The organism is Acinetobacter bouvetii (assembly GCF_902753875.1).
GTDB lineage: Bacteria > Pseudomonadota > Gammaproteobacteria > Pseudomonadales > Moraxellaceae > Acinetobacter > Acinetobacter bouvetii_A.
In genome coordinates, this window is sequence record NZ_CADDTS010000024.1 from 1 (window position 1) to 54,706 (window position 54,706).

At 41.4% G+C, this 54,706-nt stretch carries 50 protein-coding genes, 1 tRNA gene and 1 pseudogene; 31 read left to right on the forward strand and 21 right to left on the reverse strand.

The window, feature by feature from the left end; all coding sequences use genetic code 11:
- Positions 1-161: 161 nt before the first annotated feature.
- The 4 genes from FB6_RS06680 to FB6_RS16645 all read right to left on the reverse strand — a co-directional run bounded on the left by FB6_RS06680 (position 162) and on the right by FB6_RS16645 (position 4,281).
- Positions 162-746, reverse strand: a complete 585-nt coding sequence (locus tag FB6_RS06680) for a YceI family protein (protein WP_174559263.1) — start codon at positions 744-746, stop codon at positions 162-164.
- A 281-nt stretch (positions 747-1,027) separates the two neighbouring features.
- On the reverse strand, positions 1,028-1,243 hold the full coding sequence (locus tag FB6_RS06685) for a hypothetical protein (RefSeq protein WP_174559264.1): 216 nt from the start codon (positions 1,241-1,243) through the stop codon (positions 1,028-1,030).
- A 160-nt stretch (positions 1,244-1,403) separates the two neighbouring features.
- A complete protein-coding gene (gene tkt / locus FB6_RS06690) occupies positions 1,404-3,392 on the reverse strand; it encodes a transketolase (protein WP_174559265.1) in 1,989 nt (662 codons plus the stop codon).
- 418 nt (positions 3,393-3,810) lie between these two features.
- Positions 3,811-4,281 (reverse strand): pilin, encoded by a 471-nt coding sequence (locus tag FB6_RS16645; RefSeq protein ID WP_302476189.1) that lies wholly within the window; start codon positions 4,279-4,281, stop codon positions 3,811-3,813.
- Positions 4,282-4,688: 407 nt separating this feature from the next.
- On the opposite strand from FB6_RS16645, the gene metK reads away from it, so the two are divergent.
- Entirely contained in the window at positions 4,689-5,855 is a 1,167-nt protein-coding gene (gene metK, locus FB6_RS06700; RefSeq protein WP_174559266.1) for a methionine adenosyltransferase, read from the forward strand.
- Between the two features lie 52 nt (positions 5,856-5,907).
- Here the strand turns inward: metK and FB6_RS06705 are convergent, their stop codons facing one another.
- On the reverse strand, positions 5,908-6,153 hold the full coding sequence (locus FB6_RS06705; RefSeq protein WP_174559267.1) for a hypothetical protein: 246 nt from the start codon (positions 6,151-6,153) through the stop codon (positions 5,908-5,910).
- Between the two features lie 319 nt (positions 6,154-6,472).
- Between FB6_RS06705 and FB6_RS06710 the strand changes: the two genes are divergently transcribed.
- The gene (locus FB6_RS06710; RefSeq protein WP_174559268.1) at positions 6,473-6,661 is read left to right on the forward strand and encodes a hypothetical protein; all 189 of its coding nucleotides are present in this window, start codon (positions 6,473-6,475) and stop codon (positions 6,659-6,661) included.
- Here FB6_RS06710 and FB6_RS06715 read toward each other — a convergent pair.
- The gene (locus FB6_RS06715; RefSeq protein ID WP_174559269.1) at positions 6,658-7,299 is read right to left on the reverse strand and encodes a LysE family transporter; all 642 of its coding nucleotides are present in this window, start codon (positions 7,297-7,299) and stop codon (positions 6,658-6,660) included. The genes FB6_RS06710 and FB6_RS06715 overlap by 4 nt on opposite strands.
- 156 nt (positions 7,300-7,455) lie before the next feature.
- The gene (locus FB6_RS06720; protein WP_174559270.1) at positions 7,456-8,034 is read right to left on the reverse strand and encodes an FxsA family protein; all 579 of its coding nucleotides are present in this window, start codon (positions 8,032-8,034) and stop codon (positions 7,456-7,458) included.
- Between the two features lie 122 nt (positions 8,035-8,156).
- On the opposite strand from FB6_RS06720, the gene ruvC reads away from it, so the two are divergent.
- Positions 8,157-8,702, forward strand: coding sequence for a crossover junction endodeoxyribonuclease RuvC (gene ruvC, locus FB6_RS06725; protein WP_174559271.1), 546 nt, complete (start codon positions 8,157-8,159; stop codon positions 8,700-8,702).
- Between the two features lie 27 nt (positions 8,703-8,729).
- On the opposite strand, the gene FB6_RS06730 is transcribed toward ruvC, so the two are convergent.
- The 3 genes from FB6_RS06730 to FB6_RS06740 are packed head-to-tail and all read right to left on the reverse strand — an operon-like array spanning position 8,730 to position 10,843.
- On the reverse strand, positions 8,730-9,056 hold the full coding sequence (locus FB6_RS06730) for a hypothetical protein (RefSeq protein WP_174559272.1): 327 nt from the start codon (positions 9,054-9,056) through the stop codon (positions 8,730-8,732).
- A 37-nt stretch (positions 9,057-9,093) separates the two neighbouring features.
- Positions 9,094-9,375 carry an acylphosphatase gene (locus tag FB6_RS06735; protein ID WP_174559273.1) on the reverse strand — a complete coding sequence of 94 codons (282 nt, stop codon included), beginning with the start codon at positions 9,373-9,375 and terminating at the stop codon, positions 9,094-9,096.
- The gene (locus FB6_RS06740; RefSeq protein WP_174559274.1) at positions 9,368-10,843 is read right to left on the reverse strand and encodes an NAD(P)H-hydrate dehydratase; all 1,476 of its coding nucleotides are present in this window, start codon (positions 10,841-10,843) and stop codon (positions 9,368-9,370) included. The genes FB6_RS06735 and FB6_RS06740 overlap by 8 nt, the downstream gene beginning before the upstream one ends.
- 23 nt (positions 10,844-10,866) lie before the next feature.
- Between FB6_RS06740 and queG the strand changes: the two genes are divergently transcribed.
- Positions 10,867-11,961: a tRNA epoxyqueuosine(34) reductase QueG gene (gene queG, locus FB6_RS06745; protein ID WP_174559309.1), complete on the forward strand. Its 1,095-nt coding sequence runs from the start codon at positions 10,867-10,869 to the stop codon at positions 11,959-11,961.
- A gap of 304 nt (positions 11,962-12,265) precedes the next feature.
- Positions 12,266-13,255: a biotin synthase BioB gene (bioB, locus tag FB6_RS06750; protein ID WP_174559310.1), complete on the forward strand. Its 990-nt coding sequence runs from the start codon at positions 12,266-12,268 to the stop codon at positions 13,253-13,255.
- 41 nt (positions 13,256-13,296) lie between these two features.
- Here bioB and FB6_RS06755 read toward each other — a convergent pair whose 3' ends face one another.
- On the reverse strand, positions 13,297-13,509 hold the full coding sequence (locus FB6_RS06755) for a hypothetical protein (protein ID WP_174559311.1): 213 nt from the start codon (positions 13,507-13,509) through the stop codon (positions 13,297-13,299).
- 335 nt (positions 13,510-13,844) lie between these two features.
- On the opposite strand from FB6_RS06755, the gene FB6_RS06760 reads away from it, so the two are divergent.
- The 8 genes from FB6_RS06760 to FB6_RS06795 all read left to right on the forward strand — a co-directional run bounded on the left by FB6_RS06760 (position 13,845) and on the right by FB6_RS06795 (position 22,301).
- Complete coding sequence (locus FB6_RS06760; protein WP_174559275.1) at positions 13,845-14,381, forward strand: fimbrial protein; 537 nt, start codon at positions 13,845-13,847, stop codon at positions 14,379-14,381.
- 72 nt (positions 14,382-14,453) lie between these two features.
- The gene (locus FB6_RS06765; RefSeq protein WP_174559276.1) at positions 14,454-15,188 is read left to right on the forward strand and encodes a fimbrial biogenesis chaperone; all 735 of its coding nucleotides are present in this window, start codon (positions 14,454-14,456) and stop codon (positions 15,186-15,188) included.
- A gap of 64 nt (positions 15,189-15,252) precedes the next feature.
- A complete protein-coding gene (locus tag FB6_RS06770) occupies positions 15,253-17,796 on the forward strand; it encodes a fimbria/pilus outer membrane usher protein (protein ID WP_174559277.1) in 2,544 nt (847 codons plus the stop codon).
- Positions 17,787-18,815: a fimbrial protein gene (locus FB6_RS06775; RefSeq protein ID WP_254592205.1), complete on the forward strand. Its 1,029-nt coding sequence runs from the start codon at positions 17,787-17,789 to the stop codon at positions 18,813-18,815. Before FB6_RS06770 ends, FB6_RS06775 begins: the two co-directional genes overlap by 10 nt.
- A gap of 114 nt (positions 18,816-18,929) precedes the next feature.
- The gene (locus FB6_RS06780) at positions 18,930-19,226 is read left to right on the forward strand and encodes a hypothetical protein (RefSeq protein ID WP_174559279.1); all 297 of its coding nucleotides are present in this window, start codon (positions 18,930-18,932) and stop codon (positions 19,224-19,226) included.
- A 516-nt stretch (positions 19,227-19,742) separates the two neighbouring features.
- Positions 19,743-19,819 (forward strand) — tRNA-Ile (locus FB6_RS06785).
- A gap of 1,056 nt (positions 19,820-20,875) precedes the next feature.
- The gene (locus FB6_RS06790) at positions 20,876-21,439 is read left to right on the forward strand and encodes a 1-acyl-sn-glycerol-3-phosphate acyltransferase (RefSeq protein ID WP_174559280.1); all 564 of its coding nucleotides are present in this window, start codon (positions 20,876-20,878) and stop codon (positions 21,437-21,439) included.
- A 112-nt stretch (positions 21,440-21,551) separates the two neighbouring features.
- Positions 21,552-22,301, forward strand: a complete 750-nt coding sequence (locus FB6_RS06795) for a YebC/PmpR family DNA-binding transcriptional regulator (protein WP_174559281.1) — start codon at positions 21,552-21,554, stop codon at positions 22,299-22,301.
- Between the two features lie 153 nt (positions 22,302-22,454).
- Here FB6_RS06795 and FB6_RS06800 read toward each other — a convergent pair whose 3' ends face one another.
- Positions 22,455-22,925: an Lrp/AsnC family transcriptional regulator gene (locus FB6_RS06800; RefSeq protein WP_174559282.1), complete on the reverse strand. Its 471-nt coding sequence runs from the start codon at positions 22,923-22,925 to the stop codon at positions 22,455-22,457.
- A 491-nt stretch (positions 22,926-23,416) separates the two neighbouring features.
- On the opposite strand from FB6_RS06800, the gene FB6_RS06805 reads away from it, so the two are divergent.
- Positions 23,417-24,745 carry a hypothetical protein gene (locus FB6_RS06805; protein ID WP_174559283.1) on the forward strand — a complete coding sequence of 443 codons (1,329 nt, stop codon included), beginning with the start codon at positions 23,417-23,419 and terminating at the stop codon, positions 24,743-24,745.
- A gap of 55 nt (positions 24,746-24,800) precedes the next feature.
- On the opposite strand, the gene FB6_RS06810 is transcribed toward FB6_RS06805, so the two are convergent.
- Positions 24,801-25,565 carry a glutathione S-transferase family protein gene (locus FB6_RS06810; protein WP_174559284.1) on the reverse strand — a complete coding sequence of 255 codons (765 nt, stop codon included), beginning with the start codon at positions 25,563-25,565 and terminating at the stop codon, positions 24,801-24,803.
- Between the two features lie 380 nt (positions 25,566-25,945).
- On the opposite strand from FB6_RS06810, the gene FB6_RS06815 reads away from it, so the two are divergent.
- The 9 genes from FB6_RS06815 (at position 25,946) to FB6_RS06855 (ending at position 35,234) form a co-directional block, all read left to right on the forward strand.
- Positions 25,946-27,148: an SfnB family sulfur acquisition oxidoreductase gene (locus FB6_RS06815; RefSeq protein ID WP_174559285.1), complete on the forward strand. Its 1,203-nt coding sequence runs from the start codon at positions 25,946-25,948 to the stop codon at positions 27,146-27,148.
- Between the two features lie 10 nt (positions 27,149-27,158).
- Positions 27,159-28,382, forward strand: a complete 1,224-nt coding sequence (locus FB6_RS06820; RefSeq protein ID WP_174559286.1) for an SfnB family sulfur acquisition oxidoreductase — start codon at positions 27,159-27,161, stop codon at positions 28,380-28,382.
- On the forward strand, positions 28,382-29,812 hold the full coding sequence (locus tag FB6_RS06825; protein ID WP_174559287.1) for an LLM class flavin-dependent oxidoreductase: 1,431 nt from the start codon (positions 28,382-28,384) through the stop codon (positions 29,810-29,812). The genes FB6_RS06820 and FB6_RS06825 overlap by 1 nt, the downstream gene beginning before the upstream one ends.
- Positions 29,813-29,841: 29 nt before the next feature.
- A complete protein-coding gene (locus tag FB6_RS06830; RefSeq protein ID WP_174559288.1) occupies positions 29,842-30,684 on the forward strand; it encodes a MetQ/NlpA family ABC transporter substrate-binding protein in 843 nt (280 codons plus the stop codon).
- An 11-nt stretch (positions 30,685-30,695) separates the two neighbouring features.
- Complete coding sequence (locus FB6_RS06835) at positions 30,696-31,532, forward strand: MetQ/NlpA family ABC transporter substrate-binding protein (protein ID WP_174559289.1); 837 nt, start codon at positions 30,696-30,698, stop codon at positions 31,530-31,532.
- A gap of 10 nt (positions 31,533-31,542) precedes the next feature.
- Positions 31,543-32,613 carry a methionine ABC transporter ATP-binding protein gene (locus FB6_RS06840; protein WP_174559290.1) on the forward strand — a complete coding sequence of 357 codons (1,071 nt, stop codon included), beginning with the start codon at positions 31,543-31,545 and terminating at the stop codon, positions 32,611-32,613.
- Positions 32,594-33,253, forward strand: a complete 660-nt coding sequence (locus tag FB6_RS06845) for a methionine ABC transporter permease (protein ID WP_174559291.1) — start codon at positions 32,594-32,596, stop codon at positions 33,251-33,253. The genes FB6_RS06840 and FB6_RS06845 overlap by 20 nt, the downstream gene beginning before the upstream one ends.
- Before the next feature lie 115 nt (positions 33,254-33,368).
- A complete protein-coding gene (ychF, locus tag FB6_RS06850; RefSeq protein ID WP_174559292.1) occupies positions 33,369-34,460 on the forward strand; it encodes a redox-regulated ATPase YchF in 1,092 nt (363 codons plus the stop codon).
- Between the two features lie 501 nt (positions 34,461-34,961).
- Positions 34,962-35,234: a hypothetical protein gene (locus FB6_RS06855; RefSeq protein WP_174559262.1), complete on the forward strand. Its 273-nt coding sequence runs from the start codon at positions 34,962-34,964 to the stop codon at positions 35,232-35,234.
- Positions 35,235-35,307: 73 nt separating this feature from the next.
- Here the strand turns inward: FB6_RS06855 and FB6_RS06860 are convergent, their stop codons facing one another.
- Entirely contained in the window at positions 35,308-35,841 is a 534-nt protein-coding gene (locus tag FB6_RS06860; RefSeq protein WP_174559293.1) for a DUF962 domain-containing protein, read from the reverse strand.
- A gap of 97 nt (positions 35,842-35,938) precedes the next feature.
- On the opposite strand from FB6_RS06860, the gene FB6_RS06865 reads away from it, so the two are divergent.
- The gene (locus FB6_RS06865) at positions 35,939-36,640 is read left to right on the forward strand and encodes a Crp/Fnr family transcriptional regulator (RefSeq protein WP_174559294.1); all 702 of its coding nucleotides are present in this window, start codon (positions 35,939-35,941) and stop codon (positions 36,638-36,640) included.
- A gap of 502 nt (positions 36,641-37,142) precedes the next feature.
- On the opposite strand, the gene FB6_RS06870 is transcribed toward FB6_RS06865, so the two are convergent.
- The gene (locus FB6_RS06870; RefSeq protein ID WP_174559295.1) at positions 37,143-37,622 is read right to left on the reverse strand and encodes a hypothetical protein; all 480 of its coding nucleotides are present in this window, start codon (positions 37,620-37,622) and stop codon (positions 37,143-37,145) included.
- A gap of 104 nt (positions 37,623-37,726) precedes the next feature.
- On the opposite strand from FB6_RS06870, the gene FB6_RS06875 reads away from it, so the two are divergent.
- The 5 genes from FB6_RS06875 to dapC all read left to right on the forward strand — a co-directional run bounded on the left by FB6_RS06875 (position 37,727) and on the right by dapC (position 44,312).
- Entirely contained in the window at positions 37,727-38,482 is a 756-nt protein-coding gene (locus FB6_RS06875; protein ID WP_174559296.1) for an AzlC family ABC transporter permease, read from the forward strand.
- Positions 38,472-38,819 carry an L-valine transporter subunit YgaH gene (gene ygaH / locus FB6_RS06880; RefSeq protein WP_174559297.1) on the forward strand — a complete coding sequence of 116 codons (348 nt, stop codon included), beginning with the start codon at positions 38,472-38,474 and terminating at the stop codon, positions 38,817-38,819. The genes FB6_RS06875 and ygaH overlap by 11 nt, the downstream gene beginning before the upstream one ends.
- A 395-nt stretch (positions 38,820-39,214) precedes the next feature.
- Complete coding sequence (gene purT, locus FB6_RS06885; RefSeq protein WP_174559298.1) at positions 39,215-40,420, forward strand: formate-dependent phosphoribosylglycinamide formyltransferase; 1,206 nt, start codon at positions 39,215-39,217, stop codon at positions 40,418-40,420.
- 30 nt (positions 40,421-40,450) lie between these two features.
- Positions 40,451-43,117 (forward strand): [protein-PII] uridylyltransferase, encoded by a 2,667-nt coding sequence (gene glnD, locus FB6_RS06890; RefSeq protein WP_174559299.1) that lies wholly within the window; start codon positions 40,451-40,453, stop codon positions 43,115-43,117.
- 25 nt (positions 43,118-43,142) lie between these two features.
- Positions 43,143-44,312, forward strand: coding sequence for a succinyldiaminopimelate transaminase (gene dapC / locus FB6_RS06895; RefSeq protein WP_174559300.1), 1,170 nt, complete (start codon positions 43,143-43,145; stop codon positions 44,310-44,312).
- Positions 44,313-44,362: 50 nt separating this feature from the next.
- Here the strand turns inward: dapC and FB6_RS06900 are convergent, their stop codons facing one another.
- The 3 genes from FB6_RS06900 to msrB form a co-directional block, all read right to left on the reverse strand.
- Positions 44,363-46,552, reverse strand: coding sequence for a TonB-dependent receptor (locus tag FB6_RS06900; protein ID WP_174559301.1), 2,190 nt, complete (start codon positions 46,550-46,552; stop codon positions 44,363-44,365).
- Between the two features lie 379 nt (positions 46,553-46,931).
- Positions 46,932-47,423, reverse strand: a complete 492-nt coding sequence (locus tag FB6_RS06905) for a glutathione peroxidase (protein ID WP_174559302.1) — start codon at positions 47,421-47,423, stop codon at positions 46,932-46,934.
- On the reverse strand, positions 47,420-47,839 hold the full coding sequence (msrB, locus tag FB6_RS06910) for a peptide-methionine (R)-S-oxide reductase MsrB (protein WP_174559303.1): 420 nt from the start codon (positions 47,837-47,839) through the stop codon (positions 47,420-47,422). Before msrB ends, FB6_RS06905 begins: the two co-directional genes overlap by 4 nt.
- A 228-nt stretch (positions 47,840-48,067) precedes the next feature.
- Between msrB and FB6_RS06915 the strand changes: the two genes are divergently transcribed.
- Positions 48,068-49,498, forward strand: a complete 1,431-nt coding sequence (locus FB6_RS06915) for a pyridoxal phosphate-dependent aminotransferase (RefSeq protein WP_174559304.1) — start codon at positions 48,068-48,070, stop codon at positions 49,496-49,498.
- A gap of 60 nt (positions 49,499-49,558) precedes the next feature.
- Here the strand turns inward: FB6_RS06915 and FB6_RS06920 are convergent, their stop codons facing one another.
- Positions 49,559-51,538 carry an acyltransferase family protein gene (locus tag FB6_RS06920; RefSeq protein WP_174559305.1) on the reverse strand — a complete coding sequence of 660 codons (1,980 nt, stop codon included), beginning with the start codon at positions 51,536-51,538 and terminating at the stop codon, positions 49,559-49,561.
- A 228-nt stretch (positions 51,539-51,766) separates the two neighbouring features.
- Here FB6_RS06920 and FB6_RS06925 point away from each other — a divergent pair, with 228 nt between their 5' ends.
- On the forward strand, positions 51,767-52,948 hold the full coding sequence (locus FB6_RS06925; protein WP_174559306.1) for a YbfB/YjiJ family MFS transporter: 1,182 nt from the start codon (positions 51,767-51,769) through the stop codon (positions 52,946-52,948).
- A gap of 130 nt (positions 52,949-53,078) precedes the next feature.
- On the opposite strand, the gene icd is transcribed toward FB6_RS06925, so the two are convergent.
- Both icd and FB6_RS06935 read right to left on the reverse strand, forming a co-directional pair.
- On the reverse strand, positions 53,079-54,335 hold the full coding sequence (icd, locus tag FB6_RS06930; protein ID WP_174559307.1) for an NADP-dependent isocitrate dehydrogenase: 1,257 nt from the start codon (positions 54,333-54,335) through the stop codon (positions 53,079-53,081).
- 258 nt (positions 54,336-54,593) lie between these two features.
- A pseudogene (locus FB6_RS06935) lies at positions 54,594-54,706 on the reverse strand (IS982 family transposase); the annotation flags it as partial.

Here is a 54,706-nt window from a genome sequence, read left to right on the forward strand (position 1 = left end):
AGAATTATTCAACTAAATTTATTCGAAAGGAAGCTCTTAAGGTCACTCTTTCTGCCTGATAAAAAATGGCTAAAACAAGAAGAACCTCAATTGAGGTTCCTATTGTGATATTTGTGGGACAGCAGTGCCATCAATGGTGCTTTTTTTAGAGCGTTATCCGCTTATTTTTTCGCAGGAATTGAAGCTTCAGTGGTAATGTTAACTGTGATTTTATCACCCACATTCGGCACATAAGCACCCACACCAAAAGCAGAACGGTTAAATGAAGTCGTTGCATTAAAACCAATTGACTCAGCTTTAGTCATTGGATGAACGCCCTGTTTATTCAATACAGCATCTAGGACCACAGGCTTAGTTACATCTTTAACGGTAAGGTTACCGGTAATTTTGTATTTGTTTTTGCCTAAAGCCTGAACCTTGGTACTTTTAAAAGTGATATTTGGATATTTGGCTGCATCAAAAAAATCTGCAGTTTTTAAATGCTCATCTAGCGCTTTTACATTGGTATTTAAACTTGCAAGTGGAATGGTCACATTCACTGAAGAATTTGACGGTTTTGCGTTATCCACATTGATAGTGCCTTGAATGTCACTAAAGTTGGCAGATGGCGTAGAGAAACCAAAATGGTTCCAGCTAAATACGGTTGCTGTATGGGATGGATCAATTTGATACGCAACCGGTTTTGCCATTGTCAATGTTGCTGCTGATGCGACCGCCAAGCCAATTGCTAATGCTTTAAAGTTCATGTTTTTATCTCACTTTGGAATACTGTTCAGTTTATAGAATTCTGCAGAAAATACATTGTTAAAGATAAAACGTTTTGTTGCATCAGTAGAACGATAGATTTGTAAATGAAATAAGTATGAGGACAAATGGGTTATACGCGATATGGAATAAATAAGTTTTGATACGACTCAGCCTGGCTTACTCAATTCTCAATTAGGCTCATATTTTATTAAGTATATTCAATATTTAAAGCTAAAAAACTAAAGCCCCTATCGGGGCTTTTCTCAATCCATTTCACGCTTTATAACTTTTCAACCAGAATCCGGTCGACTTGCTTTAATCCAGTATGCTTTTCATGATTCTTACGGCGAATCTTAATCACCTTGTCGTCCTGCAATTCTTGAAGCATAAGCTCAACAGCCACCATGGCTTCAAGTTCAAGGTCTGTACCAATCCATTTTTGTTCACCAGCATCCATCAAGATAATTTCATCATTAATCTGATCATAAAGGCTCATATTTTCCTCACTTGGGGCAATCAAGCACCCACGTCTGAATACTGTATGAATGCGTTAATTTTAAACCTATACGTTTAAATCATTCGTTACAAATCGTTATTTATTCAATAAAAAACGCCCCTTTTACTGGGGCGTCTTTTCAACAGTTAACCGAAAATGATTAAGCTGTAATTTCTTTCACTGCTGCAACCACAGCTTCAGCAGTAATACCGAAGTGTTGGTACAAATCTTTTGCTGGTGCAGATTCACCGTAAGTTGTCATACCAATTACGCGACCATCTAAACCAACAAATTTCCACCAGTAATCCACATGCGCAGCTTCAACAGCAACACGTGCACGGATGTTAGACGGAAGAACCGCTTCACGGTAAGCCGCATCTTGTTTCACGAATTCTTCAGCACATGGCATAGATACAACACGTACGCCATCAAGTTGAGCGTAAGCATCCATTGCCAATGAAACTTCAGAACCAGTCGCAATGATGATTGCTTTCAATTCGCCTTTTTCTTTCGCAAGCACATAACCACCTTTCGCTACGTCAGCAATCTGTTCTGCTGTACGAGTTTGGAATGGTAAGTTTTGACGAGAGAAAATTAACGCTGTAGGGCCTTCTGAACGAAGAAGTGCCGATTTCCAAGAAATAGACGCTTCTACAGTGTCACATGGACGCCATGTATTTAGGTTTGGCGTACCACGTAAAGATGCAATTTGCTCTACAGGTTGATGTGTAGGACCATCTTCACCCAGACCAATTGAGTCATGTGTATAGACATGGATCACACGTTGTTTCATCAATGCAGACATACGTACTGCATTGCGTGCATATTCCATGAACATTAAGAATGTTGCAACGTAAGGGATAAAACCACCGTGTAATGCAACACCATTGGCAATTGCAGTCATACCGAATTCACGTACACCGTAGTGAACGTAGTTACCTGCTGGATTCGATTCAACGCCTTCTGCACCTTTCCATAAAGTCAGGTTAGAACCTGCAAGGTCAGCAGAACCACCTAGAATTTCTGGAAGTTTTGGTGCAAATGCTTGAATGGCATTTTGGCTTGCTTTACGCGTTGCAATAGTTTCAGCTTTTGCATTTACTTCAGCAATGTAAGCATCTGCTTGAGCAACGAATTCAGCTGGTAATTCACCTGATAGACGACGTTTCAATTCAGCCGCTTCAGTTGGATATTTTGCAGCATATGCAGCAAATGTTTCATTCCAAGCAGATTCTGAAGTTGAACCTTTTGCTTTAGCATCCCATGCAGCATATACATCAGCAGGAATTTCGAATGGACCTTCAATCCAACCTAAAGCTTCACGAGTTAAAGCAATTTCATCATTACCTAGCGGTGCGCCATGGCAATCTTCTTTACCTTGTTTGTTTGGTGAACCTAAACCAATAATCGTTTTACAGATAATTAAAGTTGGTTTAGCCGTTTCAGCTTTTGCTGCAACAGTTGCTTCACGGATTGCATCAGCATCGTGACCATCAACTTTAAGCACTTGCCAGCCGTAAGCCAAGAAACGTTGTTCTGTATCGTCAGAGAACCAACCTTCAACATCACCATCAATTGAAATGCCGTTGTCATCGTAGTAAACAACTAATTTACCTAGACCCAGCGTACCCGCCAATGAACATGCTTCGTGAGAAACACCTTCCATTAAGCAACCATCACCAAGGAAACAGTAAGTGTTGTGATCAACAACTTTAATGTCATCTTTGTTAAATTGTGCAGCAAGCGTTTTTTCAGCAAGTGCAAAACCAACCGCATTGGCAATACCTTGACCTAATGGACCAGTTGTTGTTTCGATACCAGGTGCATAGCCCAATTCTGGGTGGCCAGGCGTTTTAGAATGCAGTTGACGGAAAGATTTTAAATCTTCAATTGAAAGGTCGTAACCTGTTAAGTGCAATAACGCATATTGCAACATAGAGCCATGACCGTTAGACAATACAAAACGGTCACGGTTTGCCCATTGTGGGTTTGCAGGGTTATGGTTTAAAAATTCACGCCATACCACATCAGCAATATCTGCCATCCCCATTGGAGCACCTGGATGTCCTGAATTTGCTTTTTGCACAGCATCCATTGCCAATACACGAATTGCGTTTGCAATACGACGTTCGTTAAGCGGGGTTGTCATAGGTCAGAGTCCAAACAAATGGTTTAAAGAGTAAGATGAATAAGAATTCAAAGATGTGCATATTGTCTTAAAAAAAGCGGAATGGGTAAAGCCTCATGGGCAATATTTCGCTAAATATTCATATAGCTCTGTAACATTGTGCGCTTATTGTGCAATTACAAGCCTATAAATACCGTTTATTTTATAGACATGGTTAGTTTTACCTATCAAAACTGCAAAACAAAATATAGAGATGTATTGATATGGACTATAAATCATTGACGCATTGAGAATGAAAATTTTATTGTATTTCAGTTCACCAATCGCAATACCAACAAATTACTCAAAGTAGCTTATTATGAATTTTATTCAGTTTAAGTAAAAAAGCATGAAAATACTAAAGGCTTAAGTTTCAGTGCAATCCAAATTTGATTATGGCTCAAACACCTAGACAAGAAGCAGGCAAAAAACGCTGAGAAATATCATTGGAACGGCATTGCCATGTGCTATTTACATTAGCAGGAATATTAAAATATAGATGTTTGGAACGTAGATTGATGTTTACATCAGTAGCCTTAAACTGAATCACTATCGAACAATTGCCTGACACATCGGCAATTTGTGCACTTTGAATATATCGGGTAGAGATGGTCTCATTAACTGAATTATTGAGCTCTACACACGTTTGATTTTCTGAATAAACATCCAGCAATTTCATCCGATAATCAGAAAACATCACCAATGCTTCAATTACTTGGGCACGTGCAACATAGCCATTATAGGACACAACCGCAAATGCAGCCAAAATACCAATGATTGCCACCACAATCATCATTTCAATCAAGGTAAAGCCAGCCTGTTTCATCACGTTCTCCCCCATGAAACGTAATACAAACAACGCAATTTGCATACCAAGTCTCAATAACCAGCATTTTCCGTGTTTCAATTAAAACAAAATTCCAATTTTTGTCTATTCATGACCAAGGCTGACAGTTATTGACGGCAACACGCATAATTCTGTTTGCTTATTGGTTTCGTTTTAATACGCGATAATCAAGGATTTAATTTACAATTTTTCCCAAATGTCATATCTGTTTTAATCTTGTAAATTAAACCAACTATCCCCTAGCCATAAATGATTCCTAGCTCATTCATGAATCAAACTGAATTTATGCCATATCAATTTTTTAGATGCTTATATCAATTAAAAACTCATTGAAATGAATTAATTTCATCCATTTTTATCATGTTGAGCTAGTCCTCGAAGCAATCTCGATGTAACATATTGCGTCTTTTGAATTAACTGTGATAGGACTTATGCGCGAGTACGCTGTATTTACCTCGGAATCTGTAAGCGAAGGCCATCCAGATAAAATGGCTGACCAAATCAGTGACGCTATTTTGGATGCAATCTTAAAAGAAGACCCTTATGCACGGGTTGCTTGTGAAACGCTTGTAAAAACAGGTGCTGTAGTACTTGCGGGTGAAATCACAACAACTGCTAACGTTGACTTTGAAGCAATCGTTCGCCATACCGTAAATGGCATTGGTTATCACCACACTGACCTCGGTTTCGATGGTTCAACGTGTGCCGTGATCAACATGATTGGTAAACAATCTCCTGAAATTGCTCAGGGTGTAGACCGTCAAAAACCTGAAGATCAGGGCGCGGGTGACCAAGGCTTAATGTTTGGTTATGCCAGCCGTGAAACTGACGTATTAATGCCAGCTCCTATTTCATATGCACACCGCTTAATGGAAAAACAAGCTGAATTGCGTCGTAATGGTTCATTACCATGGTTACGTCCAGATGCAAAAAGTCAGGTGACTTTTGCTTACGAAAACGGCATGCCGGTTCGTTTGGATGCTGTGGTACTTTCGACCCAACACGATCCTGAAATTTCACAAGCGAATCTTAAAGAAGCTGTGATTGAAGAAATCGTGAAAAAAGTTATTCCTGCAGAAATGTTCCATGCAGATACCAAATTCCACATCAACCCGACCGGGATGTTTGTGATTGGTGGTCCTGTAGGTGACTGTGGTTTAACTGGTCGTAAAATTATTGTCGATACTTACGGTGGTATGGCGCGTCATGGTGGTGGTGCTTTTTCTGGTAAAGATCCATCGAAAGTTGACCGTTCAGCTGCCTATGCTGGCCGTTATGTTGCAAAAAATATTGTCGCTGCCGGTCTTGCTGATAAATGTGAAATTCAGGTGTCTTATGCTATTGGTGTTGCAGAGCCAACGTCAATTTCAATCAATACATTTAACACTGCAAAAGTGCCTGAAGAATTAATTATTCAATTGGTTCGCGAACACTTTGACTTGCGTCCATATGGTATTACCCGCATGCTTGACCTCATTCAACCAATGTATAAGCAAACTGCTGCTTATGGTCACTTTGGTCGTCAAGGTTCTGATACCGCATTTACTTGGGAAAAAACGGATAAAGTGGAAGCGCTTAAAGCCTCTGCCGGACTGTAATTTTTGCCATTAAAAAGCCCACAACTGTGGGCTTTTTTGTTGCTTAGAAAATTCATGGTTTAGTTTTCCCTCCTTCTTTTAGCGCGTCCAATAATGAAATTTGCACAGGTGTTTCTTGATGATCCTGCAAATAAACATGAACCACTTTAAACACAATCACCGCAGCCAAGCAGGTTAAAACGCAGAAAATCCAGAAACCGTAAGGACTGGTCATATTATGTGAACCGCAATTTGTGCACTCTTTGTCGGTTGACTCCACAACCTTATTACAACAGGCACAATGATATTGATATAGCATAGGTTATGCTCCTACTTTCATTTTTGTTTTTATGTTCCATCTATATTCTTGATGGACTGTAGTCTCAATAAAATCATATGCCTGTCTTTATATAGAAACAAGGCTGTTTATCAACAACTAAACTAGACCAAAATATAAATTTTATGATTTATGACTTAAATAATTTATTTTTAATAAAAAATGATCATCAACATTCAAGGTGCAATGACATCATTTGTAACATAATGGAATACAACAAGAAAAAGCAGCAGTAACACTGAATATCCACATCAGACGGCTATTTTTAGTTAAAATAGTCACCATTAACTGGGAGTACAGCATGGTTCAACTGATTAAAAAAGGTGGTTTACGCGAGCGTGCGAACCGTAGCCGCAGCTACAAAGGTTCGGAAAATACTGAAACCACCCTAAAACCGAACCGTTATGCACAGCCGCAACAAAGTGAAGTTGAAAATTCCCCTGCGCTGCCATTAACTCAAACAGATAATAACAAAACCCAAAATGATTAAAGCATGGCGAATGCGTCATACCATAACCAGAGTGCGAAAATCAGAAACAAGCCGCCAGAAATAATATCGATATAACTGCCGGAACGCTGATAGGCGGTTTTAATTGTTGGCTGGGACATAATCAGCATAAACAAGGCAAAAACCAAAAAAGTCTGGATGGGAATAATAATAGCCAGTTGGGCTTTTAAATGACTCGAAGCAGATGAACTTAAGGCCAGGGAAAACACACTGCTGAAATAAATCAGTGTTTTCGGATTGGAAAGATTGGTAAAGAGTCCCGACAAAAAATAATTTTGGGCCTCTGCTGTCGCCAGTGGCTGAGCATCATTCTCCAGACTGGTTTGTTGCCTAAAGGTTTTCAAGCCTCCATTCAGCATGGCCCAGCCCATACGTGCCAGAAAGAATCCACCGACCAGCATTAAAATCTGCTGTATCCATGGGAACTGTTCAATCAGAACGGTAAAGCCCAGCAAGGTCAGTACCACCCAAACTGCGATCCCCACGGAAATACCCAAAATAATCTTTAATGTATTGGCTCTTGATGTGGATGCTGAACTTTTGGCAATCAGTAAAACATCCGGTCCAGGGCTCAGCTGCGCCACGAAATGCAGAGCACAAATGGTCAAAAGCAAAGGCATAACAATATGAGAATTCTAGAAAAACCGTATTATATCGTTTGTTTAATTTTTTGCATGTCATCTAAACTCAATTTGACAGATAAAAGCCATAAAAAAAGCCGAATCATCATGATCCGGCTTTTAATGAACTAGCACTATAAAGGCAGCGCTATCAACTTATTTTTTCACATCTTTCATTTCAATTTTTTTCGCGTCGGGTGTCACTTCACGTGCTTCACCATCAATAATGCTGGAATCGTGACGCTGTGAACCACCGCCCTGCTGCATGTCCTGCATTTGACGCATTAAATCTGCAAATGGGTTTTGCCCCTGAGCATCACCGCCCATGCCATTCATATTGCCCATCATGCCACCCATCATTTTATCCATCATGGCTTGCTGACGTTTTGCCATCGTTTTCATCATGACGTTTTTAAAGGCATTTTGTACACCTGGAATCAAAATTAACAATGCCAAGACATCGGTAATTAAGCCCGGAATAAGCAGGAAAAAACCGGCTAGAATTTTAGGCAGATTGTTGGTTAATGCAGGATCACCACTCATTTGACCCATTTGCATTTGCTGCATTTGTGGCATTAAACCGGTTGCATATTTACGAATCATATTCAGGCCGATAAAAAAGGCTATCACAAACCAGAAAAATACGTACCACATGCTGCCAACGAGGTCACCCACGCCAATCCAGACAAAAACTTCCAGGATTAAGCCAGCCAGTACAATAAGAAATAATTTCATGAAAATTAATCTAATCTCAACAAAATGAATAAGGTGTAGTCATTAACTGCTTAATCACTATCAAGCTTTTTTGCTACGCTTATGTAACAATATGGGCGTTATTTTATTTTTAAAGGGTTTTCATGTCATTAATTATCGGTATTGACCCAGGTTCACGTTTAACAGGTTACGGCATCATCGAAAGAGATGGGCAAAAGTTAACGTTTGTAGATGCAGGAACCATTCGTACCGAAACGCCAGAAATGCCTGAACGCTTGAAACGTATTTTTGCAGGTGTGGATCGGATTGTTAAATTTCATGGCCCAACCGAAGCTGCCGTCGAACAGGTGTTTATGGCACAAAACCCGGATTCTGCTTTAAAACTCGGTCAAGCCCGTGGTGCCGCCATTGCCGCTTTGGTCAATCTTGATTTGCAGGTGGCTGAATATACAGCCCGTCAAATCAAACAGTCTGTCGTCGGCTATGGTGCTGCAGATAAAGAACAGGTGCAGATGATGGTCATGAAAATTTTAAATTTAAGCATTAAACCCCAACAGGATGCTGCCGATGCTCTGGCTGCTGCGATTTGTCATGCGCATGCTTCAGGCAGTATGAGCAAAATGGCAGTATTAAATGCGCTGGGCGGTATGGCACGAGGACGTAGCCGTTATAGTGGTCGAAGACGCTAAAAAACCTATAAAGATATTTAAAATGATTTAAAGATAAGGTGCAAAATCTTTGCGCATTTCCCGGACTGAGGGTTGTTTGCTATAAGTAAAGGTGACTCTCCGCCCAAAGTTTCTAACGTTCTTTTTCTGATTCGGATCAATTCGGATAAAAATCAGCTCATCCGGTTCATTACGATGATTGATTTCACAAATCATAATGGTTTGATTCTTTTCAATCACTTTATATTGAGGAAATTCTTTTTGTACAATTTCCTTCAATGATTTTTCAGTGGAACTGGTATCTGCCCGTTGGGTATAAATCACCATAAGTATGCAAACTACCACAACAATGGCGACGACCAGATATTTTTCCATATGATCTCTCTTTGCTAAATAATTGTTGTTCTTAAAGTTAAATCAAGGTTTCAAATATTTTAAAATCGCGCGTTAAATCCTGATCAAGCTCCATCTGGATAATCTGCTTAACAGCGGCACGCGCGGGGCCAATATGACTACGCTGAATCATATTCTGAACCGCTTCTGCCGGCCCGATAATCACCGCTTCAACGTCACCTGTTTGCAGATTTTTCACATATCCTTTCAGCCCTAATGCGATTGCCTGCTGTTCAAACCAGCGGCGATAACCCACAGCTTGAACCTTGCCCTGAATAATGAGTTTCATCGCCTTATTCATTGATACATCCCTGATTCACCACTTGATAAACCGCAGCAGGCATCTGATGTGCCTGTACTCCTCGCATGCCGTGTTCAGCAAGTACATCGCCAGCCAAAGCATGCAAGGTCACAATTTCATGCAGCTGGATTTGCTCAGCAAATTGTGCTTTTAAACTGGCAGTTATGCCAGCCAAAACATCACCCATGCCCCCTGTACCCATACCGGCATTTCCAGCGGTGCAAATCCAGAGCCGATCTTGCAAAATTAAACTGCCAGAACCTTTGAGCACCCACTGCCCAGCATATTTTTCCTGAAGTTGATAAATGGCCGCAACCCGGTCAGCTTCAATGTCTTTTACCGAACTACCTAACAATTTAGCGGCTTCACCCGGATGCGGTGTGGCATAAGTCTGTGCTTTTAATGTTTCAGGATGCTCCGCTAAAAACCACAGCGCATCAGCATCTAACACCACATGTAAATGTTCGGCTGCATTGATTTTGGGGAACCAGTTAAAATATTGCTGTTCTGACCAGTCATCACGCCCTAGTCCCATACCAAAGCTAACACTATCGACATGATCCAATAATTGCTGGATTTCGGCTTTGGTTAAAGCATTGATATCACGCAGCATAATATTAGGCGAGCGCGCTAAAATTGCAGTGTGATGTTTTTCATGACAGACGATAGTGACTTTACCTGCACCTGCACTAAAAGCAGATTCCGCCGCCATCATCACTGCCCCACCCATATCTGCATGCCCACCAACAACTAAAACATGACCATACCTACCCTTATGACCAAAAGCCTCACGCTGAGGCAGCGAAATGTAAGTGGGCGAAAGCTGAGCAAGCGGCTCTAAGGCTGTATCGGGAGGAATCAGGGAAATCACCTCAACCTGCCCTGCAAACTCCTTGCCTTGACCGGTAAATAGTCCTGCCTTTAAGCCCAGCGCCGTGTAGGTATAATCTGCCTTGATGGCACAAGCTAAAGGTTGGCCCGTGTTGGCTTGTAGACCACTAGGAATATCTATCGCGATTTTCAGGCCCGTTTCAGCATTTATACTTTGAATAATCTGCTGCCACGTGGAATCGACTTCTCGATTTAAGCCGATGCCGAACAAGGCATCAATATAAGCATCATACTGTTTTTGAAATACAAACCCCGAATGAATGCTAATTTCAGCATCGACTGCTTCTTGAGCAGCACTGTGTAAATCTTGAGAAGCTCCCAATTCAGCTGCGTAAATGTCTACATCAAAACCATATTGTTTTAAATATTTGGCGGTGAGATAACCATCTCCGGCATTGTTGCCCTGACCACAACAGACGGCGATATTCTGGATGTTTTGTTGCTGGAAAATGGGAACCAAGCGCTGCGCAATCGTCCAGGCCACTTGCTGCATTAATGCGTAAGAGCTGTTTTGCTGGGCAAACCAGCGTTGCTCCCATGCTTGAATACTTTGGCTATGGTAAACTTGACGATGCATTATTCTTCCCTTTTTATATCATTATGGCTTCATCCACACTGTCACAAAAAATTCCTTTAGATCAAGACGATCCTGAAGCGCTAAAAGCGTGGATTAAAGCACAGGCGTTGCAACTTGGCTTTAGTGATTGTGTCATTGCCAAACCGGATGCTCAAGAAGAATTGCCACGTTTTCAAGAATATTTAAAGCGTGGCTACCATGGTGACATGAAATTTCTGGAAGAAAATCTGGAAAAACGTGCCGATCCAACCTTACTGGTTCCCGGTACCAAAAGCATCATCTGTGTACGGATGAACTATCTGGTGGAAACACCCAAGCCGCGTTATGTTCCCGACGAACCGAATGCTGCCATTATTGCGCGCTATGCGCGTGGCCGTGATTACCATAAAACCATGCGCGGTCGTCTTAAAACTTTAGCCAATAAAATTCGGGAAAAAGTGGGAGATTTTGAATCCCGCCCCTTTGCCGATTCGGCGCCTGTATTTGAAAAATCGTTGGCCGAAAATGCTGGTATGGGCTGGACAGGAAAACACACCTTACTGATCCATAAAAAATCAGGTTCGTTTTTTGTTTTGGGTGAACTGTTTACCTCACTTGAACTGCCTTTTGACAGTCCTGCGACTAAGCACTGCGGATCATGCACAGCCTGTATTGATATTTGCCCCACTCAGGCCATAGTTGAGCCTTATATGCTGGATGCACGTAAATGTATTGCTTATCTGACCATTGAATATCAAGGCATCATTCCTGAAGAGTTACGTCGTGGCATTGGTAATCGTGTTTTTGGCTGTGATGATTGTCAGCTGATTTGTCCATGGAACAGTTTTGCCAAAAAAACCAGCATTGAAGATTTTAATCCGCGTCATGGTCTGGATCAGGTCACTTTATTAGACTTATGGCATTGGGATGAAAGTACCTTTTTAGCCAATACTGAAGGTAGTCCATTACGGCGTACCGGTTACCAAAATTTTATACGTAATATCGCTATTGGCTTGGGCAATGCGCCCTTTTCTACTGAAATTATTGAAACTTTAAAGCAGACTCGCGACCAGCATGATGAGATTGTGCAAGTCCATATTGACTGGGCTATTCGCGAACAACAAGCGAAATTCAGTTGAATATCAACCCTGAACAAATAAGTAACTTCCTCAATTTTGGATTTCCAGATCCTGACAAAGTTTTGCCTTTAGAAAAAACTTAACTCCAAGATCAAGGCAATTTTAAAAATATCACAAAAAAACTTTGCAGGGATATTTACAAGAAATGGCTGCAGTTTGCAATCAAATATACAATCTTACAATCACTTTAAATTTTAAAAATTAATCGTTAGATACTATAATATTTGGTCGTTTATGCCTTTGGATTTGGCATAAATTATGTATGATGAATAGCAATAACGAAGATGATTATGGAATTTCACTCATGAATGTACGTAATGACTGGACACGAAAAGAAATTCAGGATTTATACAACCAGCCTTTTTTAGATCTGGTTTTTGAAGCACAACGCATTCATCGTGAAAACTTTGACCCGAATACGATTCAAGTCAGCACCTTGCTTTCCATTAAAACCGGCAAATGCCCTGAAGATTGTAAATATTGCTCGCAATCAGCACATTACGACTCAAAACTTGAAGCTGAAAAACGCATTGCCGTGGATAAAGTAATTCAGGAAGCCAAGGAAGCTTTGGCTTCGGGTTCATCGCGTTTTTGTATGGGTGCAGCCTGGCGCAATCCGCACGAACGCGATATGCCTTATGTGCTGGAAATGGTGCGTGAAGTGAAGTCACTGGGTTTGGAAACCTGCATGACTTTAGGCATGCTCAATCAGTCGCAAGCAGAACGCTTAAAAGATGCAGGTTTAGATTATTACAACCATAATCTGGACACTTCCCGCGAATACTATTCCAATGTCATCAGCACCCGTACCTTTGATGACCGTTTAAATACTTTAGATTTTGTCCGTCAAGCCGGTATGAAAGTATGTAGTGGCGGAATTGTCGGTTTAGGCGAAAGTAGCCAGGACCGCATTGGTTTATTGCACGAGTTAGCCACTTTAGCGATTCATCCTGAATCGGTACCTATTAACATGCTGGTGCCGATTGAAGGTACACCACTTGCTGATGTGGAAAAACTGGATGTGACTGAATGGATTCGCACTATTGCGGTTGCACGAATTATTATGCCTAAGAGTTATATTCGCCTGTCTGCCGGCCGCGAATCTTTATCGGATTCCGATCAGGCGCTGGCATTTATGGCAGGTGCCAACTCACTGTTCTCTGGCGAGAAACTTTTGACCACTCCAAACGCCGGTGAAGGCAGAGACAAACAGCTGTTTGACAAATTAGGCTTAATTGCTGAAAAAGCAAAACCTACCGTCAAAGAACTTTCGGTCGATGCCATGGCAAGCTAAGCTAACCCATGTCAAAAAAGCCCATCTGGGCTTTTTTTTATTTAAATCGAGGTAATTAGAATGCCATAACGCGCATTCAGATAATTTCCTACACGAATAGTATCTGCACCATTGGCATGGTAAACCACCAGCTCTTTTGTAAATGCATCATAACTAAAAGAATCAAAACAATCTTGATGATTGCTTAACCAGACCAAGGTGTCTGCCAATTGATCCGTGACAATGTAAGTATCTGCTGTAAAATCGGCATTCATAGGTACAATTTCAAGCCATTTTATATATTCGTATTGTAACATTTTTATCTTTTTTGCAATTTTTTTTGTAAATTTACAAAAAATTTTTACGTGATTTTTCTTATGTTATTTTTTAGTAGTTTTACTTTAAATTAAAATTAAATATTTATTTTATTTTAATTATTATTCATTCAAAAAGTTTTATTTTTTTCAGTTTTTTGACCTTTACCGGGCTCTATAAAATTTTGCATTTTTTATTTTTTTTGTGAACCAGTTTACATTTTTTACTTTTAAGAATAATCTTCGCCTTACCAAGCTGGTCAACAAAAAAATATTCTCCCGACAGAGTTAACACCATGAAAAAATTTGCATTAATCGCTGCTCTTCCTGTACTTGCTATCGCTCACGCAAACGCTGCCGATGGCACAATTACCATCAATGGCCTGATTACAGATAAGACTTGTAATATTGTCAATAATGGGGGTAAAGACTTTACTGTAAATTTGCCTACAGTTTCAAAACAAACATTGGCAAATCCCGGTCAAGTGGCTGGTCGCACGCCATTTACCATCAAACTAGCAAACTGTTCTGAAGGTAAAGTTGCAACTTACTTCGAACCTGGTGCAACAGTTGATGTTAACTCTGGCCGTTTAAAAAATCAGGATGCAGCTGGTGCTCAAAACGTACAAATTCAATTATTGGGTGCAAATAACCAATTTCTTCCAATTACTGCAACAACTGGTGCAAACGGTGCTCAAGCAAACTCTCAATGGGTTGACGTTGCCAAAGGTGGCAGTGCAGACTTGAACTACTATAGCGAATACTATGCTACTGGTACTGCTAGTGCGGGTAAAGTGACAACTTCTGTTCAATATACAATCATTTACCAATAAGTACTGGTTCAATCTACGAGTTAAGTTGAATATTCAACTTAACTCTTTTTTGTTTTTCACTGGATAACTTAAATGATTAATCAACTATCTTTTTGGAAAAAATGCGTTATCGCTGCGGTACTGCCGCTTAGCGCTGCCCATGCTGAAATTGTCATTCATGGCACACGTGTTATTTACCCTTCAGATGCCCGAGAAATCACTTTACAAGTCAGCAACAGCGGGGAAAAACCATCATTGGTTCAAGCCTGGATTGATAATGGCGATGCACAAAGCACCCCAGATCAAAGCAAAGTCCCATTTATGATTACCCCGCCAATTTCTCGTGTTGACCCGAATAAAGGACAATCACTCAGAATTACAGCCTTACCCAAGGCGGCGCAGTTAAGTCAAACTCAGGAAACATTGTACTGGTTAAATGTTTTAGACATTCCACCCAAACCGACAAGCAAAAATCAAAAAGCAGAAGATTCTGATAACTTTTTACAATTGGCTATTCGTTCACGCATTAAATTCTTTTATCGCCCAAGCGGAATTAAAGAAAATGTTGAACAAGCGCCTGAAAAATTGCAATGGAAAATTCAGGACAATAGCATTGAGGTCAAGAACCCAACCCCTTTTCACATCACATTAACCTCAGTGTTACAGCAACAAGGCACACAGCGTATTGATGTACTCCCTGAAGGACTGATGCTAAAACCTTTTAGCAGTGAAAAAATCATTTTAAAAACAGCAAATTCTCAAAAAATGACTTTTACCACCATCAATGACTTTGGCGGTCGTATAGAATATTCGATTAAACCGTTATAAAGCATTTATAAATAAGCAGAATATCACTGCATTTACAGCACTACTGCATTTACAGGCAGGAATTATGTATAGACCACACCATATCCTCAATTGGCAGACTATTCGTTGCTTTGTCGCCTATGGTGTACTGACTTTCACCGTTCCAATTTCTACCCATGCTTTAGAAGATATCTTGGTCAGCACTCAAGAGGCCGAATTTGACTCGACTTTCTTGATTGGCGATGCGAAAAAAATTGATATTGACCGCTTTAAATATGGAAATCCTATTCTGGCGGGCGAATACAGTGTTGATATTTATGTTAATGGCAACTGGTTTGGCAAACGCCATCTCATTTTCACATCGAGTAACAATAAAGAAAATGCCTATACCTGCTTTACTGCGCCGAAATTGCTGGAATTTGGTGTAAAACAGGAATTGCTGCAACATAAAAATTCAGACTTGAATTCGCCAAGCTGCCTTAGTATCGAACAATGGATCGATCAGGCCAGCTATGAATTTGATACATCCAAACTGCGCCTGGATATTTCCATCCCTCAAGTGGCCATTGAAAAAAATGCACAAGGTTATGTTGACCCGAGTGTCTGGGATCGTGGAATTAACGCAGGATTTTTATCCTATAATGCCAGTGTCTATACTACTATCGATAAATTTCAAGATCATCAACAACGTACAAATGCATTTACTTCGATCAATGCCGGAGCCAATTTATGGGGCTGGCAATTGCGTCACAACGGTCAATGGCAATGGCAGGAACAAACGGAAAATCAGGCTCAGTCATCCAGCTATGAAGTGATTAATAGTTATCTACAACGCGCCTTTCCCCAATATCGTGGCGTCCTGACCTTAGGCGATCACTTTACGGATGGTGAAATTTTCGATTCATTCGGTTACCGAGGCATCGATTTCACCAGTGATGACCGCATGCTTCCGAATAGCATGATTGGCTATGCTCCTCGGATTCGAGGCAATGCCAAATCCAATGCAAAAGTTGAAATACGTCAGCAGGGGCAATTAATTTATCAAACCAGTGTTGCAGCCGGTAATTTTGAAATTAATGATCTCTATCCCACCGGGTTTGGGGGTGAGCTTGAAGTTTCGGTTATTGAGGCGAATGGCGAGATTCAGCGTTTTTCCGTACCTTATTCTTCGGTTGTGCAAATGCTTCGTCCCGGATTAAGTCGTTATTCCCTGACTGCAGGACAATTTCGTGATCAAGACCTGAATTCGAATCCCTGGATTGTGCAAGCAAAATATCAACGCGGTTTAAACAATTACCTGACAGCTTATGGCGGTATTCAAGCCACAGAGCGTTATTCAGCGGTGAGCCTGGGAAGTGCTTTTGCCACTCCTATTGGTGCAGTTGCTTTGGATGTCACCCAGTCCAATATGCATTTTGACCATAGACCAAGTGCTTCGGGTCAGAGTTACCGCATCAGTTACAGCAAACTCATTAGTTCTACAGATACCAATTTCACCTTGGCAGCTTATCGTTATTCAACAGAAAATTTCTTTAAATTACGTGAAGCACTTATCTCTCAGGAACTAGATGAAAAAAGTATTAGCGCCGAATCTATAGGTAAACAGCGTAGCGAATTCCAGATTACCCTAAATCAGGGCTTGCCTCTGGGCTGGGGAAATATTTATGCATTGGGTTCATTAGTAGATTACTGGAATCGCAATGAAACCACACGCCAGTATCAATTAGGCTACAGCAACAACTGGGGACAACTCAGCTACTCTATTTCTGCAATAAAAAAACAGGTCGAAAACGGCATCAGCAAACAGAACCATGATGACACTGAATATATGCTGAGTCTTTCCATACCACTCAGCTTTAAAAAACATGCCATCAATATCACTTCCATGAGCACTAAAAATAACCAGACCTTAGGTCTCAACGGTACTTTCAATGAACGTTTGAGCTATGGTGCAACTGCATCGGGTGAATTTGGTCAGGCTCCGAGCTTAAATATCAATGCTCAATATCGTACTGATGCCATTAGCTTGGGTGGGGCTTATAGTTATTCAAATACTTTTGAACAAATCATGTTGAATGCTCGCGGTAATATTGTGGCGCATAAAAAAGGCTTTTTATTCGGGCCAGATCAGGGACAAACCATGGTTTTGGTTTATGCACCTGATGCTAGAGGGGCCAAAGTCAATAATGGCGTAGGACTCAATATCAATAAAGCAGGCTATGCCGTTGTGCCCTATGTCACTCCCTATCGCTTGAATGATATTAGTCTAGATCCGCAAAATATGTCTGCAAATGTCGAACTGGAAGAAAGCAGCCAGCGTATTGCGCCATTTGCCGGTGCGATTGCACAGGTTAATTTTGCCACCAAATCTGGTAAAGCTATTTATATTCAAAGCACTCAGACCAATGGTACTGCGCTGCCTTTTGCATCGGATGTTTATGACAGCCAGGGACAAAATATAGGAATGGTCGCTCAAGGTAGTCTGGTCTATTTACGTAGCAATGTTCTAAGTGATCGTATCCAGATTAAATGGGGCGAAGCAGAAGATCAGCAATGTCATATTCAATATGACCTATCCAACCTGCCTAAAGATCAACATATTTTAATGATGGAGGCGATATGCCAGTAAATTACAGTTTTTTCAGTAGCATACTGTTTTTTAGCTTGGGATTTGGCATATCGCAGCACAGCGCGGCATCATGTATGGATACCACTCTAGGCTGGGCAAGTCTGACTTCTGTTGATGTGAATATGGCCGTCGGGCGTGTCGTCGTCAAACCGTCGGATGCGGTGGGCACCATCTTACGTAAAGCCACCTTCCCTATTGTGCCGAATAATTCAAGAATTCGTTGTACCTCATATTCCGACAAGATTTATGCCGATCTTAAACAAGGCTATTCTTTAAGCCCTTTAGGACAAAATATTTATAATACCAATATCCCCGGTATTGGTATTCGTTTATATCGGGAAGCAGAAGATAGTGAAAATTTCTCAGGCTACTACCCTTATCAAAAAAACCTCACCCCTTTAACTCAATATGGCTTAGGGCAAGGCTATTTTGTAGTAGAAATTATTAAGACCTTAAATAATTCAGGTTCTGGCAATCTGGTTCCTGGTCTATATAGCAGCTATTATGTTTCTGGTTTTGAAAACAAGCCGCTATTAACCAGTACCGTTTATGGCAATGCCATTACCATTGCCTCTTCTTCTTGTGAAATTCAAGGCAACATCAATAAAACCATTACCTTACCCACGGTCAAAAAATCTGACTTTAATGGTGTTGGCAGTACCCAAGGCGAAACAACCTTTGATATTGGTATTTTGTGTAATGGTGGCAGTAACAATACGGGCGTCAATGTGGAAAGTAAAATTGGACTCAGCTTTGATTATCCCGCAGAGACAAACACCGACAATGTCTTGGCCAATACGGCCACTAATGCAAAAGCCAATGGTGTTGGAGTTCAGCTGTTAATGAGTGATCAAAACAAAGTGATTAGCAAAGGTGAAAAATTGAATATCGGCAATGTAAATTCCAACCAAACTCGTCAATATAATCTGCCAATGAAAGCACGCTATTATCAATCTAATGCCAATATTTCAGCAGGAACCGTAAAAGCCATGGCAACCATCACAATTAACTATGATTAATTGATAAAAGTCACACTTATAATTAATTCTTATATAAACTCTAAAAAAACTTGATTTCAATAATATAGAAGAGTATTTATTTAACTGTAGAGCATCTCTATTAGGGGAAACGAGATGAAGTTAATTAAATCTATAATTTATTCATTTGCGCTTGTAGCATTTTGTCAGATTTCAGTCAGCCATGCTGAAAATATTGATTTTCAGGGTCATATCGCAGAGTTCAGTTGTACAGAAAATTCAAACCATAAAGACTGTAACAATATCCAAGCTGCAATATCCCATATCAAAGAAATGTCTAGTTTAGACAATGAACCGCCTTTTTTAAAAAATAACAAAAATGACATAGCGGCCATTAAAGTGGAAAATATGAAAGATCAATCACATAAAATTTTAGTGATTAACTATTATTAATTCTTTTATTTCTTGAATTAAAAAAGTGAGCATTATGCTCACTTTTTTATAATTAACATAACGGGCTTAAAACTATTTGTTAGCTCCACACTTCCTACATTCTTTATAATGTTCCCCAATTTCTTCCATATGTTCATATTCATAAACATGTACACAAAACAATTTCATAAGTAATTGAAACATTTCCTAAACTCCATGTCTGTTTATTTTTCAAATTAACTTTTTAAATATTTCATCCCGAAATACATTTGTGATCAAAAAAAGATCACCACTATTTATTACCATATTTTTATGATAATTCAAATAACTTTACATGATTTTTTCTCAAAAAATTAAAATAGAAAAATAACTATGAAGTACATACAGAAAAGCAATATTAAAAATTGGAATTTTTAAATGTGCCTGAAATTGTTGTGTTACTGTGCAACTAAGCTGAAAAACTCTTGTTTTTTGAAAAAATCTTCGTTAGTATTGCCTCGCTTGAACTTGTTGATATATAACAAATTCAGCTTATAAGGGCCTATAGCTCAGTTGGTTAGAGCAGCGGACTCATAATCCGTTGGTCGACAGTTCAAGTCTGTCTGGGCCCACCAAATATATCAAGCACTTAAGAGCGACCATCTTAAGTGCTTTTTTATTTTTAGATTTACAAAGTTAACTTTGATAGTTTAAAACATAAAACTTTTAATCATTATTAAGCTTTTTACAGTCAATTGTTGGAACTGGTATAAAAAATAACTGTTATAAGAACTTATATGAAACTTCATAGATAGCTTCTCTGTAGCACTGCTGTCTATAAAGCAATCCATACAAATCACCATGTCCATCATCTCAGCTACTTCAAATTTGATCACTGTCGTATTACTGATAAACTACTATGTATTAGGTAGCGCCAACGATTATGTTTTTATGATTGCTCATTAGATTTGCGTCTATCTGACTTTTGATTTTTCATCATTCAGACTAGCTACGATTGGAAATTCACTCTTGTTTTTAAATATTAAGGGTACAACGATTGTGTTTTTTCTCATATCATTGGATCAAAGATATGATGACCTTTAATAACATAAAGCATCAAAATTAAAGCTGTAATGAATAGATTTATTAAAATTCAAATCATGTAAAAAGGCGAATATTTTATACTTTAAAAGTATTATTTTTTTAATTTTTGATCTCAATTAAGAATCAAACCCATAAAAATTTTATCAAAATTATTTAGTTTTGACTGTCTATCCAAACTAAAGGCTACGTTCTTTATGCTCTTCTAGACGAATTTCGATTAAAGACCATACAACAACAAGCATAAACAAACCAAATGCTAATAGAAAAGTCGAGAAATACATCATTCTGTTCAATCCTCATTAAACTTGAGTAAAGTAAAAACCAAGGGTTTAAATGCTTTTATCTTCGACAAAAGTCTAATAGGTATTTTTTAATCTGAACAGTCACAATTAAGTCTTATTTTGTATCAATTAATACATTATGTATCTTTATGAAGACAAACTTATACATAAAAACAATTAATATCAGTATTTTGAAAAATTATTTATCCTGAATTTATTTGTTCACTTTTAATATCTACTCTTGACTATAGCTAATAACAAGCACAAATTAGCCCACTTTCGTAATCTCAAATACCCTACCTCTCCATGTTAAAAAAATTTATCGGTGAATCTGCATTTAAGCTTGCAGGCTGGAACTATCATGTTGAACCTGACGTACTTGAAAACAAGCAAGTCATTGTTGGATTTGAACACACCTCGATGATGGATGCGGTGCTATCTCTGGCTCTCTTCCAGATTTATGATATAAAAATTCACACCCTGATTAAAAAGGAATTGTTTAAAGGCCCATTTAAACCTGTACTTGAAGCCATTGGCGGTATTCCCGTTGACCGAAAAGCCAATAAAGATATCGTGACTCAAATGGTTGAGCATTTTGAAAGCAATGAAAAATTCAATCTGGTCATTGCGCCGGAAGCCACCCGTGCCCCTCGCGGTGAAGCGCGCAAGCCCATCCGTACAGGTTTCTGGCATATTGCCAAAGCTGCCGGCGTACCCATTGTTTTAATGTATGCAAATTCTAAAACCAAGCAAGGCGGTATTTTCGGCAAGATCTATCCAACAGAGCTAGATCATGACTTGGCTTTATTAAAACAGCTCTACAAAGAAAAAGTTGGACTGGATATCGTGATCCCTGAACCTAAAAACTAGCTTCTAATTGTTTAAAAACTCAAAGTCTAGCCCTTTCTAAGAAAAAAGGGCTTATGGTAGAATTTGCACAATCTGATAGGCATAAGGCCAATCTACAAGGAGCATATTTCGCATGGCGGGTCATTCCAAGTGGGCTAATACTAAGCATCGTAAAGCAAAACAAGATGCGAGCCGCGCTAAAGTATTCACAAAATTCATTCGTGAAATTGTTACAGCTGCCCGTTTAGGCGGTGGTGATGTTGCGTCTAACCCACGTTTACGTGCTGTCGTTGAAAAAGCATTAGTCGCAAATATGACACGTGATACCATTAACCGTGCAATTCAGCGCGGTGTTGGCGGTGAAGATAATGCTGACTTAAAAGAAGTCACTTATGAAGGTTATGGCGTAGGCGGCGTTGCTGTGATTGTTGAAACAATGACAGACAACTTAAACCGTACTGTGCCTGATGTTCGTCACTGCTTCTCTAAAACTGACGGTAACCTGGGTACTGCCGGTTCTGTTGCTTATATGTTTACTAAGCGCGGTGAAATTACTTTTGAAGATGTTTCTTTAGAAGACAAAATCATGGACATCGCTTTAGAAGCTGGTGCAGAAGACATCGAAGTAGATGAAGATGAAATTTTAGTCATCACTACACCTGAAACATTTGGTGAAGTTCAGGATGCGTTAACAGCAGCAGGCTTAAAATCTGATAATGCTGAAGTAGTAATGAACCCTTCAACCAAAGCATTGATTTCAGATGTTGATCAAGCGAAAAAAATCGTAAAAATGATTGATATGTTTGAAGATCTAGATGACGTTCAAAACGTTTATACCAACGTTGAATTCACAGAAGAAGTATTAGCTCAATTAGATGACTGATTCTTTTACTGCATAAAAACGCGCTATAAGGCGCGTTTTTTTGCTTGATATATCGTACATCTCAGCCATTTATTCAGCACTTTAAAACTACAACTTCTATTTAAATTCAATATAGCCTTAAACCTAGAAAATCATTCACAAAAAAATGCAGCCTCAGGCTTTACTCAGCAAACCAGTGCAGTTAAAGACATTATATTCCTTGATCACAAAACTCGAATGCAATGCCACCACATGCTCAATTTTACCAATGCGTTTTAACAACACATCACTATAGTTTTCCATGTCTTTGGCAACCACTTCGACAATAAAATCGGCAGATTGCCCGGTCACTAAAAAGGCATTAATGACTTCGGGAATACTTTCCAGCTCTTCTAAAAATTTGGCGAAGGTATCAGTATCATGTTTACTTAACGAAACCTGTAAAAGCACGTGCAGGCTAAAACCCAGCTTTTGATAATTCAGTTCCCGTTTCAGGCCCGAAATAATCCCTGCATCAATTAAATGCTTGATCCTGCGATGAACAGAACTCACGGAAAGATTGATGCGTTCTGACAATTCATTCAGGTTCAAATCTTCATGCGTTAAAATTTCAAGTATCTGCTTATCAAAACGGTCAAGTTCCATCTTCCCCCTCCATTTCAGTTTTATCGGTTAAAAATAGCCCTTACATCTAGTTCGCTACATGCCACGTTTCTAACCTGTTTGGATCAAAATTAGATGATAATCAGGCGCCATCCAATTTTCCTGTCTTTCCAGATTATTTTTCTGTAATTCTACTAGATAAAGTATTTTTATATTTAAAAAAATTTCTATAAATTTTCCTATAATTATCTTATTGCATGCACTTTTATTCCATCATATTGCAATATTTTAGAAAAAACTTATGTAATATTAGCTGCAATAGCATCCCCGAAAGACTTTACCATTAATCAGAAATTTGATCTTTATGAGCAATAATAATTACCTGATAAATAATGCTTATTTTTTTTAAAGTCTTATAGTGACCAATCAAATGAGATATGTCGCATATTGTTATTTTACATTCGTATAAAAATAGAATAAAAACGATCAGCTGAAAAATATTTACAGCTGCATAAAACAATAAAGGAATAACAATGGCTATTAAATCTATAAGCTTATTACCTAAACTCAGCTCGGTTTTATCTACAAGTACTTTAAACAGTAGTTTAGTTACCACACCAACGCTGAGCAGTTTAATCAATAATGATAAAATTACTGGAGCATTAACAGGGCTTTTAGCTAATCTCACTAGCTCTACTCAAAGTTCTTCTGTAAATTTGAGTGCACTGACCAGTTCTTTACCTAAAATCATAACGGTCATTCAAGGACTTAGCAGCAACGGTTCTTCTTCTGCAATCAATGCTGATACTATTAGTACCCTCATGAAAACATTGCAACCGCTCCTTACATCATTAAATGGTCAGGGTTCTGCAATCGACACTACACAGCTTATGCAATCATTGCCTGTCGTCGTCAAGAGTATTCAGAGTCTAATGGCATCGGTCAATTCATCCGGTTCAGTTCCAGATAGCCTGTCTTCGGTCATGACCAATCTAAAACCGTTGCTAGATACACTTGCTTCTAGCAATTCATCATCAGATATTTCTAAAGTCGTTTCAACACTTTCACAGGTGCTCGAAATTGCAGCACCACTCATTAAAGTGGCTGGCAGTTTAGGAACGGGCGAAGCTGATTATGGTCAAGTTTCCCATGACCTCACAGCAAACTTAATGCCACTATTGGCAGCAGTAAACAAAGATGGTTCAACTGTAGACATGGCACAGCTGTCACAAGCTTTGCCTGCTGTGGTTGGTAGTGTAACGACACTGATTGCAACGTTCACAAAAGCCAATGAAGGGAATATTCCTGAAACCATTTCCGGTGCTATTCAGGGGATCAACCCATTATTTAAACTATTGGCCAACAGCGGTGCAATTGATGCTAATCAAACAGAGACAGTAAATGCTGTTTATGACGTCTTAAATAGCGTGAAAGTGATTATCGACACTGTTAATAATCCTGACTTGAGCAATATCTCCGGCAGTTTAAATAATGTCATTGATGCACTTAAACCAGTCATTGCAATGATTGATACGAATGGTCAATTAGATGGTTTACTGGGAAATACTGAATTGCCAGATTTAAATGGTCTATTGGGTCAATTAGGTGGTGACATTAATCTAGATGGTATTAAAGATGGTCTTGGACAATTGCTTGGTAATACACCTATGCCGATTTCCAATCTGTCTGAATTGTTCCAAGCTAATGGCAATACAGGTGATATTGATTTAACTAGCATTATTCCAGGTCTTACAGGTTCACTACAGCAAACAGCTGGTAGCAGCTTAACCAGTTACGATGTAAGCACTTCAGCTACATCAACACCAAGTTTAGAGCTTGATCAACCTGTTGTATTTGGCTAATTCATTTAAGCTAAAAAAATACGCGCTTTATGGCGCGTATTTTTATGAACTAGATTTAAACACCGCGCCAATCCACCCGGGCATTCCGCTCAGTCTGATAAATGCGCAGTACATATTGCCCCAAAGGTAATGCCATTAAGTGCTCTTTATATTGCCGAAATTCATCAGACAGGGTTTCACCATGTTCCTTTTCCCACGGTGTACCGGGAATTTCCAGAATTGGCGCTAACATTGAACAGACCGCAATATCGGCCAGGCCAAGACGTTCGCCGACAAAATAACGCCCTTGATTTTCAATCAATCTCTCATTTAAATTCTGGATGATGCTGTCCATTTGCTGTTTCGATTCAGCAATTTTCTCTGCATTCAACTGATAACCTTTGGATAATAGCGTTTTGATAATTGGCTTGGAATATTTTTCAAATTGACGTAAATAGCCCTTTTCACCAATTAAAATATCTAAAGACTCTTCATTTTCCGACAAGGCATGTGAAAGCCCCCAACGACGCACGTGTCGTCCCAACTCAGTAGCAAGATCATTGATTTCTAAAGCCAATTTTCGCTGATTCGGATCAGCGCGCAAAAGTGAATGCTCAGGATATATATCATCTAAATACAAGGCAATTTCTGTAGAATCCGCAATCCAGCGATCTTGATCTCGTAAAATAGGTAAACGATTTTGGCCTGTTTTTAATTGGGCAAATGCACGATGTAAACCAGGAATCAGATTATGTGCAACATAATCCAATTCTTTATGATCGAGTAACCAGCGCGCTTTTTCACAAAAATGAGATAAAGGAAACTGGTATAAAATTCGCATAAAATCTCCGTGCTTATTTTTTTAGTTCTACTAGGCCAAAACCATCAACTTCAGCCGGATACTTTAGTCACCCTGTCCCAGAAATACAATGAACATTTTATACTAAATGTCTCCTTGTCCTAGCCAATCCTAGCTTGCTTATTTTTATACATTTTTTTGTCTTGGTTATCTACAAAGCAGATATAAACTATTATAGCTTTCAAAAGACATATTAAAAAAAATTAAATAGTGTTGTTTTTTAAACACTTAATATATTCAAAATAAATAAAAATCTAGCATTTTTTATCTTAAATAAGATTTTTCATAAGCTTTGCAAAAGCAATTGCTTAATATCATGCCCGATTACTTGTAGCGTTTTGATATCGATTTAAGGTGTCATTATGTCTCGTTTAATTTCCGAAAATGTTCATGTTATAGAAAACGATCTTGAAGCTATTCATGCTGCTTATCATGTAGCAGATTTTGCTTTGGAAGGTCGAGATGAACGTGATCAGCAACGTTTACTGCCTTTTGCTGAAATTAATTTATTCAGCAATAAAGGTTTAGGCGGAATTCGTATTCCCAAACAGTTTGGCGGTGCTTTTGTTTCCAATAAAACATTGGCGCAAGTGTTTCGTATTCTAAATAAAGCTGATTCCAGCGTAGGACAAATTCCACAGAATCAGATTGCCTTGTTGAATATGATTCAAATTATGGGCACGGAGCAACAAAAACAGTTTATCTATCAAGAAATTTTACAAGGCAAACGTCTGGTCAATGGCGGGCCGGAACGCAATACCAAAGATAGCAAAACTCTTGCCACCACATTAACATTTCAAAATGGCCGCTATTTTGTGGATGGCGAGAAATTCTATTCCACCGGCAGCAGTTTTGCCCATTGGCTCGCGATTAAAGCCATTCATCCCGAAGGTCATGTGGTCTTGACCATCATTGATGCTCAAGCCGAAGGCGTTCAGGTGATTGATAACTGGAACGGTTTTGGTCAGCGCACCACATCTAGCGGCACAGTGAAATTAAAGCATGTAGAAGTCGATCCCTTACTGATTTTCGATGAACGCCTACTTTCCAGTCAGCCGAATTATCGCGGTGCCTATTCACAATTACTACAAGTGGCCATTGATGTCGGCATTGCCGAAGCGGCCTTTGCCGATACTGTAACTGCTGTACACAAGGCTCGTCCGATTGTGGATGCACAAGTGGAAAAAGCCAGTTTTGAACATTACACCCTGCAAGAAGTGGGTAAATCTGCAGTCTTGTTAGATGCTGCTATTTTACTGCTGGATGAAGCGGCGGAATATCTGGATGAGCTGGATCAACTGGCTACCGTGACCGCTGAGCAAGCCGCCAAAGCCTCGATTTTAGTCGCTGAAGCCAAGATTTACGCCAACGATGCAGCCCTACAGATTTCCGAGAAACTTTTAGAGCTAGGTGGTAGCCGCTCCAGTTTAAGTATCCATAATTTAGATCAACACTGGCGCAATGCCCGTGTGCATACCCTGCATGACCCTGTGCGCTGGAAGCTGCATGCTTTGGGGGATTATTACCTCAATCACACTTTACCTGCTCGCCACGCGTGGATTTAAGGAGAAACTTATGACTTCATTTCAACATATTGCTCCGATCCACGCTAAAGAATTGGCGCATGCACACATCATCCAGTCAGATGCTGAAGCGCTGGAAATTGCAAAAAATCTGGCTGAACAATTTAAACAACATGCTGTACAGCGTGATGCTGAGCGCATTTTACCCTTTGAGGAAATTGAAGCGTATAGCCAGTCTGGTCTTTGGGCCATCACCGTGCCCAAGCAATATGGCGGTGCTGAGGTTTCAAGCTATACCGTGGCACAAGTGATCGCCCTGATGAGTGGCGCCGATGGTTCGATTGGTCAGATTCCACAAAACCATTTTTACGGGCTGGAAATCTTACGCAATAACGGTACAGAACAACAAAAAAAGAAACTCTATGCTGAAGTACTGAAAGGTGCACGTTTTGGTAACGCCTTGGCGGAATTTAAAACCAAGACCGCAGCGCAAAAACAGACCGCCATTCACCAGACCGCACAGGGTTATGAGGTCAATGGCGAGAAATTTTACTGCACCGGCAGTCTGTTTGCCCATCGTATTCCTACACTGGTAAAAGATGCCAATGGACGTGAATTTTTGGCTTTTATTCCACGTGACAGTCAAGGTCTGGAACTGGTTGATGACTGGTCGGGTTTTGGACAGCGCACTACCGGTAGCGGTACGGTTAAATTCAATCATGTGCAAGTCTTGGAGGGAGATCTCATTCCGTTTGATCTTGCCTATACTCAACCGACCATCTCAGGTCCTTTTGCTCAATTAATGCATGCCGCAATTGAAACCGGCATTGCACGGGTAGCCTTTGAAGAAACCTTGATTCGTGTACGCCAAGCCCGACCATGGATTGACTCCGGTGTAGATCAGGCGACCGATGATCCACTCACGAAACTCGAACTGGGTCGAATTATCGCTGATGTGCGGGCTTCTGAAGTTTTACTAAAACAGGCCGCACGTTCCATTGATGCCGCCAAGCCTGCTCCGACCGCAGAAAATGTCGCCAAAGCATCGTTAGATGTGGCCAAAGCACGTGCCCACAGCACAGACACGGCACTAAAAGCCTCCTCCAAACTGATTGAACTGGCGGGAAGCCGTGGCAGTCAACGTGATGATGGTCTAGACCGCTTTTGGCGTAATGCCCGCGTGCACACCCTGCATGACGCTTCACGCTGGAAATATTTCTTTATTGCCAACTATTTATTAAATGGAGTATTGCCACCACGTAGAGGGACATTGTAATGACAATTTCATCTCCTACTGCTGCTAAAAAAATCCTGCTGAATGCTTTTGATATGAACTGCGTGGGTCATATCAACCATGGCTTATGGACCCATCCGCGGGATGAATCGCACCGTTTTAACGAGCTGAGTTACTGGACCGATCTGGCCAGAACTTTAGAGCAAGGCTTGTTTGATGGCTTATTTATTGCCGATATCACCGGGGTCTATGATGTCTATCAAAACAATATCGACCTGACTTTAAAAGAATCGATTCAGCTACCTAGTCATGATCCAAGCACGCTGGTTTCCGCGATGGCAGCCGTGACTCAGCATTTGGGTTTTGGCGTCACGGTCAACTTAAGCTATGAATCGCCTTATCAGTTTGCCCGCCGCTTTGCCAGTCTGGATCATCTGACCCAAGGGCGCATTGGCTGGAACATCGTTACCGGTTATCTGGACAGTGCCGAGCGTTTGATTGGACAAAAAGGTTTAAAAGATCACGACCTGCGCTATGAACAGGCGGAAGAATTTTTGCAGCTTTGCTACAAGTTCTGGGAAGGTTCCTGGGAAGATGATGCTGTGCAGAAAGACAAACTGAACCGCGTGTTTAGCGATCCTGAAAAAGTTCATGCCATCCATCATCAAGGCAAGTTCTTTAAAAGCCAGGGCGTGTTTCAGGTTTCCCCTTCTATTCAGCGCACGCCGGTGCTGTATCAGGCTGGAGCTTCAGCTAAAGGCTTAAGTTTTGCCACCCAGCATGCAGAAGCCATGTTTATTGGTGCAGATACGCCTGAAAAACTGAAACAGCAAGTAGATAAGATTCGTGCCTTAAGCGCTGAGCAAGGCCGTGATCCGAATGCGATCAAGCTTTTTGTCGGCATTAGTGTGGTCACAGCAGAAACGGATGAATTGGCACAGGAAAAACTGGCGGAATATATTCGCTATGCCAGTCCCGAAGCGGGCTTGGCACATTTTTCCAGTTCCGTCGGGATTGATCTTTCCAAGTTTGCCGATGATGAAGCCATTCCCTACCAAAAGACCAACAGCATTGCTTCCGTCAACAACAGGTTTAAAGAGCAGCAGATCACCCGCGCTGACCTGAAAGCACAGCATGTCTTGGGTGGACGTTATCCCCTGATCGTGGGCAGTGGTGCAACTGTGGCGGAAAAGCTGATTCAACTCTTAGATGACACGGGTGTGGATGGTTTCAACCTGACCCGTACCGTGGCACCGGAGTCACATCAAGATTTTATCCGTCTGGTCATTCCTGAATTACAGCAACGTGGTCGTTATAAAACCGCCTATGAGTCGGGCAGCTTACGCCACAAGTTATTCCAGCAAGGTGACCGACTCTCTGCAGATCATCCGGTACAGCAGTTCCGATGTCCAAGCACACAACCTCAAGGCACGCAACAAAAGCAAACAGCTCAGCATAAGCAAACCGCATAAACGAATTAATTTAATATTAGAGGTGCAGCATGGCACAAAACTCGGCACAAACAGCTAAAACTAAATTTACCATTATCGGGGTGATTGTTGCCGCCGTCATTATTGGATTGGTGGTCTGGAATCAGCAGAAAAAAGCCGCTTCCAATGAACTGGTGATTGGCATTAGTCCATCCTTTGCCAAGCCCTTGCAGGTGGCCGCAGATGAAGCCAAGCAACAGGGCTTAAACGTGAAACTGGTGGAATTTTCCGACTGGAATACCCCGAATATTACCCTGAACCACGGTGATATTGATGCCAACTTTTTCCAGCATCAGCCTTTTTTAGACAATGCCAAAAAGGAAACCGATTTTAAAATTAAAGCCTTTGATGTCGGCGCTGCAACGCATGTCGGCCTGTATTCTAAAAAAGTGAAAAGTTTTGATGAATTGCAGGACAATGCCAAAGTCGTGGTGCCAAATGACCCTGTGAACCAAGGCCGTGCATTACAGTTATTACAGCAAGCTAAACTCATCACCTTAAAGCAGCCGGACAACTTCCTGTCGGGTTTGAATGATATTGCTGAAAACCCGAAAAAGCTGCAGTTCATTGAAGTAGAAGGCCCGCAGACAGCCCGTGCCATTGATGATGCCGATCTGGCTTTTGGCTATCCACATTATTTACGTATGGCAAAAACTGCCGATCCTGAAAGCGCGCTGCTATTTGACTCGAATACCGACAAGCGTTTCGCGATTTTATTTGCGGTGCGTGATGACTATCAGGACAGTAATGGCAAACTGAGAAAATTTGTCGATATTTACCAAAACTCGCCGAAAGTCAAACAGGCGCTGGATGCCGACTTTGGTGCCAAACTCTGGTTCCCGGGCTGGAAATAAGGACTAAGCACATGTCGAATGCAGTGAAAAACAATACAAAATTTTGGGTGATTAGCACAATTGTCCTGAGTCTTGTCATTGGGCTTGGTGGCTATCGTTGGGTCAATAGTACCAAACACAATGACACCTTAAAAATTGGCATTAGCCCGCCCTATGCAGAGCTTTTAAGAAGTCTCGCTGAAGATGTCAAAGCACAAGGCATCAACGTCGAACTGATTGAATTTTCAGACTGGCAAGCACCGAATGTTGCCGTTCAAAACGGAGACATTGATGCCAACTTCTTTCAGCAAAGTGTCTTCCTGGCCAATGCTGTACGTGAAACAGGCTATGAACTGCATGCTTTTGCCAAAGGTTCAGGCAGTCATGTCGGCTTATATTCTAAAAAATATCAGTCACTCGATCAGATTCCCAATCAGGCCAAAGTCGTGGTGCCCAATGATCCCGTGAATTTGTCGCGTGGCTTAACCCTTTTAGCGCGGGCAGGTTTGCTTCAGGTCAAAGATGTTAACAATGAATTAACCACATTGCAGGACATTACCAGCAACCCGAAACAACTAAAGTTAATTGAAGTGGAAGGACCTCAAACTGCACATGCTTATAACGAAGCGGACTTGATTATGGGTTTTCCGCATTATTTGAAAATGGCAAAAGTCGCGGATCCCAATTCAGCCCTGTTTATTGACCCGGTGAATAAAAAATACGCCATTTTATTTGTGACACGTAAAGACTACCAAGATCGGGACCACAAGCTTGCCACCTTTGTTCAAGCATTTCAAAGCTCTGCCAAAGTAAAAGAAATTTTAAATCATGACTTTGGCCAAGGCATGTGGTTTGAAGGTTGGAAATAGGAGCATTACTATGGTGAGTTTTGGATCACAAGTGGACTTCAAAGTTCCACACATCAAAATCAGAAATTTAAATAAATTTTATCAGGTACAAGGTAAGCAAGTGCATGCGCTCAAGAATATCCAGCTGGATATTCCCGAGGGTAAAATCTTTGGCATTATCGGCAAAAGTGGTGCAGGAAAATCCTCACTGCTCCGCACGCTCAATGGTCTGGAAAGCATTAGTGATGGACATATCCATATCCATCAACAGGATCTGGCCAGCTTAAATCATGCAGAACTGATTCAGTTACGCCAGCGTATCGGCATGATTTTCCAGCACTTCAATCTCATGTCCGCCAAAACCGTGTATGAAAATGTGGCGCTGCCCTTAAAAGTTTCGAACTTTCCTAAAGAGCAGATTCAAGCCCGGGTACAGGAAGTGCTGGATCTAGTGGGTTTAACGGACAAGGCAGACCGCTATCCTTCCCAGCTATCTGGTGGTCAAAAGCAGCGAGTCGGCATTGCCCGTGCGCTGGTGCATCATCCGGAAATTTTACTCTGTGATGAAGCCACTTCTGCTTTAGATCCTGAAAGTACCTCTGTCGTCCTGTCATTACTTAAGGAAATTAACCAGAAACTGGGCATCACCATTGTATTGATTACCCATGAAATGCAGGTGATTCGTGAAATTTGCGATCAGGTCGTGGTGATTGAGGGGGGTGAAATTGTCGAGTCGGGTGAAGTCTGGTCGGTATTTTCTCAGCCGCAGCAGCAAATCACCCAAGAGCTGTTAAATCTGGAACAAATGGATTTACCTTTTGCGCTACACGACACGCCACATGCTGAAGATACGCATAGTATTTTTAAAATTCGTTATGAATCATCGCTACAGCATTCTCCAGATTTAAAAGTGATTCTTGATCAGTTCGAGCCATCGGTGCATCTGTATCAAAGTCATATCGACAGCATTCAAAATCATTTAATTGGCACATGGGTTGTGGCTGTGCCCAAGCTGGATATTGAAATTGAAACCCTGCAACAAAAACTAAAACAGCACATTGCGCAGATTGAGGTACTCGGCTATGCACGACCAGCTCATTGATTTATTACTGACCGGAACCACAGACACCTTATTGATGGTGGGTGTATCGGCCCTGTTTGCCTTGCTGATTGGCTTACCGATGGCCGTGATTTTGGTCAGTACCTCCGAACATGGCATCTATCCCTCTAAAAGCATCAATCATGCGTTGGGCTGGGTGGTCAACATTACCCGTTCTGTACCTTTCCTGATTTTAATGGTGGCGTTGATTCCATTAACCCGCTGGATTGTCGGTACCAGTTATGGCGTATGGGCGGCAGTGGTTCCGCTGACTTTAGCAGCTACTCCATTTTTTGCCCGTATTGCAGAAGTCAGTTTACGTGAAGTGGATCAAGGCCTGATTGAAGCTGCCCAAGCAATTGGCTGTAACCGCAAGCAAATCATTTGGCATGTGCTGCTTCCTGAAGCACTTCCCGGCATTGTGGCGGGTTTTACCGTGACCTTAGTGACCATGATCAACTCATCAGCGATTGCCGGCGCCATTGGTGCAGGTGGTTTGGGTGATATCGCCTATCGTTATGGCTATCAGCGTTTTGACATGCAAATCATGCTTGCCGTGATTGTGGTACTGGTCATTTTGGTGATGCTGGTACAAGCCGCGGGTGATACCCTCTCGAACCAGCTGGATAAACGCAAAATTTAATAAGCGCCCATTTTCAGGAGTTTTCAACAAACCAGCCAGCCATGACCTGACTTTGTCATGGCTTTCATGTAAAATCGTCTGCAATTTTTATATATAACACTGTGTGAGTGATTTCATGGGTTTTAATTGCGGTATTGTCGGCTTGCCGAACGTTGGTAAATCTACACTTTTCAATGCTTTAACTAAAGCTGCTATTGCTGCTGAAAACTTCCCGTTCTGTACCATTGAACCTAACACAGGTATCGTACCGGTTCCCGATCAACGCCTGGACAAATTGACTGCCATTGTTAAACCGCAACGTGTGATTCCAACCACCATGGAATTCGTGGATATTGCCGGTCTGGTTGCCGGTGCATCTAAAGGTGAAGGTTTGGGTAACCAGTTCCTGGCCAATATCCGTGAAACGGATGCCATTGCACATGTGGTTCGTTGTTTTGAAGATGAAAACGTAATTCACGTAAATGGCAAAATTGATCCGTTGGATGATATCGCGACTATCAATACAGAACTTGCACTGGCTGACTTGGAAACTGTCACTAAAGCCGTGACTCGTTTGGCCAAATCTGCAAAAGGCGGCGACAAAGAAGCGATTGCGACCAAAGCGGTTTTAGATAAAATCTTGCCTTTGTTAGATGAAGGTAAACCTGCCCGTGCAGCCGACCTAGACGATGATGAACGTAAACTGGTTCGTGGCTTTGGTTTAATGACTTTAAAACCAACCATGTACATTGCCAATGTCGCTGAAGATGGTTTTGAAAACAACCCGCATCTAGACGCTGTGAAAAAACTGGCAGCTGAAGAAAATGCGATTGTAGTTCCACTGTGTAACCAGATTGAAGCTGAAATTTCATTGCTTGAAGATGAAGACCGCGCTGAATTTTTAGAAGCTTTAGGCATGGAAGAACCAGGTTTGAACATCGTGATTCGTGCCGGTTACAGCTTGCTTGGCCTACAAACTTATTTCACTGCAGGTGTGCAGGAAGTACGTGCCTGGACAGTAAAAGTGGGTGCAACGGCGCCTCAAGCTGCGGGTGTGATTCATACTGACTTCGAAAAAGGCTTTATCCGTGCTGAATGTATTGCTTATGATGACTTCGTACAATACAACGGCGAAGCTGGCGCGAAAGAAGCTGGTAAATGGCGTTTAGAAGGCAAGACTTACGTGGTTCAGGACGGTGACGTGCTGCACTTCCGTTTTAACGTCTAAATCTGACAGCGAAAAAGCCAGCTCTCTGCTGGCTTTTTTATTACTTTAGATTTTTAATCTCAGTGCTTTTTAAGTAGATCAGGTAAGTGGCAGAAGTCTAAAGATAGACTTATATCCTTCCCCCCTCTTTTAATGTCACTATTTATTGAATCAATAAACAGGCAAAGACTGGATATGAGCAAAACTGATCCCTATGCTAATTTTCCTAACCAGAGAACAAACTATGATGCTTAATGAAATATACGATACATAAGCTATAAATGAAGCTTAGCGACCTTATTACATCTAATGGCTTAGGCTATTTTATAAAAACACCATTTAATGATTTTTTATGAGTCCATTTGATATAACTTTAGCTTAATTTCTGCTTAAAACTAAAAATATCACCACAATTCCCCTATAAGCGGTTGCTTTTTAACAACCATGCTACAACTTAACTCCCAATCAAATTTGCCTAATTTATTTACAGGTACTGATGCCTGTTTCCAAAGAATAATAGCAATGAAAAAACTCAGCACAATCCTTACTGCAGCTGTCTTCACTATGCTTAGTGCAACTGCATTCGCTTGCCCCAAAGGCATGACTATGACCGGTGGTACAGGTCCAAATCATAAAGGTGGTAAATGTGTTGCTGCTCATACGACAAAACATCATAAAGCAAATCATGAGAAAAAAGCAGAACATAAAATGATGAAAGAGGACAAAAAAGCTGTACCTCAAGGCAATATGATGCATGAAAATAAGGCCCCTGAAAAACCAGCACCTAAACCTTAATATTCAAGCCTTTATAACGGTCTATAAAAAAGCCAGTGCTTTACACACTGGCTTTTTTATTTAAAGCATATGATTAGGTCACATGCGCGGTCTTGGCATCCATCGCCGCACGTTGCTTGCGTGCTGCTTCAAGCATACGTTGTTCAAGATCTTTTCTGAACCCAAGCATAAAAACCATTTCAGCCAGTACAAATAATGGCCCAATCGCCAGGCCAATCACATCATCCATAAAAGCCGGTTTTTTCTTTTCGTAAAAATGTCCCACAAACTGAAACACCCAACCCACCACAAAAATACCAATACTCAAGCTTAACCAGAACGTGGTATCCAACTGCGCAATCTCGTAAGCAAAAGGATAAGCAATCGCGTAGATGACTAACATGATCAGCCCAAAAATGCGATCCAAACTCAGGTAATAAATACAACTGGCCAGCAGCAACACTAAAGCCAGAGTCAGCTCCACACCCGAAATACTCACACCGGCACGGGCGGTCAGGCAGATAATTGAAAATACAATTAAGGGAATGCCAATAAAATGGGTAAAAATATTTTTCTGATCCAGATGGTATGCTGCATACTGACTAAGCAGCTGTTCTAATTTGGTCATCACCGTCTTCCTTGTTAGACTCATCTTTTCACTATATAAAAAAATACGGTAACGAGTTGTCAACTAGCCGACAACTGGGCTTAAAAAAGGAATTAAAGTGCTCAAACCTATTTATATTGATCATTTAGAGCAAAATGTATGGTTTTCACAATTAGCACCGACATTTAAACAATTTATCATCCGCCATGCCGTGCAGCAAAATTTTGACAAGGAACAGCCCATTTTCCATACAGGGGATTCCTTTAATGGCATTTATGCGGTTCTAGATGGTGCGGTACGTCTTGGTTATATTGATATAGAAGGTAAGGAATCTGTTGCTGCCATTGTTGAACCGATTATGTGGTTTGGCGAAATATCACTGGTCGATGCCCAGCCCCGCTCCCACGATGCGGTTGCCACTCAAAAAAGTCTGATCTTGCATATTCCCAGTGCTGCGATACAAAATCTGCTGCAACAGCATCCGGTGTTTTGGTATCACATTGCACAATTAACCAGTCAAAAGTTACGTTTTGCTTTTCTGGAACTAATTTCCATTCAAACGCAAAGCATCAGCCAGCGTTTAGCACAACGCCTGATGTTTATTTTGAATGGCTATGGCAATCATTTGATGATAGACAACAATGTGATTCATTTATCCCAAGAACAATTGGCGCAGATGCTCACCTGTTCCAGACAAACGGTCAATCAGGAACTACAAGCTTTGGAAAAGCAGAATATTTTGCGGCTGTCTTTTAAAAAAATTGAAATTTTGGATGTGCCGGAATTGCATCGGATTGCACATGCTTTTCCCAATATTTAGATAAAACAATCAATAAAATAATTAAAAGATTTGCTGATTCAGAGACTTATATCATTGCAATATAAGGTGTTCTACGGCTAACCATGACAAGTGAAAGTACTTGTCTGATTATTCGTATATTTTATACATCGTGCTTATGAACGCAATTGACACACGTTGACATCGTCAAAGCCATTGGTGCAGGGTGCCACTTCATCTGCTGCAGTTGCTGCGCTACTTAAAGTACTCAAAATAACAGCCATACTTATTGATAAAAACACTTTATTAAACATCTTTTTTACTCCTAACGATTTTTCAAGTTAAACAAACTTAGAATTCATTCAAAATAATGATGATCTCAACACCTATTATTATACACAATTTATCAATTGGTGATAATTCCATATATTTATCAAGTTATAGTTTTATTCTCTTATTCATCTTTTAAAACTATAAATGCAATAAAAAGCCTTTAAAACTTGGGGCATAAAAAAACGAGGCTTTCGCCTCGTTCATTGGGTATTTAAACCCCGACTTTTTTCGGATCTGTATTGCCCAGCTGTGGATGCTCAATCGCACCTTTACATTGCTGTTTATCGCGTTCGTAATCAGCCTGTTTCTGCGCTACGGAACTGGATTGATCCATGGTTTCACGTGCCCAGATTTCCAGACTGGTCAAAGCTTTACGACACAATGCGTATTTACCTTCGGTCACGGAATCGGTCATTTTGACATTAATACGCCAATCGGTACTGAGCTTGCGGGCCGGTTTACGCACCTGCTCTTCGAGCACATCCAGTTTTTTCGCATAGACCAGACCATCCACCTGATTAATGAATTTCCAGGCTTCATTGGCATAGGTCGTTGCATCATTAGTCAACTTAGGTGCAGGTTTAATTTTAACTTTTTCCATTTCACTGCCCTCATTTCCACAAGCCTGTAGTAAAACACTACTGCATAATAAAGAAACAATCAGCATCCCACGTGTCTTTAACATCAACATATCCGGCTCGCCTAGACAAACAATTCGGCACTATGCTAGTGAATTCGCGTACAATACTCAATCATCATTTGACCCGTTGTTCAACTCTCCCGCAAAGGTGTGTCGTGTCTGAGCACAAAATCCCTCCAGTCCAAGCTGCTGGCTTTTGGCAAGGCGCGAAAGACAGCCAGGCCATTATTTTTACATATCTTCCTGTTTCGTTTGCTTTTGGGGTTTCAGCCAGTCAGTTCGGCTTTAGCTCTTGGGAAGCTCTGTTCTTATCCTGCTCCATGTATGCAGGCGCGAGCCAGTTTTTAGTGGTGGCCTTACTGGGCAGTGGCACATCCATCTGGATGACCGCACTCACCGTGATTGCTTTAGATATTCGGCACGTGCTTTATGGCCCAGCCCTACAAAACCTGATTCAGGACAAGCTGAATTTAAAGAAAACTGCCGTTTGGGCATGGGGTCTCACCGACGAAGTTTTTGCCTCCGGGATGATTAAACTGTCACAGCGGCGTCAGGAATGGTCAGAATCCTGGATGCTAGGTTTAAGCCTATTTAGCTGGATGTCTTGGGCGCTAGGTTCCTTTTTAGGTGGTCTGTTTGCCGATCAGGTCAGTGCCTTACCGCAGTTTTTACAGGCGGCACTGGATTTCTTACTGCCGGCCTTGTTCCTCAGCTTCTTGCTGGCTGCATTTGAAAAGAAACACACCTTTATCGTGACGGTCTGTTTAATTGTTTCCGCCATTGCCTGCTATTTCATTAATTTATCTGCGGCCATTTTCATCGGCATTTTATCGGGGATTTTGGCCGGCTTGTTTAAGCACTATGTTTTAAAACAGCATGATGGTGCATTGGGAGATGCCCATGAATCTTGAAATTATTTTGGTGGGCATCATCGTCGGAATTGCCAATTTTGTCTCCCGTTTTGGCCCTTTTTATGTGATGCAAAAAAGCCGGCAACATTCACAAAAGCGTGGCGCAGTGTGGATCAAAATTGCATTAGGCAGTATTGGTATTGCTGCAATCAGTTCCATGCTGGTGGTAGCGACCCTTCCGCCCTTGATGGAAAGCCCAAATAAAAGCTTTGCCATGCTGGTGGGTTTCCTGACCTTAGCCGGACTGTATTTTAAGTTCAAAAAGATTGTGCCGGCGACTTTAACCGCAGCTTTGGCCTATGGTCTAGTTTATACCTATATACCGTTTTCCTTTTAAAGATCTACTGGAAATCCACTTATGATTCATAGTTTTGCTAAGGACTTTTATTTTTGAGAAGATAGTTAAATCCACTTTTAAAATCATATAGATGTATTTAAAAAAGTGGATTTATAGTTATCGACGTGTCAGTGTCAAATAGCAGTTATATCCTTGTTGTGTATGGGTAACGTGTGGCATCCATGCCACACCCGTGTATCCCAAATTTGCTTAAATTAAACTATAGAACGCTAGTGACTGGAAGTCCCTCTTTTACAAAGAGGGATTTAGGGAGATTTTTCCAACAACCTTATAAATAAAATTGTTGGACAATATCATTATTTTATGTGAATCAAGTCTGAACAGCAGGAGTAGTTCTGCTATGCTAAAAGCCCACTTTAGCAAGGACGATTCATATGAGCGTGACCATTGGTACTCCCCTTCAATCTTCTGCTTTTAAAGTTTTATTGTTAGGTTCGGGAGAATTAGGTAAAGAAGTGGTGATTTCTTTACAACGTCTTGGTGTCGAAGTTCACGCTGCTGACCGTTATGATCATGCTCCTGCGATGCAAGTTGCCCATTATTCTTATACTTTAAACATGGCAGATGCCGAAGAACTCAAACAACTCATTCAAAAAATCCAGCCTCATCTGATTGTTCCTGAAATTGAAGCCATTGCGACTCAAGTGCTGGTCGAAATCGAACAACAAAATATTGCCACTGTCATTCCTTCTGCAAAAGCCGTGAACCTGACCATGAACCGTGAAGGCATTCGTCGTCTGGCTGCTGAAGAATTGGGCTTACCAACCTCGGCCTATCGTTTTGCCGACTCATTAGAATCCTTCCGTGCGGCTTGTGATGACATTGGTTATCCCAACTTTGTCAAACCGGTGATGTCTTCTTCAGGTAAAGGTCAGTCCCGCGTTAAAAGTTTTGAAGAAGTCGATGCTGCCTGGGACTATGCGCAAACCGGTGGACGCGTCAATCAGGGTAAAGTGATTGTGGAATCACAAATTGACTTCGACTTTGAAATTACCTTGCTTACAGTACGTGCGAAAAATGCCGAAACGGGCGAAATTGAAACTCAGTACTGCGACCCGATTGGACACCGTCAGGACTCGGGTGACTATGTTGAAAGCTGGCAACCACAGGCCATGACAGCAGCTGCTTTAGAAGAATCCAAACGCATTGCCCATAAAGTCACCAGTGCTTTGGGGGGCTGCGGTATTTTCGGGGTGGAACTGTTTGTCAAAGGTGACAAAGTATGGTTTAGTGAAGTATCCCCACGTCCGCATGACACGGGACTGGTTACTCTGGCATCGCAATTCCAGAGTGAATTTGAACTGCATGCACGTGCCATTTTAGGTCTGCCGGTGAATACCTCACGTCATAGTATTGCAGCCAGTGCAGTGATCTATGCCGGCGTGGATGATCGCAATTTATCTTTTTCTGGCTTAAATCTTGCTTTAGCAAATCCCAACACCGATTTACGCCTGTTTGGTAAACCTGAAGGTTTTAAACGCCGTCGCATGGGGGTTGCAACTGCACGGGCTGAAACCACCGATCAGGCACGTGAACTTGCACTAGAGACTGCGTCTCAAGTCAGTGTTAAACAAAACTAAACTTGTTATTCTATTTAGGGACCACTGTTCATGATCAATACTTCTCCACTGCTGAATTACGTTAAAAGTAACCATGACATTCAGGCGATCAATCAATGGCGCACCGATGTTGAAAATCAGCTTCAGGAAGGTTTTGAAAATGGACAGTCGATTCGTGAAGTCATTTTGGCCCGATCAAACCTGATTGATGAGGCCTTAGAATTTCTATGGAAACATGCTGAACTGGATCAGACCGATCTGGGTTTATTTGCCGTAGGGGGTTATGGTCGACGGGAAATGCTACCCTATTCCGATGTCGATATCATGATTTTGTCGGAAGGTGAAATTACTGCGGATCAGGAAAGCTTGATCTCCACCTTTATTTCCTCACTTTGGGATGTTGGTAATTTCAAACCTGGGATTAGTGTGCGCACCATTTCACAATGCGTTGAACAGGCCACCAATGACTTAACCGTGGCAACCGCGCTGATTGAATCACGCCTGATTATTGGCAATCCACATTTAGCCAAATGGCCACGTCGTATTGTGTCTCAAACCTGGACCGATAAAACCTTTTTTGATGCCAAAATGGATGAGCAGGCCAAACGCTATGCTCAGCACAACAACACCGAAAGCAATCTGGAACCGGACATTAAAAATGCACCGGGCGGCATTCGCGACATTAACCAGATTGGCTGGATTGCCAAACGACATTTCCGTGTTAACCGTATTTATGACCTGGTGCATTTGGGCTTTATTTCCGATTTTGAACTCGGTGTTTTAGAAGAAGCTGAAAGCTTTTTATGGGAAATTCGTCATCATCTGCACCGTCTGACCAAGCGTGACGAAAACCGCTTGTTGTTCGATTATCAACGTGACATCGCCGCTATGTTCGGTTATACCCGTGAAGAAGGCAAATCACCGAATTATCCAATCGAACAGTTTATGAAGCGTTATTATCGTAGCGCGCAGCAGGTTTCTACCTTAAATGAAATGCTGCTGGCTTACTTTAATGAATCGGTGATTACTCCTCGTTTGCCAAATTACGAACGTAAAATTGAAGAAATTAATGAAAACTTCAAACTGGTCGATGGCAAACTGGCAGTACAGCATCATAAAATTTTCGCAGAACGCCCTAGTGCCATCTTAGAAATTTTCTATTTATTGGCCAACCGTCCCGAAATTGAAGGCATTCGCGCACGGACTTTACGCCTGCTTATCCTTGCAGCAAAACGTATTGATAAAAACTATCGCGAAAATCCTGAACATCAGGCACTGTTCATGGCCATTATTCGCTCACCGCATCGCCTGTATGACACTTTGGTAGCAATGAAACGCTATAGCGTTCTCGGCAATTATATTCCTGCATTTGGTCAGATTATGGGTCTTATGCAATATGACCTGTTCCATATTTATACGGTTGATGCACATACACTCTTATTATTGCGTAATTTAAACCGCTTCAAAGAACCCGAGTTTGCCAAAAACTTCCCGGTGGTCAGTTCAGTGTTCCAGCGTCTTGCACGTCGTGACATTGTCTATTTAGCTGCTTTATTCCATGACATTGCTAAAGGCCGCGGTGGCGACCATAGTGAACTGGGTGCAGAAGATGCCATTAAATTCTGCCGTACTCATGGCTTTACCGAACGCGAATGCAATCTGGTGGCTTGGTTAATTCAAAATCACCTGCTGATGTCGATGACGGCTCAGAAAAAAGATATCTCCGATCCTGATGTGGTGCAAGATTTCGCACAAAAACTGGGTGATATGGAACATCTGGACTATCTGTACACCCTAACTGTGGCCGACATCAATGCCACCAATCCCAAACTCTGGAATACTTGGCGCGCTTCCTTAATGCGCCAGCTCTACACTCACGCACGCGACGTGATTCGTAGCGGTCTGGGTCATCCGGTGGATTATCAGATGTTGATTGAAGATACCAAGTTTGCAGCCAGCGAACACCTCGTCAATGACTTCTCACTTAACGATGTTGAAAAAGTCTGGCAAGAACTGGGAGATGAATACTTTATTAAAGAATCGGCCGATGAAATTGCCTGGCATACCCGTGCCATCCTGCAACATGGCAATAATCCTGAACCTTTGGTCTTAATGCGCGCGCACCGCCAATCTGCCCAAGATGCCGTGCAGATCTTTATTTACACTCAGGATCAGCCGAATTTATTTGCCACCACCGTGGCCATTCTTGACCGCATGAATCTGGACGTTCAAGATGCACGGATTATTACGGCATCAACGGCATTCAGTCTGGACACCTATGTGGTACTGGATCGTTTTGGTACGCTCCTCACCGATCCTGAACGTGAAAAAACCGTGATTGATGCTTTGGTCAAAGCCTTGAGTGAATCGGATAAATATCCAGGTTTAATGCAACGTCGTATTCCACGCCAATTACGTCATTTTGATATTGAAAATACCGTGGATATCACACTAAATGATGCCTTACAGCAAAATATGGTGGAAATTTCAACACTCGATCATCCCGGTTTGCTTGCCAAAGTGGGTGGTTTATTTATGATGCAAGGTTTAGATATCCATTCTGCTAAAATTGCCACTTTGGGTGAACGTGCAGAAGATATTTTCTTTGTCACAAAAAAAGATGGCAAGCCGATGTCCGATGCAGAAGCTGAAATTTTCGCTGCTCAATTAAAATCAGCACTGGATGAAGCTTCCAGTCTTGTCTCTGGCCAACACTAACTTAAATTAACGCGGTATCGATTTCATGAACTCTAGTTTGTCATTATTGCATCCCTATCCTTTTGAAAAGTTAAATAAACTTTTTCAGGATATCCAGCCTGCAGATTTACCTCTCATTCCTTTATCGATTGGTGAACCGAAGCATCCTGCACCAGAGTTTGTGAAACAGGCCATTATTGACAACTTTCAACATTTATCGACTTACCCGAACAGCAAGGGTCTGCCTGAGCTACGTCAAAGTATTGCCAACTGGCTGACCCGTCGCTTCAAGTTGAATAGCATCAGCGCAGAGAGCAACGTGTTACCGGTATCAGGTACACGTGAAGCGATCTTTTCTTTTGTGCAGGCGCTGGTGAACCGTGAAGATGCGCCTTATGTGGTAATGCCGAACCCGTTCTATCAGATTTATGAAGGTGCGACTTTACTCGCTGGTGCAAAACCCTACTTCATTAACTGTACGGAAGAGAATAACTATCTGGGCGACTTTGATGCCGTGCCTGCAGAAGTCTGGGAAAAAACAGCGCTGTTATTTGTCTGCACACCGGGCAACCCGACCGGTGCGGTATTATCCAAAGAACAGTTTAAAAAGCTGATCGCGCTTTCTGACCAATATAACTTTGTGATTGCCTCGGATGAATGTTATTCAGAACTGTGGTTTGATGAAGCACCGGTCGGTCTGCTGGAAGTTTGTGCTGAAATCGGTCGCGATGACTATAAAAACTGCGTGGTGTTCCATTCTTTATCTAAACGTTCCAACTTGCCAGGCATGCGTTCTGGCTTTGTGGCCGGTGATGCTGCATTGCTAAAACCTTATTTGCAATACCGTACTTATCACGGCGCAGCAATGCCGGTTCAACACCAGATTGCTTCTATTGTGGCTTGGGATGATGAAGCGCATGTTGAAGAAAACCGTAAGCTGTACCGCGCCAAATTTGAACTGTTCCAAAATGAATTAGGCAGCCTGCTGCCACTACAAAAACCGGATGCGGGTTTTTATTACTGGTTAAAAGTAGACAATGACGAGGCTTTTGCCAAAATGCTGATGGAAAAAGCACACATCAAAGTGCTTCCAGGACGTTATCTGTCTCGTGATACGGCACAGGGCAACCCGGGTGAAAATCATGTACGCATGGCTTTAGTCGCGGATATTGCACAATGCGAGCAAGCCATTCAGCGCTTGAAAAAAATTCTGTAAACTCAAAAAAAATGCCCCGAATTCGGGGCATTTTTTTTAGCAAGCTTTAATTAAAAATCAAAACTGGCGCTTAGTTTAAAAGTACGCGGCTCACTCAAAGTTAAATAACTATAGTCATTGACTGAAGCCGATGCCCAGTAATCTTTATCCAGCACATTAGTCACAGAAAAATTAAAAGTTGTCGGTACCTGACTAATCTGGGTTTTATAGTTCGCGCCAATATCTACGCGAGTCCAATCTTTCAATTTCAACGTATTGGCATTGTTGGCATAGCTTGAACCGGTATACAGAATACGACCATTTAAGCTGATATCCTGTTCAATCGGCAGCTGCCAGTCCGCTTCTGCATTGGCTTGGAATTTTGGCACACCTACCACTTCATTGCCTTCAAACAGGCCATTGTAGGTATTTTTCTGTTCCGTATTCAGCCAGGTGGCACCACCTAAAATTTTCACGCTGTCAGTCAGCTGGCCATAGGCATTAAACTCAAGCCCCTGATGAATATTTTTAGCTTCAGAGATTTGCGGGCTGCCCGAACCATTGACTGCCGCTTTTTGACGGTCGGTATAGAAGTAATTCAACGCACCGCCTATACGGCCATTTTCATATTTCAGACCCAGTTCTTTTTGCTTAGATACAAAAGGATCGGCCACATGGTAATTGCCAACATCGTCAATCAGCGCGTCGCCTTGCACCAAAGCTTCAATATAATTGCCATAGACAGACAGTTCCGGTGTCAGCTTATAGCTTAGTCCAAGCGCCGGGGTAACTTTATTTTCATTAATGTCGGTTTGATGCACACCATATTGATAAACGTTCTGTTCAATTTCCTGATAGCGTGCGCCCAGCATGACATTCAGCCGCTTATCCAGAAATGAAATATTGTCACCCAATGCAACACTGGTGAGTGTGGTTTCGCCGGCTTTAGGATGGGTTCCTGCAGCGCCCAGCCACTTATTGATATTCGACTGGCCGGTATAGATTGGACTGTAAAAATTGTCAGTCAGACTAGTCGCGTAGCCATAACTGAAGCTTTTATCTGCCTTATAAAGTGAACCGGACAGCACCACATTATGCTTGGCAGCACCGGTTTCAAATTTGGTTCTTAAGCCCACTTCCCCGGTATGGATTTTATCTTTGCGTGGAATGATCGAGGCCGATAATTTGGCAGCGCCTGTTTGCGCATCACTGACTTGCTGGCTGGAATACACGCCATTTTCTTCTGAACTGCGGAAACCGTATGCAGCATAAGCCGTTGTAGCATCCGTCAAATCATATTCTGCACGAAGACTGCCAAACACATCTTCTTCATTGGAATAGGTCCAGGACTGCCCGTGATAATTCACATATTGCGAAGCACTTGGCATGCTCGTAACCGCATTGGTTAAACGCAGGCTCGGCCGGTTGGCTTCGAGGCGGTTATTGTTATAGCCCAAATCAGCTGAAACACGCAGCTTATCGCCTTTATAATCAGCCGAAACAGAAGCCAGACCTAAAGAATTATCTTCTTTATCGACTTCTGTTCCACCTTGATGATAGGCCGTATTTACACGTACACCAAACTTGTCGCTTTCCCCAAAACGACGTGAAATATCAGAGGATACATAGCCGCCATTAAAATCTGTGCCTATTTTTATGCGGTTTAGCGCTTCACTGCTTGCACGTTTCGGCAACAAATTGATAGATCCACCAATGCCTGTACCCCCAGGAATAGCCCCATTTAAAAAGGCAGAAGCCCCCTTAAACACCTCTACCCGTTCAAATAGTTCGGTTGGAATATATTGGCGCGGCAAAATGCCATACAGGCCGTTATAGGCCGTGTCATCTGAAGCCAGCACAAAACCACGCAAAAAATAGGCTTCCTGAAAGTTACCGTAGCCTTTAGCGGTACGCACACCTGCATCGGCTTGCAGCACATCCCCCACACTGTCCGCCTGACGTTCCTGAATATACTGATTGGTGTAACTGGTAAGGTTGAACGGCGTGTCTAGATTTTTTTGGTTGCCGAATATACCAACCTTGCCACCGGTTGCCACTTGACCACCTGCATAGGCCTCCATTAACCCTTCTGCTGAGGCATCGGCACTGACTTCCAAACGAATGGTGTCTAAAGTAACGACATCTTGCTGACCTGTTGTGGCGGAGTCCTTCTCTCCTTCAAGCACTTCAGCTGCATGGGCAGCAGCGATGCCATTAGCAACTAAAGCCATCATTACCGCCAGCTGTGTAAGTTTTAACATGGGAGCACTCATAAAGTGAAATATAAAAAATTAGCCGCCACATTAAATGATAATGATTTTTATTTGTGCTTAAATTATGATTAATCTTAAGAAATTATGAATAAAAATAGCAGTTTTATTGTATTTTTTTATCAAGAAGTAAAATTCAGTCTATTTTTTATCTAGGTGTGGGGATGTTAGGATATGGGAAGACTTGATGCTTAACTCATATAAGCACATGGAATCATTAAATATTATTCAGAATATGAGTCAAAATCTCGCCTTTATCCCCATTTTTATCAAAGTCATATTTTTAAATTTTTATCAAAGTCACATTTCTCAAAAAGCAAAGGCGCAATATACTGCGCCTTTATTCCCTTTGATTCTCAGTCTGCTTAAATCAACCTACATTTGCCGCCAGACACTGTTCAATATCCTGCTCCAATGCTTCCGGCTTCGTGGTCGGTGCATAGCGGTTGACCACTTTGCCATCTCGACCAATCAAGAACTTGGTAAAATTCCATTTAATGCCGTTACCCAAGACGCCTTTCGAGTTATTGGTCAAATATCGAAACAGAATATGTGCTTCTGGCCCCTTTACATCGACTTTGGCAAACATGGGGAAATTTACGCCATAATTCTTTTGGCAAAATGCTCCAATCTGATCATTAGATCCCGGATCTTGTCCCCCAAACTGGTTACAAGGAAATCCCAACACTTCAAATCCCTGATCCTTGTATTTTTCATACAATTTCTCAAGCCCCGCAAATTGGGGCGTGAAACCGCATTTGCTGGCAGTATTTACGATTAATAAAACTTTGCCGTCATAGTCTGCAAATGATTTATTTTTTCCATCTAACAACTCAGCGTCAAACTGATAAATGTTGGTCATGGATAGGTTCCCTCGTCACTTTTTTCTTGTGTTTTTAATTCTAATGAAGCGGAATTAACGCAATAGCGCAATCCTGTTGGTTGTGGGCCATCTTCAAAAACATGCCCTAAATGTGCACCACAATGATGGCAAACAATTTCTGTTCTGGCCATACCATGGCTGGCATCCTGATTCTCATCAATCACTCCACTGGAAATTGGCTTATAAAAACTCGGCCAGCCACTGCCGCTGTCATATTTGGTTTCGGAAGAAAATAATTCCTCGCCACAACAACGACATAGATAAACCCCAGCTTGCTTGGTATTCCAGTATTTTCCTGTAAAAGCAGGCTCCGTCCCCTTCTGACGTGTAATGCGAAACTCTTCTGGCGATAACTCTCTTTGCCATTCTCTTTCTGTTTTATTGAGTTTTCCCATGATGACGTCCCTTTATATCGTGCTATTTAAAATAGGATAATCGTATATTTACGTCATTCAATCTTAAATTTCTAGTCTTTATTCAACAATTTACAAAATCCATATAATGCTCAAAAAAGCAAAAAGTAAGCAATTACAAAAACAAGGTAAGCAATCTTAAAAATTAAATGCTTTTTTGTGAGCAAATTTAGTGTTAGGCTTAGTCCTACTCTTGCTCAGGATTAAAAAATGTCGCAGAAAAAGAGCGTAATTTTTAAAAATCTGCTGCCTGTGATTAAACAATATCAACAGACAGGGTTTACGCATGAAAAAATTGTTGCTTTACTCCGGGATGAACATCATCTCGATCTGGTAACAACCGAGACATTTAAAAGCTATTTATATCGTTATGCAAAAGTGAACTCCACTCTTTCCGAGAACATAAAAATGCCGAATACTTTCCACACCCCACGCGAAATTAAGAAATCGTCTAAGCTCGAGCATGTTTGCTACGACATTCGCGGGCCAGTGTTGCGAGCGGCCAACGAGATGGAAGAGGCCGGTCACAAAATCATTAAACTGAATATTGGTAACCCCGCCCCATTCGGTTTTGAAGCACCACAAGAAATTATTAACGATGTGGCTTTAAATCTACCCAATGCGATTGGTTATACCGACTCCAAAGGTATTTTCCCTGCACGTAAAGCCATTTGTCAGTATTACCAGCAAAAAGGCATCCTCAACATGCATGTGAATGACGTGTATGTGGGCAATGGTGTATCTGAACTGATTGTGATGGCCATGCAAGGTCTTTTGGATGACGGCGATGAAATGCTGGTGCCAATGCCTGACTATCCATTATGGACAGCAGCAGTAAATCTTTCAGGCGGTACGGCGATTCACTATAAATGTGATGAGGAAAACTACTGGTATCCTGACATTGTGGATATGGAAAGCAAAATCACGCCAAATACACGTGGTATTGTAATTATCAATCCAAACAACCCGACAGGTGCAGTTTACCCACGTCATGTGCTTGAACAGATTGTGGCACTGGCTAAAAAATATGACCTGATTTTATTTGCAGACGAAATCTACGACAAAATCGTCTATGATGGTATTGAGCATGTATCAGTGGCTGCTTTAGCTGGTGATCAGTTATGTATTTCATTCAACGGTCTGTCTAAAGCCTACCGTATTGCCGGCTACCGTTCAGGCTGGATGGCAATCACTGGCGATAAATCACGTGCCTTGGACTATATTGAAGGTTTGGACATGCTCGCTTCTATGCGTTTATGTGCTAACCATCAGGCGCAATATGCGATTCAAACCGCTTTAGGTGGTTATCAATCTATTAATGATTTGATCCGTCCAGGTGGCCGCTTGTATGAACAACGCAATATCGCTTGGGAAATGCTGAATGACATTCCGGGCGTGACCTGTGTTAAACCTGAAGGTGCCATGTACTGCTTCCCTAGATTGGATCCGGAAGTTTATCCAATTCAAGATGACGAAAAATTCATGCTCGACTTGTTGCGTGCGGAAAAAGTCTTACTGGTTCAAGGGACTGGTTTTAACTGGCCAACGCCTGATCATTTCCGCGTGGTGTTCTTGCCTGCCGAAAATGAATTGCGTGAAGCGATTACACGTTTAGGTCGCTTTCTGGCAAAAATGCGTTAAGTTCAAACTGCTTAAAAAAACCGCGTGAATCACGCGGTTTTTTATGGCTGCTTTGAGAGTTTATTCATCTTTAAGCGGATTGCCATACTGTTTTAGATATGCAATTCCTAACGCTCTAGAACCCTGATTATTAATATGGTTGCTGTCTTTATTGCGATATAAAGGCAGCTCATTAACACTAATTTTGCACACCTGCTGATTGCAGAGTACCTTGGTCGGGTCAATGATTTTTAATTGAGGATATTTCCGTTTGGCCTCCGCCACGATGCGGTTAAATGGAGCTAAGCGCGCTTCATATTTGCGTCTGGAAATCGTGCACTGTGCATGGGTATGTAAAATTTCATTACGCAGGATACAGTCTGCCGGAACACTGTCCTGATCGAGTCTTGGCACGTCCTGCAGCACAATCACCTGATCACTGGCCTGATATGCATTTTCCAAAGCTTTCATAAAACTAGTTTTAAAGATTTTTTCATTGGAATGATGCGTCCCATCTTCCAGTTTCACTTCATGACCAAAATACGGCACATAAGAACCCGCTAAAATAATGGTGGGATAATGGTTTTTGGCAAGATGCGCAGTAATAGCCTTATTTCTGATTTCAAACTTGTCGAGCTTTTCCCACTTATTGAAATTCAACTCCGAACGCTGTACCCCAGGAAGATAGAAAGTTGAACTTTGGGTAATATCATAGCCACGCAAATTGGCATCTTTGGCCCAGACATCCAGCATGGCGGTATAAGCATTGGCATGAGAATCCCCCAGTAGCAGAAAATCGATATCTGCTTTGGCCTTGCCCAGTACACATTGCTTCGGATCGGGTAAAGCTTTCGGGTCAGCAGTATCCATGCATTGACTGCGAATAACATGCGCAAAAGAATTGAGCGCTTCTTGTTTAAGATAAACAGAATGTGGAAAGCGATCAGGAAAACCATCATATTCATTCACTGTCTTGGCTATGACAATAAAGCACAAAGCAGGCAGCAAAAACCCCAGAATAATCACTTGATCATTTGCCGCCAATACAAAGCGCTTGGCCGGTTTTTCAAACAGTTGATAGGTTAAAAATGCCAGCAATATCGATAGCAAGATAATTACCGCCTGATGTTCAGCGCTTAAAGGCAGCATATAGATGCCAAACAACACCACAATCGGCCAGTGCCACAAATACATCGGATAGGAAATTTTCCCGATCCATGTACTTAAAGGATTACACAGCAATAGATTGTTTGAGCTTGAAACTTGTCCAAGATAAATAATCAGCGCAGTCGCCAAACAAGGAATCAGCGCCATTAGTCCGGGAAATGGCGTTTGCTTGTCAAAGTAGATGGCGGCTGCAAACAACACGGTTACGGCTGCCCAGACCAGACTTTGCTGCAATAGTTTGGGCAGCTTGATTTGAGGTAAAAAACACAGCCATGCCCCAATCAATAGCTCGAAAGCACGTACAGGCATACTAAAATAGGCTTTCGCGGCATTTTGCCCCAACTGGTACTGGGCATAAAAGATCATGATTCCAGTTAATACCGTGACTATCGCTAATGCATATTTACGTGAAACTTTACCAATAACAAGCCACAGCAATAATGGCCAAAAAAGATAGAACTGCTCTTCTACCCCCAACGACCACAAATGCAATAAAGGTACACCTTCGACACTTGGGCTAAAATAATCCCCAACCTCATTGCGCATATAGAGGTTTGCCATGAGCACAGTTGCATACATGACGCTATTAAAATATTCACTCAAATCATCCGGCAGCATCACCTGCCAGGCAATAACACTGACCACGCTGAGCACGGTGAAATAGGCAGGCGCTAAACGAACCACACGTTTCTTGTAAAATCGGGCAATTGAAAAACGTTGGGACTGAATATCTTGGGTTAAAATAATAGTAATGAGATAACCCGAAATGACAAAAAATATATCCACGCCAATATATCCACCGGAAAATAAAGTTATTCCGATGTGGTTAAAAATCACCAGTAAAACTGCGATCGCTCTTAAGCCATCGATATCAGCACGATATGAAAGATTCATAATTCAGATAATGACCATCACTTATTCAGATTGTAGGCCTTTATTCAGAAAACTCAATTTGCAAAAGCAAACCTAACGTTCAACTTAACGTGAGCAGGCCAATATTCGTTTTGGCTCAGGACTGAGGCACTTTGTTTTTACTGCGTTTTGTTATTTACAGTCCTACAAAATCCGCCTTACTCATGCTATTTATATGCGGGATAGATTATAAATACTGTGAGCACATGGATGTCCTCAAACAACCTAAAACTGAGTATTTTCTTATGTTTAAGTATGTGCTTAGGCATTGGCATTTTACGTTTTTCTTATACAGCGCTGTTACCGGGTACCCGTGAAGCCTTTGCCTGGACAGCTGGTTTTGCCAGTATTTTAGGCAGTGCCAACTTGTTGGGCTATTTAATGGGCGCATTTACTGCCATGCGTTTGCCTCAAGACAAGAGTATGGCGTTGTATATTCAAATGGCTGCGATTGCAGGCATGTTCAGTTTAATGTGCTGTGCTTTTTCTGACTTTCCCAAAGTCTGGTATATCTTTTGGCGGGTGATTTCGGGAATCAGTGGCGGCCTGCTCATGATTTTATCGCCGAGTGTAGTGGCGCAATGCTGTGATGTTCAGGATCGTTTTAAAATCAATTTTATCGGCTTTAGCGGTATTGGTCTGGGGGTATTATTGGCAACCCTGTTCCTGCCCTATCTGGATCAAATTGCCATACAGACCGCCTGGCTGATTTTATGTAGTTTTGCGCTGATCATTTGCATCTGCCTAAGCTTATTATTGCAGCAATTTAAACCGCATTTATCTGATCAATCAGCTTCAACCCCAGTCAAAGTGACCTTGAATTCCCTATTTTATAGTTTGCTGATTGTGTATGCATGTAGCGCCTTTGCCTATATTCCGCATTCCTTGTTCTGGATTGATTATCTTAGCCATGAATTAAAATTGAGTCTGTTCTGGATTAACTTGAACTGGATTCTGTATGGTCTGGGCAGTGCCTTAGGTGCATTTTCTGCATATATACTGGCCAGAAAATACGGCAATTTCACTACACTCAAAATTTTGTATAGTCTTTATATTCTGGCAATTTTTATTGCCGTTTTCACGAGCAGTCCACTTCTGACCTTTGCCTCTTCCTTCTTTACTGGCATGCTCAATCCTGCTGTGGTGTTTTTAACTTCCTATACCATTTTACAGCTGTATGGACTGGCGTATAAAAAGCTCTGGAGTATTGCAACGCTGTGTTTTGCATCGGTACAACTGCTTGGAGGATTAAGTTTTAGTAGCCTGCAACATTTTGGTGTGACCTATCATCAACAGTTTTTATTGGCGGCTTTGGTTTTATTATTAGGTACCTTGCAATTGGCTTGGCATACGCGAATACATCGATACAACTCAAGCAAACAAATTGACTAAATCTATAAAACAAATTGCGGATAAACTTTGTGCAAATAATTTTTTTACTGAATTTTTGAAGAGAATGCCAGTCAATTACTTGATTGACTGGCATTATTAACAGCGTTTTTAAACATAAATCAGTAATTGATTACTTATCCATGTTATCAATAATCGCTTGTCCGAATTCAGAACAGCGAAGCAGCGTTGCATTTGGCATCAAGCGTTCAAAGTCATAAGTTACCGTTTTAGCTGCAATTGCACCGGAAATTCCTTTAATAATTAAATCAGCAGCTTCTTTCCAGCCCATGTCACGCAGCATCATTTCCGCAGAAAGAATGATCGAACCCGGATTGACTTTATCTTGACCTGCATATTTCGGCGCAGTGCCGTGAGTTGCTTCATACATCTGAATTGCACCGCCAATGTTTGCACCCGGTGCAATACCGATACCGCCCACCTCTGCTGCAAGCGCATCAGAAATATAGTCACCATTTAAATTCAGGGTCGCAATCACGGAATAATCTGCTGGACGCATCAAGATCTGTTGCAAAAACGCATCTGCAATCACATCTTTAATGATGATATCTTTACCTGTTTTCGGGTTTTTGATTTTCACCCATGGGCCACCATCTAAGAGCTCACCACCGAAACGCTCAAGTGCGACTTCATAGCCCCACTCCTTAAACGCCCCTTCAGTATATTTCATGATGTTGCCTTTATGCACCAATGTCACACTTGGCTTGTTATTGTCGATAGCAAACTGGATTGCTTTACGAACCAGGCGCTGAGTCCCTTCTTTAGATACCGGTTTGATGCCAATCCCACAGTTATCTTCGAAACGGATTTTAGTGACACCCATTTCTTCTTTAAGGAACTTGATGATTTTTTTAGCTTCCGGCGAATCTGCTTTCCATTCAATACCTGCATAGATATCTTCCGAGTTTTCACGAAAAATCACCATGTCGGTTAATTCCGGATGTTGAACTGGAGAAGGTACACCTTCAAACCAGCGCACTGGACGCACGCAGACATAAAGGTCTAATTCTTGTCGTAATGCCACATTTAAAGATCGGATGCCACCACCCACTGGCGTGGTTAAAGGCCCTTTGATCGAAACAACATAATCACGAAGTGCTTCGAAGGTTTCTTCCGGCATGTAGGTGCCATAAATGGTATTTGCTTTTTCGCCGCAGTACACTTCCATCCATTCGATGGAACGTTTGCCACCATAAGCTTTCTGAATGGCAGCATCTACGACTGCTTTCATTGCGGGTGTAATATCGACCCCAATACCATCGCCTTCAATGAAGGGAATAATCGGGTTGTTTGGTACATTCAGTGACAGATCTGCATTTACGGTAATTTTACTACCATCTGCAGGAACAACGATTTTTTGATAACCCATTGTATAGCTTCTCCCTTTATATCTGGCGATATCTAAAAATATTTACCGATTAGGCAATACTTTCGTCCTTTCTTAACGCATAATAGTTTAATTGAATTCCACTGTGTTTAAGATTTATACAGGAAATAACTGCATTTCCCAATTGAATAAAACTTAACCTTTTTTAGCATTATGTAATTACAGAAGTCATTTCCTATGAAAATCGTCATTCTGAATACATCATTATTGAATATTAATTTATATTAACCCGAATCCTGCTTAAGCTAATGATTTCATAATTTGAATTGTTGGCTTATTTCGATGGGTTAATTGGTATGCACATAAAGAAGCATAAATTCCACTTAGAAATCCATGAATACTACGAGCTTTAC

Coding starts and splice junctions, on each gene's coding strand:
- FB6_RS06680 (WP_174559263.1), bottom strand. CDS start 746: ATGAACTTTAAAGCATTAGCAATTGGCTTGGCGGTCGCATCAGCAGCA.
- FB6_RS06685 (WP_174559264.1), bottom strand. CDS start 1,243: ATGAGCCTTTATGATCAGATTAATGATGAAATTATCTTGATGGATGCT.
- tkt (WP_174559265.1), bottom strand. CDS start 3,392: ATGACAACCCCGCTTAACGAACGTCGTATTGCAAACGCAATTCGTGTA.
- FB6_RS16645 (WP_302476189.1), bottom strand. CDS start 4,281: ATGCAAATTGCGTTGTTTGTATTACGTTTCATGGGGGAGAACGTGATG.
- metK (WP_174559266.1), top strand. CDS start 4,689: ATGCGCGAGTACGCTGTATTTACCTCGGAATCTGTAAGCGAAGGCCAT.
- FB6_RS06705 (WP_174559267.1), bottom strand. CDS start 6,153: ATGCTATATCAATATCATTGTGCCTGTTGTAATAAGGTTGTGGAGTCA.
- FB6_RS06710 (WP_174559268.1), top strand. CDS start 6,473: ATGGTTCAACTGATTAAAAAAGGTGGTTTACGCGAGCGTGCGAACCGT.
- FB6_RS06715 (WP_174559269.1), bottom strand. CDS start 7,299: ATGCCTTTGCTTTTGACCATTTGTGCTCTGCATTTCGTGGCGCAGCTG.
- FB6_RS06720 (WP_174559270.1), bottom strand. CDS start 8,034: ATGAAATTATTTCTTATTGTACTGGCTGGCTTAATCCTGGAAGTTTTT.
- ruvC (WP_174559271.1), top strand. CDS start 8,157: ATGTCATTAATTATCGGTATTGACCCAGGTTCACGTTTAACAGGTTAC.
- FB6_RS06730 (WP_174559272.1), bottom strand. CDS start 9,056: ATGGAAAAATATCTGGTCGTCGCCATTGTTGTGGTAGTTTGCATACTT.
- FB6_RS06735 (WP_174559273.1), bottom strand. CDS start 9,375: ATGAATAAGGCGATGAAACTCATTATTCAGGGCAAGGTTCAAGCTGTG.
- FB6_RS06740 (WP_174559274.1), bottom strand. CDS start 10,843: ATGCATCGTCAAGTTTACCATAGCCAAAGTATTCAAGCATGGGAGCAA.
- queG (WP_174559309.1), top strand. CDS start 10,867: ATGGCTTCATCCACACTGTCACAAAAAATTCCTTTAGATCAAGACGAT.
- bioB (WP_174559310.1), top strand. CDS start 12,266: ATGAATGTACGTAATGACTGGACACGAAAAGAAATTCAGGATTTATAC.
- FB6_RS06755 (WP_174559311.1), bottom strand. CDS start 13,509: ATGAATGCCGATTTTACAGCAGATACTTACATTGTCACGGATCAATTG.
- FB6_RS06760 (WP_174559275.1), top strand. CDS start 13,845: ATGAAAAAATTTGCATTAATCGCTGCTCTTCCTGTACTTGCTATCGCT.
- FB6_RS06765 (WP_174559276.1), top strand. CDS start 14,454: ATGATTAATCAACTATCTTTTTGGAAAAAATGCGTTATCGCTGCGGTA.
- FB6_RS06770 (WP_174559277.1), top strand. CDS start 15,253: ATGTATAGACCACACCATATCCTCAATTGGCAGACTATTCGTTGCTTT.
- FB6_RS06775 (WP_254592205.1), top strand. CDS start 17,787: ATGCCAGTAAATTACAGTTTTTTCAGTAGCATACTGTTTTTTAGCTTG.
- FB6_RS06780 (WP_174559279.1), top strand. CDS start 18,930: ATGAAGTTAATTAAATCTATAATTTATTCATTTGCGCTTGTAGCATTT.
- FB6_RS06790 (WP_174559280.1), top strand. CDS start 20,876: ATGTTAAAAAAATTTATCGGTGAATCTGCATTTAAGCTTGCAGGCTGG.
- FB6_RS06795 (WP_174559281.1), top strand. CDS start 21,552: ATGGCGGGTCATTCCAAGTGGGCTAATACTAAGCATCGTAAAGCAAAA.
- FB6_RS06800 (WP_174559282.1), bottom strand. CDS start 22,925: ATGGAACTTGACCGTTTTGATAAGCAGATACTTGAAATTTTAACGCAT.
- FB6_RS06805 (WP_174559283.1), top strand. CDS start 23,417: ATGGCTATTAAATCTATAAGCTTATTACCTAAACTCAGCTCGGTTTTA.
- FB6_RS06810 (WP_174559284.1), bottom strand. CDS start 25,565: ATGCGAATTTTATACCAGTTTCCTTTATCTCATTTTTGTGAAAAAGCG.
- FB6_RS06815 (WP_174559285.1), top strand. CDS start 25,946: ATGTCTCGTTTAATTTCCGAAAATGTTCATGTTATAGAAAACGATCTT.
- FB6_RS06820 (WP_174559286.1), top strand. CDS start 27,159: ATGACTTCATTTCAACATATTGCTCCGATCCACGCTAAAGAATTGGCG.
- FB6_RS06825 (WP_174559287.1), top strand. CDS start 28,382: ATGACAATTTCATCTCCTACTGCTGCTAAAAAAATCCTGCTGAATGCT.
- FB6_RS06830 (WP_174559288.1), top strand. CDS start 29,842: ATGGCACAAAACTCGGCACAAACAGCTAAAACTAAATTTACCATTATC.
- FB6_RS06835 (WP_174559289.1), top strand. CDS start 30,696: ATGTCGAATGCAGTGAAAAACAATACAAAATTTTGGGTGATTAGCACA.
- FB6_RS06840 (WP_174559290.1), top strand. CDS start 31,543: ATGGTGAGTTTTGGATCACAAGTGGACTTCAAAGTTCCACACATCAAA.
- FB6_RS06845 (WP_174559291.1), top strand. CDS start 32,594: ATGCACGACCAGCTCATTGATTTATTACTGACCGGAACCACAGACACC.
- ychF (WP_174559292.1), top strand. CDS start 33,369: ATGGGTTTTAATTGCGGTATTGTCGGCTTGCCGAACGTTGGTAAATCT.
- FB6_RS06855 (WP_174559262.1), top strand. CDS start 34,962: ATGAAAAAACTCAGCACAATCCTTACTGCAGCTGTCTTCACTATGCTT.
- FB6_RS06860 (WP_174559293.1), bottom strand. CDS start 35,841: ATGACCAAATTAGAACAGCTGCTTAGTCAGTATGCAGCATACCATCTG.
- FB6_RS06870 (WP_174559295.1), bottom strand. CDS start 37,622: ATGTTGATGTTAAAGACACGTGGGATGCTGATTGTTTCTTTATTATGC.
- ygaH (WP_174559297.1), top strand. CDS start 38,472: ATGAATCTTGAAATTATTTTGGTGGGCATCATCGTCGGAATTGCCAAT.
- purT (WP_174559298.1), top strand. CDS start 39,215: ATGAGCGTGACCATTGGTACTCCCCTTCAATCTTCTGCTTTTAAAGTT.
- glnD (WP_174559299.1), top strand. CDS start 40,451: ATGATCAATACTTCTCCACTGCTGAATTACGTTAAAAGTAACCATGAC.
- dapC (WP_174559300.1), top strand. CDS start 43,143: ATGAACTCTAGTTTGTCATTATTGCATCCCTATCCTTTTGAAAAGTTA.
- FB6_RS06900 (WP_174559301.1), bottom strand. CDS start 46,552: ATGTTAAAACTTACACAGCTGGCGGTAATGATGGCTTTAGTTGCTAAT.
- FB6_RS06905 (WP_174559302.1), bottom strand. CDS start 47,423: ATGACCAACATTTATCAGTTTGACGCTGAGTTGTTAGATGGAAAAAAT.
- msrB (WP_174559303.1), bottom strand. CDS start 47,839: ATGGGAAAACTCAATAAAACAGAAAGAGAATGGCAAAGAGAGTTATCG.
- FB6_RS06915 (WP_174559304.1), top strand. CDS start 48,068: ATGTCGCAGAAAAAGAGCGTAATTTTTAAAAATCTGCTGCCTGTGATT.
- FB6_RS06920 (WP_174559305.1), bottom strand. CDS start 51,538: ATGAATCTTTCATATCGTGCTGATATCGATGGCTTAAGAGCGATCGCA.
- FB6_RS06925 (WP_174559306.1), top strand. CDS start 51,767: ATGTCCTCAAACAACCTAAAACTGAGTATTTTCTTATGTTTAAGTATG.
- icd (WP_174559307.1), bottom strand. CDS start 54,335: ATGGGTTATCAAAAAATCGTTGTTCCTGCAGATGGTAGTAAAATTACC.